The sequence below is a fragment of the Kitasatospora sp. NPDC004289 genome, assembly GCF_053602875.1.
Map to the genome: position 1 here is coordinate 1 of NZ_JBSGEL010000067.1, position 40664 is coordinate 40664.

The window sequence follows — 40664 nt, forward strand, 5'->3', positions numbered from 1 at the left end:
TTAATGGATTTCTTAGGTGTGATTTACCTATGTGGTTGTTCAACCGCTGCGGCGCAGCGGTTGAACACCCTGATCGGACCCCCTGGTTGCTGGCCTTGGCCGATCGCCCCCTGCGATACTGCGGGGTATCCATGCCGTGTCGAGTACGCCGTCCCACCTCTCGCGCGACCCGTGCTCCACGGCGGGGATCGTTCCCCGACCACGGGTCCCGCCGATTGCGGCGCCGCCCGGCGGCCGCCCGGCCGATCTTCCTGAAACGCAAACTGTTGCGCCGTGTCGTGATTCCCGCGTTCTCACCACAGGAATTCCCGGGGCGCCGACACGGCGGTGGACGCAAGGGATCCTGCGATGACCTACGGCACTCCTTTTACCGGAACTCCTTATTCGATCGTCTGCAACGGGTGCGGGATGCGCACGCAGGACGACGGGGTGATCGCCTTCTGCCCCATGTGCGGCGAGGCGTCGCTGCTGGAGACGGAGTACCAGGACGGCCCGCTAGAGGCGGCACCGGGCGCCTCCGGCCTGTTCCGCTACCGCGACTGGCTGCCGGTGCGCCAGGAGGTGCCCGGGTCGAGCGTCCCGGCCGTCTACCGATGTCGCGGCCTGGGCTCGGCCCTGGGCCTGAGCGAGCTGTGGGTCGCCTTCAGCGGCTACTGGCCAGAGCGCGGCTGCCACATGGAGTCCGGCACCTTCAAGGAGCTGGAGGCCTTCACCGTCCTCGCGCGGACCCCTGCCGATGCCGGCGTCATGGTGATCGCCTCGGCGGGCAACACCGCAGCCGCCTTCGCGGTCGGCTCCCGGGACCTGGACTTCCCCTGCGTGCTGATCGTACCCGAGCGGGCGCTGCCGGCCCTGGCCGTGCCCGGCGGCGTCGGAAAGAAGGTCCGGATCATCGGCGTCAAGGATGCGACCTACAACGACGCGATCGCCTTCAGCCGGGCCGTGACCGCCACTTCCCCGGAGTTCTTCGCCGAGGGCGGGGTTCGCAACGTCGGGCGCCGCGACGGGCTGGCCGTCGTCCTGCTCGCCGCCTTCGAGGAGATGGGCGCGCTGCCCGACTACTACGTTCAGGGGGTCGGCAGCGGGGCTGGAGCGATCGCCGTCGACCAGGCCGCCCGCCGGATCGTCGCAGCGGGCGGCAGCGGGACCACCCCGCGTCTGTTGCTCTGCCAGAACACCGAGTTCGCACCGCTGCACGCCCTCTGGCGCAGCGGCAAGTGGACCTCCGCCGACGGCGCGGGCCAGCGCGAGGCCTATGCCCCCGAACTGCTCAACGCCACACCGCCGTTCCACGTGCTCGGCGGGGTCCGGCAGATCCTGACCCACAGCTCGGGCGACGTGCTGGTCGCCGACCGTCGGGAGGCGTTGGCTGCGGCGGCACTGTTCGAGGAGACCGAGGGGATCGACATCGAGCCGGCCGCGTCGATGGCGGTGGCTTGTCTGCGGCGTGCGGTGGACGAGGGGCAGGTGCCCCGGGATGCACGGATCCTGCTCAATGTCACCGGCGGGGGCCGGCGACGGGTGCGCGCCGAGCTGGCCGCCGGAGACGTGAACGCCTGGGTGGTGGGCCGGGAGAGCGCGCCCGAGGTGATCGCCGCGGAGCTGCTGGACTCACTCGCCTGAGGCCCGCCTCGGTGGGCGAGGCGATATCGGCTCAAACCACTACCGCGCCCACTCGCGTTCTGCCTTTGCAGGTGCAGCAGTTGGCACCCTTGCCCCTATGTGGCACCACGACGGGTGCCACGCCGTTGGCGAGCCGGCATCGCTCACCATGGCCGATGAGACTCCGGCAGGGGCACCTGGGCGAGGACGTCATCACCGCCCAGGAGAAGCCTGCACCGTGCCCCTCTGCACGAAGATCCGGGCCCGTGGGCCGGTCGGCTGCCCCCATGCCCAGCCCGACGCCCGTCGCCTTCGCCAGGGACAAGGCCAGGTTGCTCAAGCCTCGGTACGCGCCCCAACCGCGCCATCTCCCGCTGCGAAGCCCGCACATGATGGGCGATCAACTCCCAAGCCCAGCGCCGTGCCTCCATCCCGCTCAACGGGCAGGTGACGACGCTTCAGCGGTGTTCAACTGCGGTGGTACCGCAGTTGAACGCGCGGGTGGGTACGGGATACGGCGCCATGATGCGCCCCGCCCCACCTCGCCACCACCCTGTGGAGGCCTCTCCTCCCTGCCCCCACACCGACCACCACCCGCAAGAGGACACGACTCCCCGGTCGATTGACAACACCCATTGGTGCAGGATCCTATTGTGCTAGTGTCCTAGATGAAGTGAGCTTTGGGTGATCGACTTCCATCTGGATTCCCGCTCCGGGGTCCCGCCGTACATGCAGTTGGTCCAACAGGTACGCCAAGCCCTGCGGCTCGGCCTACTGCGCGAGGGCGACCGCCTGCCTACGGTCAAGGACGTCGCAGCGGGCGTCGCCATCAACCCGAATACCGTGCTCAAGGCCTACCGAGAGCTCGAACACGAAGGACTGGTCTCGCCGAAGCCGGGCGTGGGAACGTTCGTCACCCGCAGCCTCAGTGACGACTCGCTCGCCGCCCACGAACCGCTGCGCCAGGAACTGCGCCAATGGCTGGCCAAGGCACGCGCCGCAAACATCGACGAAGAGAGCATCAAGGCCCTCTTCCTCACCACCTTCCTCACAGATGACGAGGAGCAATGAGCACACCAGTACTCGAAGCCGAAGGGCTGACGAAGCGCTACGGCAACCGCACCGCGCTCGGCGACTGCACGCTGAGCGTCCCCCCGGGGCACGTGGTCGGTCTGGTCGGCCCGAACGGGGCCGGCAAGTCCACGCTGCTCAACCTGGCCAGCGGGCAGCTGACTCCGACCTCGGGGACCATCCGCGTCATCGGCCAGCGGCCGGCCGCAGGACCGCAGCAGCTCGCCCAGGTCGGATTCGTCGCCCAGGACACCCCGGTCTACGCCGCGCTGTCTGTCGCCGATCACCTGCGCTTCGGCGCAAAGATGAACCCGGGTTGGGACCAGCGCGCCGCCGAGCGCCGCATCGAGCAGCTCGGACTCGACATGGGGCAGAAGGCCGGCCGACTCTCGGGCGGCCAGCGCGCCCAGCTGGCGCTGACCCTCGCCGCGGCGAAGCAGCCCGAACTGCTGCTGCTCGACGAGCCGGTCGCCGCCCTCGACCCGCTGGCCCGGCGCTCGTTCCTGCAAGGCCTCATGGAGTTCGCCGGGGAGCGTGAGGGTCGGAGCATCATCCTGTCCTCGCATGTCATCGCCGACCTGGAGCGGGTCTGTGACTACCTGATCCTGCTCTCCAAGTCCCGTGTCCAGCTGGCCGGTCCGAGCGACGACCTGATCGCCGAGCACTACCGGATCATCGGTCCTCCGCGGAACGCGTCAGCACTGCCGGGGGGCCTGGAGGTCATCCAGGAGGACCACACCGGCCGCCAGAGCACCTTCATCGTCCGCACCTCGACGCCGCTGCCCGCCGGGGACTGGCGCGCCGAGCACCTCGACCTCGAGGACCTGGTGCTGGCGTACATGGCACGCGACCCGCGGCAGCCGGGCCGGCAACGGCAGCCGGCCGCGGAAACCCACGAATCGAGCAAGGGTAAGTCCTTCGCGGACTCGCAGGACGTGGAGAGTCTCTGATGATCTGGATTACCTGGCGCCAGTTCCGTACCCAGGCGATCGTCGGCGCCGCAGCCTTCGGCGTCGGCGCGATCTACCTGCTGCTGCTCGGTCTGAGCATCCGGAGCAACTACGACAGCAGCGTGGCGGGCTGCATTGCGAACGGCTGCGCCCCCGGCATCGTCTCGGGCTTCGAGGCCCGCTACGACACCGTCATCTCCATCACGGACCTGGTCCTCATGGCGGTGCCCGGACTCCTGGGCGTCTTCTGGGGTGCGCCCCTGATCAGCTCGGAGCTGGCAGCCGGCACGCACCGGCTGGCCTGGCACCAGAGCGTGACCCGTACCCGATGGCTTGCGGTGAAGCTGCTGGTCGTCGGTCTGACCTCGGTGGCCATCACCGGGCTGCTCGGCCTGCTGCTGAGCTGGGGCGCCGGCGAGTACGACACGCTCAAGGCCGCCAAGTTCTCCACTCTGATCTTCGGCGCCCGCGGCGTAGTGCCGTTCACGTACGCAGCCTTCGCCTTCGCCCTCGGGGCCGCAGCCGGCCTGCTGCTGCGCCGCCCGGTCGCCGCCATGGCCCTGACCTTGGCTGTCTTCGCCGCCGCGCAGTTCACGGTGCCGACGCTGCTGCGGCCCAACTACCTGACGCCGCACACCGCGAACATCCGCCTGGACAAGACCACCCTGAGCCACGCCGAGGGCATCATCCTGAACGGCTCCTCCCTCACCATCGGCGGAATCACCCTTCCCGATGCCTGGGTCATCTCCACTGGCCCCGCGCTCGCTTCGACCGGGCAGCCGCCGAACGCGGACAAGCTCGCCGAGTGCACCTCCCCGGGCCAGCACGAGCAGACGGTCAGCTGCCTGGCCTCGCTGGACATGCACGTGTCCGCCACCTACCAGCCGAACACCCGGTACTGGCCCTTCCAGTTCATCGAGGCGGGGATCTACCTGGCCGCCACCGCGCTGCTCGCGTTCTTCAGCTTCTGGTGGGTCCGCCGCCGGATCGCCTGAACAGACCGAACCCCGGGTGGGCCGCCGGCACGACGCGGAGCCCACCCGGGGTTCGACCGGGATCGGTACAACGGACCAGGGGTCAGGTGTCGGACCTCAGGAAGCAGAGGCCTGCCGGTCGTCCGGCAACCCGCGTACCACCCGCTCGTCCAACTCCTGTGCGAAATCCTCCCAAGTCTCGGCGTACTGCCGGGCGAGGTCCACCACCTGGGCGCCGCAGTGCGGCGGGACCGCGGAGATCAATTCCGACCACTCCCGTGCCGCGATCGCGTTCTGCCGGAGCAGGCGCAGCAGTTGGCGCCCCTCCTCCTTGTGCCGCAGCGACGGGTCCCGCAGCAGCTTCTCAAGAACGGTGTCCGGGTTCGAATGCACCCGGTGCGCTCTTCGCTCGACTCTCGCCCGGCCCGCACACCGGGGTGTCCCACTGAGAGCATCGGAAGCACCGGGCTCCCCTTGAGCGCCGGCCACATCGGTTGCTTCGGCGGCCGGGGCAGCGACGGGTGACTCGCCTCTGGCGAGTCTGCGGCGCACGTCGCTCACCGTGGTGGGGGAGATTCCAGCTAGCCGCGCCACCTCACGCAACGACGCCAACGGACGCTCCGCGATCAACTCCGCCGCCCGCTGCCGCCCCTCTACTCCGCTCAAGGGACGAACCTTCCCGTCCCGCCCCACCCGCGCGTTCAACTGCGGCGCCGCCTCGGTTGAACGCCGCCGAAGCGTCGCCACCGTCCGTGCCCCCAGCCCTGCGGCCCGCGCAATCGCCCGGTCCGACATATACGGATGCGACGCCATGATCCGCCCCGCCGCCGCCCGCCGATCCGCATGCGACAAGGGCAGGCCGTGCAAGACATTCATCTCGACCGCACGAAGGAACGCATCCTCCGCGTTCCCGTCGAAGAACTCGACCTCGATCGACTCCCGCCCCCGCAACACCGCCGCCATCAAACGGTGCATACCATCCACAACTCGCATGGAACCGCGCTCCACCAGAATTGGTGGAAGATCCGAATCCACTTCCGCCAACCGCGCCACATGATCCGCGTCCCGACCACCCGAACGCGGAGACTCTCCAAGCGCCAACATCGCGACCGGAACCGTCACGACCTGGCGGCGACCCGAGTCGGCACTGCTGGCGGCATCCACCGGCTCAGGCACGTACTCGATCAACTGACCCACAACATTCCCCCGTACGTCCGGCAACACAGCACCTGGTCCCCTCAGGCCTCACCGCAACTCCAGCCGACCGCAACGTCGGCTTGCGACCAATCGACCGCTGGGTCCTCGCTGGTCCCCCCACCTGGGCGTGTCCCAGCGATAGCCGCGCAGAACACTCGGCTCAATCGTCACTCTCGCATCAACCTCTGTCGAGGCGTCAGATCCGGTCGGGAGAACCAGCGTTGAAAACGTGATGTCGCGGGGAGAGTACACCGACTACACCGATGTCGCCGATCATTCAGGCTCTTATGACCTGCCGTCAGGGCCTCTTCACCCAGCCGGACACGAGTCCTCCGCCCTCGCAGACCCGCCTGGCGCCGGCCTGCCGGACCCACCCATGGCGCTTGAGCAGCGCCGCAACACCCTGGACGGTGTAGCACGCGTCGAATCGCTCCTCCAGCAGCAGCCGGATCCGGTTGAGCGTCCACTCGCTGTCAGGCCAGCCGTGTGCCTCGGCCCCCCTGGCCAGTTCCAGCTCGAACTCGGTGAACAGCTCCTCCGCCAGTAGCGGCAACGAGGCCGCCCCCTTGGACGCCAACGCCCTCAGCCCGTCGCGCAGCCAGGCTTGGCGCCACCGCTGGACGGAGCGCACATGCACCCGCAGCCGCTTGGCGATGGCGGCATTGTCATCGCCCCTGACGAATGCGTCCGCGGCCAGCCTGCGGATCTCCTCGCGGAAAGCCCGACGCTCGTCGGACAGCCCGCCCCCCTGCGCATACCTCACAAATAGTGTTGTACCGCGCGCTTCGCCGTCTGTGTACTCTGCGGCGACAACGCGGGTTCAACTCCGGGCCGCCCGGCCGCGATGGGCAGTCGCTCCGGCAGCGGCCGGGCCCGGCGGTGAACGCTTGATCCGAACCCCCGCCCGGTGCCATCGTGGGCGCGGCGGAGCCGGACGGCGGCCCCGTGGGCCGGTGCTGACGGCCCGGTGTCCACCCAGGTGCTGACAGCCCGGTGTCCACCCAGGCCCGCTCCCCTCCCGGACTCTTCCCGGACAGAGTCGGGCACTCTCCGCCCGGAACGACCACCAACGAGGTTGCGCCATGCCGCTTGTGTCCACCAATGGGATCCAGCTCAACTACCAGCGCACCGGCCGCGGGGAGCCCGTACTCCTCATCATGGGAACCGGCGCCGCAGGGCGGGTCTGGACCATCCACCAGACGCCGGCGCTGAACCGGGCCGGCTACGAGACCATCGTCTTCGACAACCGTGGCATCGCCCCCTCGGACGCACCCCCCGGGCGGTATTCGCTCGCCGACATGGTCGCCGACACCAAGGGGCTGGTCGAGGCCCTCGATCTCGGTCCGTGCCGCATCGTAGGGACGTCGCTGGGCGCCGTGATCGCCCAGGAGCTCGCGATCGAGGCGCCGCACCTGGTGCGCTCGGCCGTCCTGCTCGCCACCCGAGCCCGTTCGGACGCCTTCCGCCGGGCCCAGTCGGCGGCCGAGCAAGCCATGCGGGACAGCGGTGTACGGCTACCCGCCAGGTACGAGGCCGCCCAGACCGCCCAGCAGATGCTCTCCCCCGCGACCCTGAACGACGATGTGGCCGTGGCCGGTTGGCTGGACGTGCTCGAGTTGAGCGGCGGCGAGAGCGCCGCCGCGGGCCAGGCGTGGGTCGACACTCTCAGCGACCGGCGCGAAGCGCTGGGCCGCATCGCCGCGCCTTGCCGGGTGATCGCCTTCGCCGACGACCTGATCTGTCCACCGCACCTGGTCGCCGAGGTGGCCGAGGCCATCCCGGACTGCGATCTGGTCGAGATCCCGCGCTGCGGCCACCTCGGCAACCTGGAGCGTCCGGAGCCGGTCAACACCGCGATCACCGAGTTCTTCGACAAGAACTGACGTTCCGACACCTATCTGAGGCAGGCTCATCCATGGCGATCACCGGCGACCGGGCGAAGGGCCCGGGGCGGGTCCGGCTCAACGACGACTCGATCACCCGGCAGAAGGTCAAACCAGGCACCACGCGGCGGATCCTGCCCTACATCACGCGCTACCGCTGGCCATTGACCCTGCTCCTCGTGGCCACCCTCGCCGACGCGGCCATCGCGGCCGCCAACCCGCTGATCCTCAAGATGATCATCGACGACGGCATCCTGCCAGGACACACCGCCACCGTGGTGCGGCTCTGCCTTGCCGTTGCGGCCCTGGCCTTGGTCGACGCACTGGCCGTCTACCTGCAGACCTGGTGCTCCGGACGGGTCGGCGAGGGCCTCGTATACGACCTGCGGACCACCGTCTTCGCGCACGTCCAGCGCCAACCGTTGGCGTTCTTCACCCGTGCCCAGACCGGCTCGCTGGTCAGCCGTCTCAACTCCGACGTCATCGGCGCCCGGCAAGCCGTCACCACTCTGCTCACCCAGTCGATCTCGGCCCTGCTGACCCTGGTCCTCGTGCTCGGCACGATGTTCGTCCTCTCGTGGCAGATAACCGCCGCTGCCCTGGTGATGATCGCGGTCTTCCTGCTCCCCGTGCGGCTCATCGCCCGCCGGTTGCAGCGGCTCACCCGCGAGACCATGCAACTGGACGCCGAGTTGGGCTCGATGATGAACGAACGCTTCAACGTCTCGGGCGCGATGCTCGCCAAGCTCTACGGCCGCACCCTGGAGGACTCCAGCCTCTTCGCCACCAAGGCCGGCCGGGTCCGCGACGTCACCGTCGCCGCGGTTGTCCACTCACGGCTGCTGTTCATCATCCTCGGCCTGATCACCGGATTCACCACCGCCCTGGTCTACGGCCTGGGTGGCAGCCTCACCATCGACGGCACCTTCGCGTTCGGCACCCTGATCGCCATGGTCACCCTGCTGCTGCGGCTCTACGGGCCGGTCAACCAGCTCGCCAGCATGCAGGTCACCGTGCTGACCACGCTGGTCAGCTTCGACCGCGTCTTCGAGATCCTCGACCTCGAACCACTCATCTCCGAGCGCCCCGGCGCCCGCGAGCTGCCCGCCCGTGCCACCCCGGACACCGCCGCCCCCGACATCGAGTTCGACGGGGTCCGCTTCCGCTACCCCTCTGCCGACGAGGTCTCCCTCGCCTCCCTGGAGTCCATCGGACTGCGCCGCCCCGAACGGACCAGCAACTCCTGGACCCTGCACGACCTGAGCTTCCGCGCCCCGGCTGGAAAGCTCACCGCCTTGGTCGGCCCCTCTGGCGCCGGAAAGACCACCATCACCCAGATGGTTCCCCGACTCTACGACCCCACCGAGGGTGCGGTCAGGATCGGCGGCCACGACCTCCGCGAGCTCACCCTGCAGTCCCTCGCCGACACGGTCGGCGTGGTCACCCAGGACGCCCATCTCTTCCACGACACACTGCGCGCCAACCTCGAGTACGCCCGGCCCGGAGCGAGCGAGCGGGAGCTGATCGCGGCCTGCGAGGCCGCACTGATCTGGGACACCATCAACGCCCTCCCGGACGGCCTGGACACCGTGGTCGGTGACCGCGGCTACCGGCTCTCCGGCGGCGAGAAGCAGCGGATCTCGCTGGCCCGGCTCCTGCTCAAGGCACCGCCGATCGTCGTCCTGGACGAGGCCACCGCCCACCTCGACTCCGAATCGGAGGCAGCCATCCAGCACGCGCTGCGAACCGCCTTGACCGGGCGGACCTCGCTGGTCATCGCCCACAGGCTCTCCACCATCCGCGAGGCCGACCAGATCCTGGTCGTCGAGGACGGCCGGATCCGCGAAAGCGGGACGCACGACGAACTGCTGGCCGCCGCCGGCCTCTACGCCGACCTCTACCGCACCCAGTTCGCCCCGCAGTCCCCCAAGCCCGCCGGGCCCGTCGCCGAACTCCACTGACCTGGCGCCCCGCACGACCGTGGTGGCCGCCCCGATCCCTCGGGACGGCCACCACGGTGTTCCGCTCCCAGTCCGCCCGCCTCATCCGGGGTTCCTCGGAAGCGGGTTCGTGTGGCGTGTGGGGTGGTGTCAGTGGGTGTAACGGGTTGGTCGTTCGGCATCTCCACGGGCGCGGTGATGGGTACCCTCCGGGGAACTGTGGTCCGTTGGTGGGGAGTTGCGTTCGTGGTCCGTGGTGGCAAGGACGGCAGGGGCTTTTCGGGGGCGGGCACCGGTCGGCATGCCGGCAATGGTTCGGTGGTCGCGAGCGGGCAGGGGTCGCTGGCGGTCGGCGGCGACAACTTCGGGCCGGTGTCGATCAGTACCGGCCCGGTTGTCAACGCTGCGCCGCGTGAGCCGGCTGCGTGGCCTTGCCAGGTCGGCCGGATCCCGCCCCGGGCGGGTTCGTTCCAGGACCGGGCGGAGGCGGTGCGGCTGGCCGCGGTCCTGGAGGGCGGCGGAACGGCGGTGATCGGGGGCAGCGCCGCAGCTGGCCCGGCCGGGGAGGTGCGGGTGGGCGGGGTGCTGACCGGCCTCGGCGGGGTTGGGAAGACGCAGTTGGCCGCGGACTACGCCCGCACCTCCTGGGCGGGCGGTGGGCTGGATGTGCTGGTGTGGATCACCGCCGCCAGCCGCGCCGCGGTCGCCGACGGGCTCACGCAGGCCGGCACCAAACTGCTGGGCGCCGAACCGGAAGGCGCCGCGGAGGCGTTCCTGGCGTGGCTGGAGCCCAAGGCCGAGACGCGGCCGTGCCGCTGGCTCGTCGTGTTCGACGACATCGGCGATCCGGAGGACCTGACCGGCTGGTGGCCGCCGCCGAGCCCCAACGGCCGGACCCTGGTGACCACCCGGCGCCGCGACGCCGCGCTGACCGGCGGCGGACGCCGCCTGGTGGAGGTCGGCCTGTTCACCCCGGACGAGGCCACGACCTTCCTCACAACAGCCCTCGCCGCCCGCGGCCGGCACGAACCCGACAGTGAACTGCGCGCCCTGGCCGCCGACCTCGGACACCTGCCACTCGCCCTGTCGCAGGCCGCCGCCTACCTCATCGACGCCGGCGTCACCGCCACCGCCTACCGCGCCCTTCTCGCCGACCGCACCCGCACCCTCACCGACACCGCCCCACGACCCCTGCCCGACGAACAGCCCCACACCCTCGCCGCCACCTGGACCCTGTCCATCGAACGGGCCAACACCCTGACCCCGGCTGGCCTGGCCGAACCGATGCTGCGCCTGGCCGCGTTCCTCGACCCCAACGGCATCCCCCAAGCAGCCCTGACGAGCACCCCCGCCCTCACCTACCTCGCGGCCGGCCTTGACCGCCCCGTCCCGGAGCGCCGACGCCGGTGGTGGTGGCCACGCCGACGGCCGCAGACCGTCGTCGCCAGCGTCACGCAGACCGAGGCCGTAGGCGCCCTGCGGGCGCTGCACCGGCTCGGCCTCATCACCCACGACCCCGACACCCCGCACCAGGCCGTTCGGGTCCACCAGCTCGTCCAACGCGCCGTCCGCGACACCCTCGACAACGCGCACGACCTCACCGCCCACGCCGCCGCCGACGCCCTGCTCGCCGCCTGGCCGCGCATCGAGACGGACACCGCCCTCGCCCAGGCCCTGCGGGCCAACACCAACACCCTCACCGGCCACGCACCCGACACCCTCCACCAGCCCAATGTCCATTCAGTGCTGTTCCAGGCCGGAAACAGCCTTGGCAGAAGCGGTCAAGTCACCGCCGCCCGCCACTACACACAGCACCTGGTGGAGACCACCTCCCGTCACCTGGGCCCCGACCACCCCGACACCCTCACTGCCAGGAACAACCTCGCCAGCTGGCGCGGTCATGCGGGGGATGTGACGGGCGCGCTGGCCACGTTCGAGGAGCTCCTCGCCGACCAAATGCGGGTGCTGGGCCCCGACCACCCCGACACCCTCACCACCCGGCACAACCTCGCCTACTGGCGGGGGGAGGCGGGGGATGAGGCGGGTGCTGTGGCCGCATCCGAAGAACTGCTCGCCGACCGAATGCGGGTCCTGGGCCCCGACCACCCCGACACCCTCAACACCCGGAGCGGCCTCGCGCTGCGGCGGGGACAGGTGGGCGATGCGACGGGCGCGCTGGCCACGTTCGAGGAGCTCCTCGCCGACCGAATGCGGGTGCTGGGCCCCGACCACCCCGACACCCTCAACACCCGGCACAACCTCGCCAGCTGGCGCGGTCAGGCAGGGGATGCGACGGGCGCGCTGGCTGCATACGGAGAACTGCTCGCCGACCAGGTGCGGGCGCTGGGTCCCGACCACCCCGACATCCTCACCGCCCGGAACAACCTCGCCTACTGGCGGGGTGTGGCGGGGGATGTAGCGGGTGCAGTGGCCGGGCTTGAAGGGGTGCTCGCCGACCAGGTGCGGGTGCTGGGCCCCGACCACCCCGACATCCTCACTACCCGGAACAACCTCGCCAACTGGCGGGCTGAGGCGGGGGATGTGGCGGGCGCGGTGGCCGCGTACGAGGGAGTGTTGGCCGACCGGGTTCGGGTGCTGGGCCCCGACCACCCCCACACCCTCACCACCCGGAACAACCTCGCCAACTGGCGGGCTGAGGCGGGGGATGTGGCGGGCGCGGTGGCCGCCAACGAGGGGCTGTTGGCCGACCGGGTGCGGGTGCTCGGCCCCGACCACCCCGACACCCTCAACACCCGGCACAACCTCGCCAGCTGGCGCGGTCAGGCGGGGGATGTGGCGGGCGCGGTGGCCGCGTACGAGGGACTGTTGGCCGACCGGGTGCGGGTGCTGGGCCCCGACCACCCCGACACGCTCGTGTCCAAGGGCAACCTCGCCCACTGGCGCGGTCAGGCGGGGGATGTGGAGGGGGCGGTGGCCGCAGTCGAGGGACTGCTCGCCGACCAGGTGCGAGTCCTGGGCCCCGACCACCCCAACACTCTTGCTACTCGGAACGGTCTCGCCCGGTTGCGGGGGGAGGCGGCAGATGTGGAGGGGGCGGTGGCCGCCTATGAGGAGGTGCTGGCCGACTGCCTGCGGGTCCTGGGCCCCGATCACCCCGACACCCTCAACACCCAGAACAACCTCGCCCACTGGCGCGGGAAGTCGGGGGATGTGGTGGGCGCGCTGGCCGCATCGGAGGAGCTTCTCACCAACTATGTGCGGGTGCTGGGCACCGAGCACCCCGCCACCTTCACCGCCAGGAACAACGTTGCCAGCTGGCGGGCGGTAGCAGGGGATGTGAAGGGTGCGGTGGCCGCGCTCGAGGGGCTGTTGGCCGACCAGGTACGGGTGCTGGGCGCCGACCATCCCGACACGCTCACCACTCAGCGCAACCTCGCCTACCTTCATGGCCAGGCTCGGGAGAGAGCCGACGGATAGTCGCACAGGGCGAAGGCGGGACAGCCCAGCGGAGACATGACCGCCGTAGATCATGTGCCTGAACGTCCAACGCCAGCTCTGGCCCCGGACTGTACACCTCTAACCCACATAACTTCGGCGCGCAGCGGAACGGCAGAGATCCGCGGCGCCGCTCCCATCGAGCGACGCCGCGGACCCGTACCTGTCGCGGGGTGCTGCCTCAGGCTCCCTGCCAGCGCGGCTCCCGCCGCTCAGCGAAGGCCCGCGGGCCCTCGATCGCGTCCTCGCTGAAGCGACGCCGCTGCTCCCACCCGAACTCTGTGGTGAACGCCTCCTCCAGGGGCATGTCCACCGACCGCATGACGGCCTCCTTGATGGCCCGCACCGCCAGCGGAGCACTGCGCAGCAGGTCGGCCGTCCATCCGGCGACGCAGTCGTCCAGCTGCTCAGCCGGCACCACCTCGTTGACCAGACCGAACCGCAGCGCGTCGGCCGCCGTCATCCGCCGGCCAGTGAGCAGGTAGCCCATCGCAGCCTTGAGCGGGGCCTGCCGGGCGAGCCGGAACGCCCCGCCCGCGCCGGGCACCAGACCGAGTCTGGCCTCCGGCAGGGCGAAGACCGCCTGGTCGGAGGCGACAATCAGGTCGCACGCGAGCGCGAGTTCGAAGCCCCCGCCGAGCGCGAAGCCGTTGACCCGGGCGATCACCGGCTTGGAGAGCGTGAACCGCTCGGTCAGCCGCGGCCAGCCGGGCTGCCCCCGGCTGCCGAAAGTCGACCGCGGAACCCCCTGGTCGTCTAGGCGGGCCCGCTCGCGCAGGTCCTGCCCGACTGTGAACGAGCGGTCGCCGGCACCGGTCAGCACCGCGACCCGCACCTCGTCGTCGGCCTCGACGTCGTCCCAGATCACGGCCAGCTCCTCGTGCATCCGCAGATCCATCGCGTTCAGCACGGCGGGCCGGTCGAGCGTGATCCGCGCGACATGGTCCTTCTTCTCGTACCGGACCCGCGGCCGATCCTCCTCGCCGCTCATGCCGCGCCGTCCTCCTTCGCGGTGGAGAACCGTCCGACTTTGTCGATCACGTCGGAGCTGTACAGGCGCAGAGCCTGCTGGAGGGCGAACTCAGCCATGTACCAGCGGAATTCGTCGACCGGCTCTTCGGCGAGGTTGAGCATCCGCCGGTTGGCGACCACTGCGGGCCCGCGCAGGCGCTCGACGCTGCGCTCGACAGCCGCGTCCAGCTCCTCGTTCTCGTGCACCTCGTCGACCAGCAGTGCGGCCGCCGGCTCGCGGGCCCAGATCCGCCGCCCGTCCAGGATCACCTGGCGGGCCACTCGACTGCCAGCCGCCCGGGCGAGCCGCAGGTTCGACGCCCCGGGGATGATCCCCTCCTTGGCGGCGGGCAGACTGAGGAAGGCGTCGGAGCCGGCGAGCACCCGGTCGAAGACCAGCAGCAGCTGGGCGCCGCCGCCGATGGCGAACGTGTCCACTGCGGCGACCCACGGCTTCTCGACCGTACGGGACCACCAGGCGGCGCCGTCCTCGACCACCACCCCGCGCCAGATCTTGTGGATGTAGCCGAGTTCGCGCCGCAACAGGAAGTCGACCAGCGAGATCCCGCCGCGGTGCAGGGACTTGAGATTGATGCCGGCGCTGAACACGCGTCGGCCCCGGTAGCGCGGGTGAGTCATCTCGCCGCCACGCAGCAGGGCGACCTCCACCTCGGGGTCGAGCAGCGCGAGGTCGACGGCGGTTTCCATGTCGTCGATCTGCCGGTTGTCCTCGGCGTTGAGGCAGTCGTCGCGGCACATCGTCAGACGGGCCACGCCGTCGGTGCGCTCGATGCGCACCGAGCCCAGGTCAGCCGTGCCGCTCGCGCGGAACTCCGGTAGCAGGCCGAGGGCGCGGGGCGTCGGGCGCAGCATCGCGTCGATCAGGTGCGGTCCGGCCTGCGGCGAGCGAAGGATCCGGCTGAAGAAGAGGCCCTGGTCGATCTCATGACCCTCCTTGCCCGCCTGCGGTCTGGACCGCTCGCTCTCCAACTGGCCGTCGGTGGGCACCAGTCCGGGAAAGGCCTCGGCGGCGGCCCAGACCAGCTCGTCCACCCGTAGGTGGCGGCGGCGGTCCTCGGTGAGCTCGTCGTAGACGGCGTCGGCGTGCACGTCGAGGAAGGCGGCGCGCAGGCTCCGGGTGGCGTCGATCGCCGCCGCAGCGGCAACGCGCTGCTCTGTGGAGCGCTGCTCGGGCAAGGGCAGGATCGCCAACAGGTCCTCGGTGTGCTCAGCGGCCTCGGTGAGCACGACCCGGGCCTGCGCCAGCTCGGCAGGCACGGCCTGCACGTCGGCGCGCGGCCCGGACACCCGGGCGGCGGCAGTGACGCCCACCCCCTCAATACCGGTCACCTCGGCGCCAGCCGTCTCGGTGACCGTCACGAGGCAGCCCCCACGACGGCCCGCCGAAGCGCGCGGTCGCAGGCCGCCAGGTGGACGCCGAGCGCCTCCTCGAAGGTGGTGGTGGTCGCGTCGTGCATCAGCTGCCGCCGGATGGCCAGCTCGGTGCCCGGGACGGCCCCGGCTCGCTCGTCGGCCAGTGCGAGGGCAGCCGCCGGATCGGCCGCGACCTCGTCGACCAAGTGCAGGGCAAGCGCGTCGGCCACCTCGACCGGAGTACCGAAGAGCACCGCGCGCCGGATCGCGGCCGCGCTCGCGCGGTGCTGGGCGAGCCGGTAGATGGCCATACCCGGCCAGGTGACGCCCTCGCCGACCGGCACCACCAGGCGCACCGATCCGGTCGCGATGCGGTAGTCGGTGGCGAGCAGCGCGTCGAGCGCCAGCCCGCCGCAGTCGCCGTCGGCGATCGCGATGGTGGTGGCAGGCAGCCGCTCCAGGCGGCGCAGCGCCCGCTCCCACTTGCTGACCAGCGACACCGTCAGGTCGTCTGCCCACCGCCCGTCAGGAGCGCCGGACACCTGCACGATCACCTTGCTCCGCCCGCCGCGGTCCTCGGCGGCGTCGCAGACCGTGTTCACCGCGGCGACGGACTCGGCCGACATGACCTGGCGCCCGTCGACCCGCAGCACCAGGTCGTCGGAGCGGGCATCGCCGGGCATCGTCTTCTTGTTGGTCATCTGACGTCTCCTCACCACTGCACCAGTGCGGTCTCGATGGTCGATCCGGGCCCCATGGTCATCAGCACGCCGTAGTCGCCGGCCCGGGTGACCCCCTCCTCGAGCAGCCGCTCGTAGGAGAAGAGGAAGGAACCGCTCGACAGGTTGCCGTAGTCGCGCAGCACGCCGGTGGTGTGCCGCACCTCGTGTCGGGTGAGGCCGAGGTTGACCCGCACCGCGTCGATGACCTTCTTGCCGCCCGAGTGCACCAGCCACTGGCTGATGTCGCTGCGGCGCAGCCCGGCCTTGGCCAGCAGGCGGTCAACCACCTGGTCGGCGTTGGCACCGACCACGTACGGGACGTGCGGGTCGAGGTAGAAGCTGAACTTCCCCTGCTCGTCGTCCCAGTCGTAGCGCATGGCGTCAATCGCCTCGGTGATCAGGTGGCTGGCGAAGCCCAGGATGCGCGGGCTGCCGACGCCCGCCGGCACGTCGGCCGGCGCGTACGCGGCGTCCTGGGCGTCGGCGACCAGCGCGACCGCCGCCGCGCCGTCGCCGAACAGGCTGTTCACGACGGCGGTTCGCATCGTGCCGTCAATCACGTAGGCGGCGGAGCAGGCTTCCACGCAGAGTTGGACGGCGACCTTTCCGGGATTGGCCACGGCCCAGGCGGCGGTCGCGTTGAGGGCGTTCAGGCCGGCGTTGCAACCCATGCCGACGATGTCGATGCGGCTGGTGCTGGGGAGGATCCCCATCTCACGGATCATGTGGGCACTCAGGCCCGGGCTGAGGAAGCCGGTGGTCGTCGTGCAGCAGAGGTAGTCGATGTCGGACAGCTCCAGCCCGGAACTCTCCAGGCAGGCGCGCACCGCGCGGGTGCCCATCTCCAGGGCGAGCCGCTTGTGCTTGGCGAGCAGTTCGCCCTGAGCCTCCACCAGGACGGTGCCGTCCTCGGCCCTGGGCGGGACCGTGAGGTAGCGCCGCTCGATCGCGCTGTTGAGGAAGACGGAACGGACCTTGGGGTCCGTGATGTTGAAGATGTCGAGCAGTTCTCGCTGCGAGTAGGAGTGCCCGCTGTTGGCCGTGCCGACGCCCACGATCCGTGCGGCGGCGGCGTTCTTCCCCTCGGGCGCCGGAAGTTCCAGGAGACCGGTGCTGCTCCGAAGGCTCGTGCTGTCTGTCATCGGAATGTCCACCCCCACATTCGGGTCTTGCTTCGGATTCGGCGCACTGCTGCCAACACGTACGGGAACCTCTCCGTGAGTCGGGTACGCCCGCACCGGATCGGCACGGGCATTGGTGACGAGGACTCAGATCGCTTCCTTCGTCTGGGCCCTGATGAAGTCGGCCAGCCGGCCGACCCCGTCCGCGATCTCCGCCTTGGTCAGATAGCTGACGGACAGCCGCAGCGCGTGCTCGCCGCCGCCGTCCGGGTAGAAGTAGGACATCGGGGTCCAGATGACCCCGAATTCCTCGGCCGAGCGCGCCAGCGCGGCATTGTCCGCGCGGAACGGCACGGTGAACGACAGGAAGAATCCCCCGCTCGGCTCGTTCCAGCGGACGCCGAGCCCCTGCCTCTCCTCGGCCGGGAAGCAGTCCGCGAGCTGGTCCAACATGGCCCGCATGTTGTCGCCGTAGTAATGGGCCGTCTCGGCGTTGAGCTCTGCGGCCCGGCCGTCCGCAGTGAGCAGCATGCCCGCGACGACGGCCTGGCTCACCGAGGAGGTATTGACCGTCACCATGCTCTTGATCTTGGTGAGTTGGTCGGCCAACAGACCGGTGTGGCCGTCCGGGCCGATGACCGGCTGATCAGCGACGGCGAAGCCCACCCGGGCACCGGGGAAGAGGGTCTTGGAGAGAGAGCCCAGGTGAACCACCCGGCGCCGGGTGTCCAGCGCCTTGAGGGTCGGCAACTGCTGTCCCGGGCTGACCAGCCGGTACGGGCTGTCCTCCAGAATCAGGATGTCGAGCCGCTCCGCGAGGTCGAGCAACTCATGCCGCGTCTGCAACGGGATCGTGGTGCCGGACGGGTTCGAGTGGTCCGGGATCACGTAGAAGGCCTTCGGCCGACGCCCCAGCGCCCGCTCGGCGAGGATCGCCGCCTCCAAGTCCGCACAGTGGAAGCCCTGCTCGCCCTCCTCGACTGCGGTGAGCCGTACGTCGAGCAGGCTGGCCACCCCGGTGATGCCGACGTAGCAGGGGCTGGAGACCAGCAGGACGTCCTCGGGCCGGGAGATCAGTGCCCGAACCGCGAGGAACATCGCCTCCTGGCAGCCCACGGTGACCACCACGGACTCCGGCGGGACGCTGATGCCCTCGTCCTTGCGCAGCGAGTCGGCGATCAGCTCGCGGATCTGTCCGCTCGTCGGCCCGTACTGGAAGAGGGCAGAACGGATCTGACCGGGCGAGGCCCCACCCGCCTCGAGGTGGTCGAGGTAGCGGCGCAGGTAGGTGAAGATGTGCTCGGTCTCGAAGAACCCGTCGTACGGGCGGCCCGGGCCGAACGAGATGGCCTCCGGGTAGCGGAACGTGACCTCGTTGAGGAAGTTCATGGTGTCCAGGACGGGGTCGCTGACACTGGCGTGCAGGTCCGCCACCCGCAGGCCGGTCCCGAGCGGCTCGGCTGCGCTCATCGGGCGGCCAGCCGGGCGAGCACGGACTGGCGCGAGCCCGGTTCCCCTTGCCCGGCCTGCCGTTCCCCGGGCGGGCGGCCGACCCGCTCCGTCGGCGTGGCGCGCGCCAGCAGGGTGAGGGCGACGCGCCCGGACTCGCTGCGCACGACCACGGACTCCCTCGGCTCCCCCGCTACGACCACCTGGCTGGACGGCTCGCAGGAGAACCCGAAGGCGTCCCGGTAGAACCAGGCGCGCTCAAGCAGGCCGCTACCCTCCACGTCGATCTCGATGTGGTCCAGAGCCCAGCGGACCGGTGCGGCACCGTCCCGCGACGGCCGCGACGTGCGTGGCCGAGGCACCTCGGCCGCCGCCGACGTCCAGCGACGCCCAATGGGTAGCCTGGTCCCGCGGTACGCCTCGGGGCCCGTCGCTCTCGGCAGAAGGCTGTGGGAAACCGGCCCGAGCCCGGACACCACCGCGTTGTCCTGCGCCGACAGGATCAGCCGTGCGCCGGCCGCCACCGCCGACTCACGGGTTCGTGCCACGTCGTCACAGGTCAGTGCGATGTCTGCGACCCCGTCCCCGTGCTCATCGAGGAACTTCCAGATTCCCCGGCCCGAGGTGACGACCAAGTGCACCTCACCCTGGCGGAGCAGAATGGAACTCCGGTCGGCGGCCACCGAATCCGCGATCCGCATGAATCCCATGGCCGAGACGAGGTAATCGACGGCGGTCACTTTGTCCCGCGTGTACAACTCGACATACGCAATGTCGTGCACAGCCATGAGGCGGCTCCCCGAGAAAACATTGGCCAATAAACGGTCGGCGCGGGCCGACAAGACCGGTCGGGCCGGGGTATCGACACCGCCGAGAAGCGCCGCCCCGATACCCCGACCCGACTCGCGCCCGCACTACTGGGGCGTCAGCGGTGAACCGCTGTCACCAGCGCCATTCCTGCTGCTTGAAGAGGTGACCGGCCTTGATGTTGCGGTCCTTGCACCAGGTCATGAATTCTTCGATCTGCTTGATCTGGTACGTGTCCTCGGTGTACGTGGTGGCCATGACGTGGCCGAGCCAGTCCTCCTCGCCCATGGCGTACACGTACGCCTCCTGGGCCCCCAGCTCGGTCATGATCGCCGCAGCCTGCTCGGCGTTGGAACCCGAGAGCTTGCGCGAGTTGCTCATCTTCTTGGTGATCGGGATGGTGAGCAGCGCCTGGTAGAGCCAGGTCAGCGGCGCACCGTCGCACTCCATGCCGAGGAAAGCGATGTCGGCGGTGCCCAGGTGGCCCCGGATGTAGCGGTAAAGCATCGGGTCGATGCCCGAGGAGTCCGCGCCGACGAAGACCTTCTTGCCGGCCAGCTCGACCCAGTAGGTCGACTTGGCGCGGATGTCGAGGTCGCAGTGCTCGCCGAGGAACGGGGTGGCGACCACCTTGCCGCCCGGGAACGGGATCTCGTCGAAGTCGTCCACCTCGATCACCGGGAAGCCCTGGTTCCGGAGCATCAGCGCCATCGACGGGTCCACGAGGTTGCCGCGCGAGGACCGCGGCACGACGATCGCCCCGACTCGGCCACGCAACTGGAGCAGCGTCTCCAGCACGATGTGGTCCTGGTGCCCGTGGGTGATCACGACCAGGTCGATGTAGTCCGGCAGGTCGTCCAGGCTGTACCGATCGCCCGCCGTGCTGTCCGCGCTGATGAACGGGTCGGTGACGATCGCGGCCTCGGGCGTCTGCAGCACCAGACAGGCGTGACCGAAGTACCGGATCCGGCCGCCGCTGTCGATGTGCCGGTCCTCGGCCAGGCTGGGCCGGCCGCTCAGCATGCCGGACAGCTGCACCGCCTGCGCGTCGTTCAGCTCCAGCGCCTCGCGCAGGTGGGACAGCGTGGTCGGCGCCACGCGGGCCTTGAAGAGCTCCTCCAGGCCGGCGTGCCGGAACGGGATGTCCAGCTCCAGGACGTCCGGCGAGGGCAGCCGCGGCGTGCTCAGGACAAACGGGCGCTCGATCCCGGTCTCGAACGAGAGCTGCACCGACTGGCGTGACTCCTGGTAGTAGCCGCTCTTGTAGACCACCGGCTCCATGAAGCGCAGCTGCGCCTGGTTGTCGGCGTCGTAGGCCAGCTCGACCAGGCCGCCCAGCTCCGGCGGCAGCTTCGGGTACAGCGGCGTCAGGTCGAAGCCGGTCGCATTCGCCCGCAGCAGCTCCTGCCCTGCGGCAATTGCCTCGGCGAACTTCAGGATCTCCGCCCGGTCCCGCTTGATGGAGGCCAGCAGGTCGCGCACCTCGTCGGCACGCTCCTCGGCGATGTTGATGAAGTAGCCACCACGCAGCTCAGGGTTGTTGCTCGCCGCGACGTGCACCTGCGGCGACTGCAGGTACGACTCCAGCAGCGGCACCTGAAGGAACGCCAGATTCATCGCCGACTGCACCGGCGCCATCGTGTAGGGCCAGGCAAAGAACCTGTCAATCAGCGGCTCGATAATGACCTTCGACCGCAGAAATACCTGCTCGTCAGCCATCTGCGCCCCTCCGTCCGGAAGTAATCGACAAAAGTGGACCGACCCGGGGCACACGCACAGCAATAACGCATTACACCGGATCACGGAGAGTCGAAAATCCGATGCACAAAGCCGGAGGAAGTCCCACCCGCCTCGCCGTACACAGGCCGCTCTCCACTGAAGGATGACCCGGAAGGACACTTTTGATCAATACTCGGCACCCGATGCCCTCCTGTTCAACTGCACACCGCCCGCACTTGAACAGCGCTGCCCGTGCACCCGTTGACATCGGAACCCCGTCTCGCGGAAAATCCGCCTGGAGCTATCAGCGCAATGCCGCTCGACCCACCAATTACTTCCCATGGGCCGTAAGAGGATCTTGTACTTGTGAGCTGGTGACCTGTTCGTGCTGTTCACCGGCACCTCGTGGCCGCGACTGCCACCGGAACTGGGCTCCGGTTCAGGGCAGGCGTGTCGGCCCCGGCTATGCCGGCGGGCGGAGGCCGGGGCATACAGCGAGCCGGGGCAGGGCGTCGGCGACCTTGGCCCGCCCGGTGCCGAGCGCGGCAGCGACCACGCTCCGCACCAGTGCGGCGAAGGACGACAAGACGTGGTGTCCAGGAAAAGGACCCGCTGTGGACGGGAGGGGCAGACTCACGCGGCCCAGCCGAAGTCGTTCAGCAGCTCGGTCAGCGCGCGCCGATCGAAGCCCATGGCCAGCAGGGAGTGGTCGGAGAGGTCCAGGTCAGCGTGGACCTCGAAGCTCACCAGCCCCGAGGCGAGTTCGGCATTCACGTAGGCGCGAGCGCCTCCGGCTGGCCGAGGTGCTCGGCCGCGTGGTGCCCCAGGTACACCAGTCTGGCCCGGGGCCCTTGCCGGAGTAGGGGTACATGTCGCCGGTGGCCGGCACAGCCCGCCGCCCTCCAACCGGCCGGAGATCGTGTCCGCCTCGACCGCCCCGACACGGGGCGACCGCGACGACACGTGGACCGCCCCCGGGAGGACGCAGTGTGCTCCGCGGTCTGATGCGCCCACGCCACACACCGGCTGGACACACAGGCGCCCTCGGAAGCGCCTGAACCACGGAGGTGCTCCGGCGCCCTTTATGGCGAGGCTGCGCTGCCGGCGGTGGTGGTAGGCGGCAGTCTCTGCATGCGTGGAACCGATGCCCCTTCGTCAGACCGTTCTGTTTGACGACGCCTGAGGCGTTCGCCGAACAGTTCCCACACCGAAGAAAACTGCCAAGGTGGGGGCCAAGTACGCAGCCCAGACGGCGACCTGAAGCACCGTCGGGTCGGGCTGGAAGTTGAACACACCCTTGAGCAGGGTGCCGTACCAGCTGTCCTTGGGGATGACCGAGGAGACATCGAAGGCGAGAGCGTGCAGACCGGGCAGCCAGCCGGCCTCCTGGAGGTCGTGCACGCCGTAGGCGAGCACGCCGGCCGCGACAACCACCAGCATGGCACCGGTCCAGGTGAAGAACTTGGCCAGGTTGATCTTCAGGGCGCCCCGGTAGAACAGCCAGCCGAGCAGGATGGCAGTGAGCAAGCCGAGTGCAGCACCGATGATCGGGTTGTAGCCGTCGTTGGTGGCCTTGACCGCAGACCAAATGAAGAGTGCGGTCTCCAGTCCTTCCCGGCCGACCGCGAAGAACGATGTGGTGACGAGGGCCACCGTTCCCATCGCGAGGGCTGCGTCCAGCCTGCCGTGCAGCTCCGTCTTGAGGTGACGGGCCGTCCGGCGCATCCAGAACACCATCCAGGTGACCAGCCCGACGGAAAGTATCGACAGTGAGCCGCCGAGCGCCTCCTGCGCCTCGAAGGTCAGCTGCGATGAACCGAACTGCAGGAGGGCACCGAAGGCCATACTGAGCACGACCGCGGCAGCCACCCCGGTCCAGACCGGTGGCAGCTTGTCCTGCCGGCCGGTCTTGACCAGGTAGGCGATGAGGATGCAGACGACGAGGCTGGCTTCCAGACCCTCGCGCAGGCCGATCAGGTAGTTGCCGAACACGGCGGTCTCTCCAGGTCTCAGGGGTTGGGAGGCGGGTAGCGTGGCTGCCCAAGCTCAGCCGAGGAGCGGCTTGCCCCACCACACGCCGGGCTTTCGGACGCCGGGCGGGTAGGCGGGTTGCGCCGAGCCGACGTGCCGGATGCACTCGTTGAGCGCGTCACTGGCAGCCAGCCACCGCTGGACGGTGACGAAGCCCTTGCAGATGCCGCGCGGGTAGGCGAAGAACGGCCCCATTCGCTTCGGCATGGCCGAGAGGTCGGGCGCGTCCGGTTGCGCCTGTCACCGCTCCCCGCACCGACTGCGCTCGCGTCCTGCTTCGGCTCGGCCTCTCCGCCGACTCCCCCGCCGGCTTACTTGGCGACGGTGGCGGCGGCGAGCTTGGAGAGCGGCTCGGCCAGGGCGTTGACGGCGTCCGAGAAGGCCTTGCGCTCGCTCTCGCCGACCTTGTCGTAGGAGGTGTAGGTGCCGTCGGCCTGGCGGTACTTGGCAAGGAGTGCCTGAATCGACTCGAACTCGGCGTCGAGGGTCCTGGCGAGGGTCGCGTCGTTCTCGGAGGCGACGGGCTTCAGCAGTTCGTACGCCTGGCGGGCACCCTCGACGTTGGCGGCGAAGTCCACCAGGTCGGTGTGGCTGTAGCGGTCCTCCTCGCCCGTGACCTTGTTCTTGGCGACCTCGTCCAGCAGCTCCTTGGCACCGTTGGCCATCGAGGTCGCGGTGATCTCGGCGGTGCCGACCACCTTCTGCCACCCCGTCAGATCCGCCACCAGCTGCTCGGCCAGCTTCTTGTCCTCGTCGGTGATCTTCCCGTCCGCCCAGAGCGACTTCTCCAGCCTGTGCCAGCCCGTCCACTCCTGGCCCGGCTCCAGACCGTCCTCACGCACGTCCGTCTTCGGGTCGATGTCACCGAAGCTCTCCGCCACCGGCTCCGTACGTTCCCAGCCCGTCCGAGAAGGGGCGAACAGCGCCTTCGCCTTCTCCAGCTGGCCGGAGTTCACCGCGTCCGCGAACTGCCGCACCACCGGGATGGTGGCGTCGGCCTGCTCCTGGACGTACTTCCGGTAGTCGGCGACCGCCTGCTCCAGGCGCGCGTCCGCCTTGGCCGGTGTGCTGCCCGCCGCAGTCGAGACGGTGATCCGCTGGCGGATTCCGCTGCCGACCATGCCCGGCTTGCAGGCCACCTCGTAGGTCCCGGCGTTGATCTCCGCGTTGATGGTCGCCTTGGTGCCCGGGCCGATGTTCTCCCGCTCCGTGACAATCCGGTCGCCCTCGGCGTAGACGTACACCTCAGTGATCTTGGATCCCTTGTTGTGCACGGCTATCTCCACGTGCCCCGCCGGGAAGGTGGTCCGCGAGACCTCGCAGCTGCTGTCGCCTGCGGTGATCTGGACCGGTCCGGACCCGTCACCGGAGGGGGCGGCCTGGTCGGCCTTCTTGGAGCAGCCGACCAGTGCCGCGCCGCTCAGGGTGAGGAGCAGGATGACAGCGGCGGACCGGTGAGGTGCGGGCATGGCAGAACTCCGGAGTGGACGGGCGATCAGGGAGTGGGCGCATCGCGGGAATCACAAGGCCGCGCACACTTTAACTAAGGCAAACCTATGTTGTCTACATTGCTGTAGACGTAAGCCTCGTTCCGCGCGTCTGCCCTGACGGGCCGGCCGCTCGCTATGAGCTCTGCCGTACCGTGGCCCGCCGACGGGAGCGCAGCAGTTCCAGCGCGAGCGACAGGAGCGACGATCGCGGCGACCCGCGGCAGCAGGTACCGTCCGGGATCGACGAGCCGAGGGCGTAGCCGCCGAGCACCAGCCCGAACGTCCAGAAGAGTCCGCCGACCACCTGACACAGAGTGAGTGAAGGTGCGGATGTTGACGCCGAGGGCACCAGCCAGCGGATTGAGGACGGTCCGCACGACCGACACGAAGCGAGCGAGGACGACGGCCCTGCCGTGTCCGTAACGAGCAAGCAGCTGTTCGGCGCGCGGCGCCCGCGTGCAGGTGCTTGTTCCGGGGCCGGCCGAGGAGGGACGGCCTCCGGCGCCCGAGCAGCGGCCGCCAGAACCTGCTGCACCGACTACGTGAGGCCCACTGGACGGACATGCGTCCGGCTAGCCTCGCCGCCCCGCTGTGACCCGGTGGGTTGGTGGCCCACTACGGGGCCACCAATCCACCCCGCCAACAAGCCAACACCCCACCGCGAGTGGCCAAGACGGAACTGGTAGCCCCGCTGGTCCACTCTCACGCGTGCGGGGCACCGAACAGAGACAAGCCGTCCTCGTCGTGGAAGAACTCCGCGACGGCCTCCCGGATGCTCGAGTTCACGCGACCCGCCAGTGCCCGCCCGCCCCTCGCTGTACCGGGCCGCAACACCACCGGCGCCGATCCCGCCTTCCATCTCGCCAACCGAATCAGATGCGACAAGCCCTGCTCACCCGCTTCCGACCTCCTTCGACTACTGCCCGACCGCACCACCGGCTAACTTCGATCTTGACCGACAACGGCGCAACGGCACTGGCCTCCCGTTCGCCTTCAGGTGCGGCGCGCGAAGCACGCTCTCCCGGCTGCCATTCCCCTTTGACGAGACAGCCGGGTGGCGCGTGTCAGGTAGTGGCCGGGACGACCGGGTTCGCGGTGACGTTCTCACGGGCTGTAAGGGCTTGGCCGTACCGGTGCAGGAGGAGGATCGCGGTGGTGGCGAGTCCGATGAGGAGGCCGATCCAGAGGCCGCGGGTCTGGCCGTCGAGGGGGTAGGCGAGGAGCCAGGAGGCGGGAAGGCCGACGGCCCAGTAGCCGATGAGGGTGAGGCGGAAGCCGCTCTTGGTGTCGTCGAGTCCGCGTAGGAGGCCGACGCCGATGTTCTGGGCGCAGTCGAAGAACTGGAGGAGGGCGACGACGCCGAGCAGGCCGGTGGCGATGGCCAGACCCTGCTGGTCGGTGACGGAGTCGGGGTCGAAGTAGGGGCGCAGGACGAGGTCGGGGAAGGTGAGGTAGAGGGCGCCGACCAAGGCCATGACGGCGGCGCCGCAGGCGAGAGCGGTGTTGCGGATGCGGCGGGCGGCGGCGTACTCGCCGAGGGCGATCTCGCGGCTGACGTTGATGGAGGCGGCGTGGGAGAGGCCGACGGCGACCTGGAAGACGATGTAGATGAGCTGGTTGACGGCGGTGTGCGCGGCGAGGGCGGCTGGGCCGAAGGTTCCGGCGAGCAGGGCGGTGACGAAGAAGAACCCGGCTTCGGAGCCGTAGGTGGCGGCGATCGGGGTGCCGAGGCCGAGCAGCTTGCGCACGGTGGCCGGGTCGGCCTTCCAGAAGGCGAGGCTGAGCAGCGGGGCGAGCTGGGGGTCGCGGCGGGCGGCGGCGAGCAGGGCGAGCAGCGAGAGGAGGTAGACGCTGCTGGTGGCGACGCCGATCCCGGTGAGGCCGAGGGCGGGGAGGCCGAAAGTGCCGTGAATGAACGCCCAGTTGAGGGCAGCGTTGACGGCGACCGAGGCGATGGTGATCTGGAGGAGGGCCTGGGGGCGGCGCATGCCGACGGTGAACTGGCGGATCGCCTGGAACCACAGGCAAGGGACCAGGCCAGGGGCGAGGGCGTAGAGCATCTGCTGGGCGCGGTCGGCGACGGCGGCGTCCTGGCCGAGCCAGGTCGCCGCCTGGCCTATGAGGATCATCAGGACGGCTCCGGCGAGGCCGGCGATGGTGGCGACCGCGAGGGCGGCGCGCACCAGGCCGCGGACCTCCTCGTCCCCCGCAGCGTCGGAACCTGCCTCAGTGGCGGTTCCTGACGAGGTGTCGGCCCGCTCCGCGCGGGCGGCGGCTGCGGCGATCTGGTTGCCGACGGAGGTGGTCAGCCCCACGCCCATGGTCCGCAGCTGGTTGAAGATCACCAGTGCGAGGCCGCCGGCGGCCAGGGCCTCGGTGCCGAGGACGCCCATCATGATGGTGTCGGTGGTGGTGAGGGCGACCTGGGCGAGCTGGGTGAGGGCGAGCGGGACTGCGAGCACGGCGAGCGCGCGGCTGTCCCGGATCAGGGTGTGGAGCTGCGTCATGACCGTCTTTCAGTTCCGGCGGAGCTTGGCGAGGGTTTCGTCGACCTCGGCCTCGACGGCCTCGTCGATGAGCTGGCGGGCGTTCATCCACTCGTCGTTGAAGACGGTGTCCATGTACTTCTCGCCGCCGTCGTTGATGAAGGCGACCATAACGGCGTCCGGCGGCAGGGTCTGCAGGCGGGTCAGGGCGTCGTGGACGACGCCGCCGGCGGAGCCGCCGATGAGCAGGCCGGTGCGGCGGGCGACGACACGGGCGGTGGCAAACGCCTCGATGTCGCCGACCTTGACGCCTTCGTCGATGAGGTCGTAGTCGACCAGCAGACCGATGGTGGCGCCCTCGGGGGTGCCGGTGCCGGACTGGTAGTAGTCGTGGGCGGGCGGGCCGAAGGCGATGGAGCCCTTGGGCTCGACCCCGACCACGGTGACACCGGGCACGTACTTCTTGAGCTCCAGCGCGGTGCCGCACAGGCCGCCGCCGGTGCCGACAGCGCCGACCAGCACGTCCACCCGATTGTCGAGGGCCTGGGCGATCTCGCGGCCCACCGCGTAGTAGCCGACGGCGTTGCTGGGGTTGTTGTGCTGCTCGGTGAAGAAGGTGTTGTCCTTGCCCTTGGCCATCTCCTCGGCGAGTTCCTCGCGGGCTGCGGTGTGCAGCTCCTCGCCGTCGGTGCCCTCGTCGACGAACACCAGCTCGGTGCCCATGGCCTTCATGCCGCGCAGCTTGTCGGCGGCGGCGTGGTTGTCGACGACCGCGGTGAAGCGGTAGCCGCGCTCGGCGGCGACAACAGCAAGTCCCAGGCCGGTGTTGCCGGAGGTGGACTCGATGATGTGGCCGCCGGTGCACAGCTCGCCGCGGTCCTCGGCGTCGCGGACCATCTGGCGGGCCATGCGGATCTTGGCGCTGCCGGTGGGGTTGAACATCTCCAGCTTGAGGAGCAGGCGGGCGCCGTTGTCGGCCCGGGCGAGCTCGAACAGCGGGGTGTAGCCGATGAGGTCGGAGATGCGGGTGACCACCGGGGGGCGGTGCAGGGCGTCGGTCATGGCGGCGGGGGCTCCCTCGGAAGCGGGTGGTGGCAGGGTCAGCAGGCGGGGCGGTGGTCGAGGTGCCAGCGCAGGCGCCCGCCCTCGCGGTGGATGACGACCTTCGCCGGCAGCGGCAGGTCGTGGAAGGGGGACTCGTTGGAGTCCATCTGGTAGCCGGCGGTGTTGGGGTAGATGAGCAGATCGCCGGCGCGGGGGCGGCGGGGAAAGGCGATCTTGCGCCAGGTGAGCAGGTCGGAGTCCAGGCAGCTGGCCCCGCCGACGCAGGCCCGGTACTCCCCCGTGACCGGCTCCGCTACCGCGCCAACGAGGGTGGGGTCGGGGAGGTATTCGCTGTTGAACCACTGCTCGGACAGGCTGAGGCTGGTGCCGTCGACGGTGACGATGCCGTACCCGGTGCGGTCCTTGACGCCCTGGACGGTGAAGACGGACGATCCGGCTCCGGCCAGCAGGGCGCGGCCGGGCTCCAGCAGCAGCATCACCCCGGCCTCGCGCAGGCGCTGCGCGAGCGGGTCACCGGCGCCACCGGGTTGGGCGGTGAGGATGGCGCGCAGGGCGTCGGCTCCGGCGACGGGCGAGTGGTAGGGGTAGAAGTCGCCTTCGCTGAAAGACTTCTGGGCGTGGTAGTCGTCGGGGCCCTGGGCGGCGAGGAAGCCCTGCCAGTGCTCGGCCGAGGTGTAGTCGACGGCGAAGCCGCCGCCGATGCTGATCCTGTCGGCCTGAAGTCCGAGGACGCGGGCCTTGAGGCAGAGTTCGACGAGGTCGCCCGCGAGGTCGGCGCGGGGCTGCACGGCGTAGCCGGACAGGTGGAAGCTGAAGCCCTCCATTCGCACCCGCTCCCCCACTGCCGCGCACCGGGCCATCGCTTCGGCCAGTTGGTCGTCGTCCATCCCGAAGCGGCTCTTGGGCTGGGCGGGCGGGAAGCGGCGCAGCAGGACACGGACCGGGCGGGGGACGTCGAGGGCGAGGACGCGGTCGAGTTCGTCGAGTGCGTCGACGGCGATCAGCGCGCCTTGGAGGGCGGCGACGCGCAGGAGTTGGCCGCTCTTGGCGGGGCCGGTGACGACAAGGTCTTCGCCGCGTACTCCGTGGCCGAGGGCCTCGCGCAGTTCGCCGTGGCTGGCGACGTCGACGCCGGCACCGAGCTGGGCGGCGCGTTCGGTGAAGGCGGCGGCCTTGTTGGCCTTCTTCGCGAAGTACACCCTCCCCTCCACGCCCGCCTCGTCCAGGGCGGAGCGGAAGGCCGCGAGGTTGGCGTCGAAGCGGTCGGGCAGCACGTAGTGGAACGGGCCGCCGAAGGCGTGGGCGAGGTCGTGCAGGAGCCCGGAGGCGGCGAGTTCGTCCTCGATCGGGTCCGGGTGGGCCGGGAGGGTCAGCGCCACAGCGTGACCTCGGTGCCCAGGTCCTGCTCGGCGGCGAGCTGGGCGAAGCGGTGGCCGAGCGCGATGTCGGTGACGACCAGTCCGCTGTTGTAGGCGAAGATCCGCTGCCCCGGGTTGGTGCGGGCCTTGGAGACGCCGGCGAGGATGACGGGCAGTTCGAGGTCGACGGCGGGGAGCTTGCCCTCGTCGTCGGCCATGTCGGTGCCGGTGACCTGCATCTGGGCCTCGCTGGTGGCGATCACCCGGTCGGCGCGGTGCAGGGTCGAGGGGGCCAGGCCGTGGCCGACCAGGATCGCGACGGCGCCCTGCTTGAGCCAGCCGGCCTCCACCGCGGCGGGGGTGTGGCCGCCGGCGGTGGCGACGATGACGTCCGCCTCGCTCGAGGCGCGCTTGAGGTCGGTGACCAACTCCAGCTCGCGGCCCGGGAAGTGGCGCTCCAGTTCGGCGCGGACAGCGGCGATGCCCTCGGGGTGGGTGCCCGACAGCAGCAGGCGCTCCAGCTTCGGGAGGGTGGTGAGCAGAAACGGCAGGGCGAGGCGGCCCTGGGTGCCGGTGCCGATCACCAGCGCGGTGCGGGCGTCGGGGGTGGCGCACTCGCGGGCCAGCAGCGCGGACACGGCCGGGGTGCGCAGGGAGCCGATCCGGGAGCAGTCCATCATCGCGACCGGCAGGCCGGTGACGTCGTCGTAGATGCTCAGCGTCGTGTAGTAGTGCTGCTCTTCGCGGCCCTTGTCGAGGCCGTGCTTGTAGGAGGTCTTGACGGCGACGACGTTGCGCACGCCGTCGCGCCCCAGCATGGCGTAGGAGACCGAGTGGCCGTCAGCGGGCTTGACGGTGAGCTTGCGCGGGTTGTCGGACTGCCCGGCGGCCAGCGTGCGGTAGGCCTGTTCGACGGTGTCGACGACGTCGGCGAGGGTGATGTCAATGCCGGCGAGGTCGCTGGTGCTCAGGACGCGAAGGGTGCCGTCGTGGGGCGTCACGGTGTCCTGGGTGCTCATCTGGGGTTTCCCTTCTGGGGGTTGGGCGCGGCAGGGGTGGTGCCGGGGTGCGGGTCAGGCGGCCCAGGCTTCGAGGGCGGCCTGGCCGTAGCCGTGCTCGTGGCGCTCGGCGTCGGGGCGGGTGGTGCGGCCGGGGACGCGGACGGAGGCGCGCTTGAGCCAGCGGTCGGTGCCGTCGTAGCGGGCGGTGAAGGGCACCCGGCCGTGGACGACCATGTCGTTGTCGACGACCAGCACGTCGCCGGGCTCAAGGCTCACCGCGACCGAGACGCGGGCGAGCTCGTCCTCCAAGCGCCCGTAGGCGGCGCGCCACTGCTCGTCCGCCTCGTCCAGCGGGGTGTAGGCGGGGTCGTAACGCAGCGTCAGGCCGCCGTCGGCGGCGGCGAACAGGGTAGGGACCGGGTCGGGCTTGCCGCCGAACTGCTGGGCGTCCTCGTAGGCGTCGTCGGGGAGGATCGGGGCGACCGGGCGGGTGAGCTGGGCGAGGTCCTCGTCGGCGAGCTGCGCGAGGCGGATGCTGGCGGCGGTGGTGGCGATGGCGTCGTGGTTGCGCATGCAGCACAGCAGCAGCAGGTGGGCGCGGCCGGGGTGGAAGGCGTCCTCGGTGTGCGGGGTGAGCAGCACGCTGCTGGAGGCCCCGGTCTGGACGGTCTCGTGGCCCGGGGAGGGGACGATGTTGTGGACGAAGCGCCCGTCCTGCTGGCCGTCCCAGGCGATCGGGGTGCCCATCAGGGTGGAGACCAGGAGCAGGACGACATCCCACAGTGCGCCGGCGTCGCCGACGGTGGACCAGTGGCCGGGGGTGGCGCCGAGGGTGGCGTCGTCAACTCGCAGGCCGCGGACCACGAACAGGCCGTCCGCGGTGTCGACGGGGCGCAGTACGTGGTGCAGGCCTGCGCTGAGGCGGGTGCGTGCGTGGGGAAGGTCGGCGAGCAGTGCGGGGCTGGTGGCCAGGCCGTGGATGTCCAGGAGTTCGGCCGCGATGGCGGTGAGCTCGGCGACGTGGTCGGCTTCGAGCTGGCGAACCGGGGCAGGGGCAGCGGCGGTGGGCACGGTGGCACCTTCCAGGGCGGTGGCAGGACGGAGTCCGGGCGCGGCGGCAGGGGCGGCCCGGTGAAGAAGAGGTGGGGAGCGCGAGGGCTTCGGGTCCGGCACGACTCGGCGGCTGGACAGCCAGGAACGTAACAACCCGGTCTGGGTAAGGCAAGCCTTACCCCCGAGTTTGACTACATTTGTGTCGTCAGTCACAGTGTCGACGTCAGGCTGGCAACGCTCGGACCTCAACGCTCGCTCTGACCAGGGAATTTGACGCCCCATTGGGGCAAGTCGCCCGTCGGCCAACTTGATGCACCGGGGTTGCTGACGCCCCAAAACTTAGGATAGGTAAACCTAAGCAAATTCTGCTCGACCTGAAACGAGGAACGACCGTGGGCGTCACCAGACGACAGCTGCTGTGGGCCGGTGCCGGGATCGGGGCGGCCGGTGCGCTCGCCGCCTGCAGCAGCACCGCCACCGGCTCCAAGGACTCCGCCCCGTCCGCGTCCGCGTCCGAACAGCCGCGCAGCGGCGGGACGTTGAAGGTCGGCGCGCTCGGCAAGGCGGGCTCGGTCACCCGCGACCCTCACGGCTCCCAGGCCAACGAGAGCGACTACCTGATCCTCAGCCTGATCTACGACACCCTCGCGGTGCCGGGCGAGAAGACCAACACCGCCCCGCGCCTGGCCGCGAGCTGGACCCCGTCGGCGGACCTGAAGACCTGGCGCTTCACCATCGCCGAGGGCGCCAAGTTCCACGACGGCACCCCCGTCACCTCCGACGACGTCGTCTTCTCTCTCAAGCGCCTGCGCGCCACCCCGGCCGGCAAGAGCCGCCTGCCCGGCATCCAGCCCGAGGGCATCAGCGCCGACGGCCCCAAGACCGTGGTCCTGGTCTCCGACTACGCCAACGCCGACCTGCCGCTGCTCACCCGCCTGACCACCTTCGTCGTCAAGAAGGACACCAAGGACGACACCATCGCGAGCGCGCCCGGCACCGGCCCGTTCAAGCTGGACTGGTTCCGCGACGGCAACGCCCGCCTGGTGCGCAACGACGACTGGTACGGCGGCAAGGTGGCGCTGGACGCGATCGAGGTGCGGATCTTCGAGAGCCCGCAGGCGATGGCCAACGCCCTGCTCGCCGGGCAGATCGACCTCGCCTCCAACGTCGGTGCCGTCGCCGCCCGAACTGCCGAGGCCCGCAAGGACGTCCAGATCCTGCGCCGCCCCAACGACATGGCGATGCCGATCGTGATGCGCACCGCCGACGGCCCCTTCGCCGACCCCAAGGTCCGCGAGGCGCTGCGCCTGGCGGTGGACCGCGAGGCGATGGTCAAGCAGGTCCTGTCCGGCTACGGCAGCGTCGGCAACGACATCCTCGGCACCGGCGACCCCGCCTTCGCCAAGGACATCCCGCAGCGGGGGCGCGACCTCGCCAAGGCCAAGCAGCTCCTGGCCGAGGCCGGGTTCGACACCGCCAAGACCTACGACCTGCTCACCACCGAGGACATCCCGGGCCTCGCCGAGTCGGCGACCCTGTTTGCCACCCAGGCCCGCGAGGCCGGCGTGAAGATCAACGTCGTCAAGCAGGACTCGAAGATCTTCTGGGACGAGAGCTGGCTCAAGGCCCCGCTCTACACCACCTATTGGGGCACCAACGACTCGGTGGTGTTCTTCGCCTCCAAGACGATGCTCTCCGACGCCGGCCAGAACGAGGCCGCCTTCAAGGACCCCGCCTTCGACGAGGCCTACCGCAAGGCGATGGGCACCGCCGACGCCGCCGAGCGCGCCAAGGTCCTGCACCAGCTCCAGGAGATCGAGTTCGCCAGGTCCGGCTACCTGCTGTGGGGCATGGCCGACGGCATCGACCTCGCGGGTGCGGCCGTGCGCGGCCTGCCCAAGCTCCCCGGCTACGGCCGCGTCCAGCTCGAGAAGACCTGGCTGGCCCGTTGATCCAGCCAGCTGACGCCGACGGCACCACCGTGCCCAAGGCAGTGTCCGGCCCGGCCCGCATCCTCCCCGGTGCGGGCCGGGCCGCCGCCCTCGCCGCCCGGCGCCTGCTGATGCTGGTACTGCTGCTCGCCGCGGTGTTCGCCGCGATCGAGGTTCTGCCCGGTGACGCCGCCAAGTCCGTCTCCGAGCGCGGCGAGAGCGCCGTCGACGTCGCCGCCCGCCGAGCCGCCCTTGGCCTCGACCGGCCCTTGCCCGTCCGCTTCTGGGAGTGGATGACCGGCCTGCCCACCGGCGACCTGGGCACCACCGCCCGGGGCCAGAAGGTCACCGACGTCCTCGCCGGACCCTTTCCCAACACCCTGCTGCTCGGCGTCCTCGCCCTGCTCCTGAGCGTCACCGGCGCGCTCGCGCTCGGCAGTTGGGCCGCCCTGTGCCCCGGCGGGCGCATCGACCGCGCCATCGCGGTTGCCGCGACCGCCGCGTTCGCCCTGCCCGAGTTCGTCGTCTCCGTCGCCCTGCTGCTCCTGCTCTCCCAGTGGACCGGCTGGCTGCCCGCCGTCACCCTCACCGGCCCCGACGGGGCCCCCGCCTCCTGGGACATGCTCATCCTGCCGCTGCTCGCGCTCGCGATCCCCCAGATCGGCTGGAACACCCGCATCGTGCGCGGCGCCCTCGCCGACCAAGCCTCCCTCCCCCACGTGCAGGCCGCGATCCTCGACGGCCTGCCCCGCCGCCGCGTCCTGACCCACCACATGCTGCCCGGCGCGCTGCCCGCCGTAGCCGTCTCCATCGCCACCTCCGCCGGGATGCTGCTCGGCGGAGCCGTCGTGGTGGAGACCCTCTTCAACTACCCCGGCATCGGCGCCGTCCTGGCCAGCGCCATCACTGACCGCGACACCCCGCTGGTCGCCGGAGTCGTCGCCGCCGCCGGGGCCGCCATCAGCGTCCTTCTGCTCCTCGCCGACCTGATCCGCGACCGCGTCCTGGGAGCACGCCCATGACCCCCACCGCCGCCGTTCGCCAACGCCCCTCCCGCGTACGGGTGCTGACCCGGGTTGTACCCGCACTGCTGCTCGTCGCGCTCGCCGTCACAGGACCGCTGCTCGCGCCCGAGGCGATCGACAGGCCGGTCACCATGCCCTACGGCACCCCCGACGCCTCAGCCGCGCTCGGCGGCGACCTGCTGGGCCGCGACGTGACCAGCCGACTGCTGGCCGGTGGTGCTCCGCTGATCGCCACCGCCCTGGCCATCGCCGTCCTGGTCACCTCCGCCGCCACCGTGCTGGGCATCCTCGCGGCCCTGCGCCCGCGCCTGGGCCGGTGGTTGGAGCGCGCCGCCGACCTCGCGATCCTACTGCCCGCCGTCCTCGGCATCATGCTCATCGCCCTCGCCTGGCCCGGCGGCGGACGCCTCGCCGTCGGCGCCGCCGCCACGGTGCTCGGCATCCCCTACGCCGTGCGGGTCGTCGCCGCGGCTGCCTCCCCCGTCGCCGCCACCGGCTACGTCGAGACCGCGGCCGCCGGCGGCGAGCGCTTGTGGTACCTGATGGCCCGCGAGGTGCTGCCCAACCTGCGCGCCACGCTGCTGGCGCTGCTCGGCCTGCGGTTCGTCGAAGGCGTCTACGTCGTCTCCATCGCCGCGTTCCTCCAGCTCGGTCCCCAACCTCCCGAAGCGGACTGGGCGTTGATGATCCGCGAGAACGCCCCCGGCATCATGCTCAACCCCTGGGCGGTGGCCGCCCCGTGCCTGGCCATCGGCCTGCTCGCAGTCAGCGTCAACCTCGCCGCCGACGCACTCGCACCCGCCCGTCCCACCCCGGAGACCGCCCTGTGAACACCACCGCCACGGTCACCGGCTTCACCGTCGCGCTCCCCGACGCCACCGTGCTGCTCGGCGACACCACCCTGGCCCTGGAGCCCGGCCGCGTCCACGCGATCACCGGCCCGTCCGGCTGCGGCAAGACCACCCTGCTGCGCGCCCTCGCCGGAGCCCTGCCCCCCTGCGCGGTGACGACCGGTCAGGTCACCGTCCTCGGCGAGGACGTCCTCGCCCTCGCACCTGAGCCGCTGCGGCGCCTGCGCCGACACCGCCTCGCCTACCTCGGCCAGGACCCCGGCTCCGGCCTCAACCCCCGTATGCGCGCCGGCCGCCTCATCACCGAGACCGCCGCCGACAAGTCCTCCGCGGCCCTCCTCCAACTCCTCGCGCAGGTGCGGCTGCCTGCCGACCAGGGCATTGAACGGCGCCGCCCCGCCGCCCTCTCCGGTGGCCAGCAGCGCCGCGTGGCCCTCGCCCGCGCGCTCGCCCGCCGCCCCGAACTGCTCCTCCTCGACGAGCCGACCGCCGGACTCGACGGCGCCCTGCGCGACGAGATCGCCGACCTGCTCCGCGACCTCGCCCACCACGACGGCATCACCATCGCCCTCACCAGCCACGACCCCGCCTTCGTCGCCCGCTGCGCCGACACCGTCCACACCTTGCACGCCCCCGTCGCGCCGACACCGGACACGGTCCCCGCCCAGCACAGCACCACAACCGCGGTAGCCGAAGCCTCGCTCCGTGAGGTGGTCCTGACGGCCCGGTCCCTCACCGCGCACGTCGGCGCCCGACGCGAGCGCCGCCAGATCCTCACCGGCGTCGACCTCGACGTGCGCCCCGGCGCCCTGACCGCCGTCGTCGGCCCCTCCGGCTGCGGCAAGACCACCCTGCTGCGCACCCTCGCCGGCCTGCACCCCGCCACCACCGGCACGCTCGCCCTCGACGGCGCCCCGCTCCGCGGCACCCACCGCACCCGCACCCGCGAGCAGCTGCGCCGGATCCAGCTCGTACCGCAGAACCCGCTCGGCGCCCTCAACCCCGCCCGCACCGTCGGCGCCACCCTCACCCGCCCGCTCGCCCTCCACCGCACCGCGCCCTCCGAGCAGCAACCGGCCCGAGTCGCCGAACTCCTCACCGCCGTCGGCCTTCCCGCCGACTTCGCCGCCCGCCACCCCCACGAGCTGTCCGGCGGGCAGCGCCAACGCGTCTCCATCGCCCGCGCCTTGGCCGCCGACCCCGCCGTCCTGCTGTGCGACGAGGTCACCTCCGCCCTAGACGCCGCCACCGCCGGCGGCATCATGGCGCTGCTCGCCGACCTGCGCACCGCTCACGGTCTCGCGGTCGTCCTGGTCACCCACGACCTCGACCTCGTCGACGCCCATGCCGACTACACCCTGCGCCTCGACGACACAGCCGCCTTCCCCGCGCCGGCCGGGCAGCCCGCGAGGGCCTGACCGGCCGCCGGACGCCGCCCCGCCGAAACCCCGGCGGGTGAATCGCGTACGCCGTCGACACCGGGGCATAGCGTGGTGCCATGACGCGTGTGGAGTGGACCCGCATGTCGGGCGAAGAGGTCGAAGAGGTCGTCGCGATCCTCATGTGCAGGGAGCACCCGGACTGCATGCGCGTGCGCCCGTCGGTGGGAGACGGCGGGATCGACCTGCTGCTGCCCCTTGCCGATGGCACCTACCACGTCTTCCAGGTCAAGAAGTTCACCGAGACCCTGAGCGCGAAGCAGAGGGGCCAGGTCAGCAAGTCGCTCGCGCGGCTTGTGGCCTACGCGAAGCGCCGCAAACTGCGGGTCTCCGCCTGGACGCTGGTGATGCCGCTGGACCCGACCAAGGAGAACTTCTTCGACTGGCTCCAGGGCCAGCCCGCCCCGCCCGGTGTCAGACCCACCTGGCGAGGGCTGAACTACGTCGACGGTCTGGCCGCCGAATTTCCGGCGGTCATCGACTACTACCTGAGCGGCGGCCGGGACCGGGTGGATGTCGCCGCTGCCGAGTTCATGAAACTTCTGCGCCTCTACACCCCCTCCGGTGCCGGCAGCCGCCCCTTGGACGCCTCCGACGCCGCGGACACCCTCAGAGCCCTGGCCAACCGCATCAACGAGCAGGACCCGCACTACCGGTACGACCTGATGATCACTCATGAAGAGGTCACAGTTGCCAGCGTCAACCCGCACCTCATGGTCGTCTTCTTGCAGGAGCAGTTCCCGGACTCCTGGGTCACGATCGTGGTCCGGGCCCGCTTCGAGGACGCGCCCGCCGTCCGCCCGGTGCCGCTGTCGGTCACGATCAACGTCGAGCCCGGCGGCGAACTCGAACGCCAGATCAGGGAGTTCCACGACTACGGCGGCGAACTGGTCCTGCCCGGCGCGAACGCCGACATCACGATGGATCTCCCCGGCGGCCTGACGCCCGAGGGCGGCACGACAGATGCCATCCGCATCAGCAGCACACACACGCCCGCGCCGTTCCCGGCCGAGATCGAGATCGTAGTTCTCTCCCCCGACGGCACCGAACTGGGCTCGACCGTCGCCGAGGTGACCAGCTCCACCACCGGCATGTCAGGGCGCGGCGGCCGGTACTACGGCCAGGAGGCCAACGGGCTGTTCGACATCACCCTGCAGATCAACCGGGAGACCTCGGGCTTCCGGTTCGCACTCAAGTCGCGCGACCTGGACGGCCTCCAGCCCCAGAAGCTCAGGGCCGGCGCCGAGATGCTCGGCCACCTCGGCGCGCCGAACACCCTGCTGCTGCGCAATCCGCACGGCGGGCAGGTCGTCGCCCAGACCCCGATCACCGAGCCGCTGCCGGACAACCCGGGCCTGCTCCTGGACGTCATCGAGGCGCTGCTGGTCATCCAGCGGGCTGCCGCTCGGCCGATCCGCATGCCCGCGCTGGACCACTTCCACACTGTCAAGCCGTGGCTGGATGCCGCCCACCTGTTGCGAGGCGGGGAACTGACAGTGCGATGGGACCATGTGAGGTGCGCGCCGGACGATTGGCTCGGCCGGGCCATCGCCGAGACCGAGGGGGACGAGGTCGGCCCTGTCGCCTTCCTCCTGCCGCTGCAGGTGGAGATCGGCGGCCTCTCGGTCGCCCTGGGGAACATGCACTACGCCGTTCCGTCGGCACGCGTGGCCAAACGGCCGGACGAGGACGGCCAGTACTACGTCGTGGTTCCAACCGACGACCCGGTGGCCACCGTCACCCTCCACACACCCGCACCGTCCCCGGAACAGCCGTAGCGGCAAGCCTCGCGCACACCTGCTACGAGGCTCTGGACTGGCGGTGCGCCTGAGCGGTGGTGCACACCCGGCGCAGCAGGTAGGCCAGTTGGCCGCGTTCGCCCCGGGTGAGGGAGGACAGCAGCGCGTCCTCGGTTCGGGCGGGGGCGGTCTCCAGGCGGTCGAGCGCCGCGCGTCCGGGCGGTGCGAGCAGCACGAGTTCCTGGGGTCCGCCAACATGAACGGTCATCAAGGTGACCAGGTTCTTCTTCAGCAGGTCGGCCACCGCGTCGGCGGCTTCCTCGGGGGCGGCGCCGGTCTGCGTGGCGAGGTCCGGGCGGGCGTGGGGCCCGTGTTCTGCCAAGACTTGGAGGATCTGCCGGTGGAGGGGGGTGGTCAGGCCCCGGTCGCCGAGCAGGTCGGTGAAGAGGTCGTCGGCGGCCTGCGCGGCGGCGGCCAGCAGGTCGACGACCTGCTCCGAGGTCTGCGAGCTCTTGCCCCTCTCGTACACACCGCTTCCCATCCGGCGAGCGCGATGCCCTCTCCGGCCGGGCCCGCCGCGCCGTGCACCGGCGGCACGGCGGTGTGCTCCGGGGTCGGCCCGTGGGGCCGTGCGCTTGCGGTTTTCCCGGCGGCGGGTGCGCGAAGTAAACCTAGGCTCACCGTACCCGGGCCTCGCCCCTTTGGTCTACATCGATGTCGTCAGTCGCGGGGTGGTCAGCGCGCCCGGATCACCTCGGCGGCCAGTTCGACGTACTCGTGCAGTACGTAGGCGATGGCGACCGCAGCGACCGCGCAGGTGAGCACCCACAGGACGAGGCCGACGGCGGAGGCGCGGGCCGAGGCGGCCTTCGGCAGGACGGGCACCGGGCCGAGGAGAGCTTCGACCCGCTGCGGAACGGGGCCGGTGTTCACCGCGAGCAGCGGGCCGCCCCGGGACTTGGCGGCGCTTCCGGCCAGGGCGGCGCGGGCGATCGCGGCGGCGGCCAGGCGGCGGTCGCCGACCTCGCGGGCCGCGGACTCGTCCGCCCACCGCTCCAGGTGGAAGTCGAGGGCCGGGCGCAGGGAGCGCAGGGCGGGGTGGACGGCGGCGGCCAGGTAGACGGTGACGGAGAGCAGGTGGTGGCGGCCGGCGAGGTGGGCTCGCTCGTGGGCGACGAGGACCTCGCGCTCCTGCTCGCCGAGGGCCTGGAGCATGGCGCGGGTGACGACGATCGCCCCGGGGCGGCGGCGCCGGCTGGGCAGGGCGAAGGCGTCGGGGCCCTCCCCCGGCACCACGAGCAGCTCGCCGTCCGCTTCGGCGTCCGCGGTTTCGGCCCAGGCGCGGGCCAGCAGGGAGCGGTGCTCGGACCAGCGGCGGACGACCAGGACGAGCTGGGTGGCCATGACGGCCGCGGCGAGTGCGGCGACGGGCAGGGCGGCGGGCCACTCGGTGGTGACCTGGGCGAGGGTGAGCTGTTCCAGGTTGGCGAGGAAGGGGACGTGGGCGAGGCCGAACAGGGCCGCGCCGGTGCCGCCGGCGGCCAGCACGGCCGCCGAGACGATGGCCGCGCACGCCTGCTTCGGGGGTAGGGCGGCGGCGAGGCGGCGCGCCGCGGCCGTGACCGCCCAGGGTAACGCCAGCGCGGCGGTGACCAGGAGCATGACCAGGGTCACGAGCCCGCCTCCTCGGAGCTGTCGGCCTGCTGGAGAAGGCGGCGCAGCACGTCCTCGTCGCCTTCGGAGAGGGAGGAGACGAACCGCTGGAGGACGAGGTCGCGGGCGGGTCCGGTGTCGAGTTCGCGGCGCATCCGCCCGGCGGCCAGCCCGGCGGCGTCATCGGCCGCCGCGTAGGCGTAGCCGCGGCCGGAGCGCACCCGGGTCAGGGTGCCCTTCTCGTGGAGGCGGATGAGGATGGTGCC

Annotated in this window: 34 protein-coding genes and 1 pseudogene; 12 read left to right on the plus strand and 23 right to left on the minus strand. The window is 70.7% G+C overall.

What is annotated here, in order from left to right; all coding sequences use genetic code 11:
• Positions 1 to 348 precede the first annotated feature (348 nt).
• From ACWEPF_RS31905 to ACWEPF_RS31920, 4 genes are all read left to right on the plus strand, one after another.
• On the plus strand, positions 349 to 1623 hold the full coding sequence (locus tag ACWEPF_RS31905) for a cysteate synthase (protein WP_452175282.1): 1275 nt from the start codon (positions 349 to 351) through the stop codon (positions 1621 to 1623).
• A gap of 663 nt (positions 1624 to 2286) precedes the next feature.
• Positions 2287 to 2673, plus strand: a complete 387-nt coding sequence (locus ACWEPF_RS31910; protein WP_452175283.1) for a GntR family transcriptional regulator — start codon at positions 2287 to 2289, stop codon at positions 2671 to 2673.
• Positions 2670 to 3623, plus strand: a complete 954-nt coding sequence (locus ACWEPF_RS31915) for an ABC transporter ATP-binding protein (RefSeq protein WP_452175284.1) — start codon at positions 2670 to 2672, stop codon at positions 3621 to 3623. Before ACWEPF_RS31910 ends, ACWEPF_RS31915 begins: the two co-directional genes overlap by 4 nt.
• Positions 3623 to 4618 carry an ABC transporter permease subunit gene (locus tag ACWEPF_RS31920; protein ID WP_452175285.1) on the plus strand — a complete coding sequence of 332 codons (996 nt, stop codon included), beginning with the start codon at positions 3623 to 3625 and terminating at the stop codon, positions 4616 to 4618. Before ACWEPF_RS31915 ends, ACWEPF_RS31920 begins: the two co-directional genes overlap by 1 nt.
• A gap of 96 nt (positions 4619 to 4714) precedes the next feature.
• Here the strand turns inward: ACWEPF_RS31920 and ACWEPF_RS31925 are convergent, their stop codons facing one another.
• Both ACWEPF_RS31925 and ACWEPF_RS31930 read right to left on the minus strand, forming a co-directional pair.
• Positions 4715 to 5785, minus strand: coding sequence for a transcriptional regulator (locus ACWEPF_RS31925; protein ID WP_452175286.1), 1071 nt, complete (start codon positions 5783 to 5785; stop codon positions 4715 to 4717).
• Positions 5786 to 6092: 307 nt separating this feature from the next.
• A complete protein-coding gene (locus tag ACWEPF_RS31930) occupies positions 6093 to 6557 on the minus strand; it encodes a winged helix-turn-helix domain-containing protein (RefSeq protein WP_452175287.1) in 465 nt (154 codons plus the stop codon).
• Positions 6558 to 6876: 319 nt separating this feature from the next.
• Here ACWEPF_RS31930 and ACWEPF_RS31935 point away from each other — a divergent pair, with 319 nt between their 5' ends.
• From ACWEPF_RS31935 to ACWEPF_RS31945, 3 genes are all read left to right on the plus strand, one after another.
• The gene (locus tag ACWEPF_RS31935) at positions 6877 to 7677 is read left to right on the plus strand and encodes an alpha/beta fold hydrolase (protein WP_452175288.1); all 801 of its coding nucleotides are present in this window, start codon (positions 6877 to 6879) and stop codon (positions 7675 to 7677) included.
• A 32-nt stretch (positions 7678 to 7709) separates the two neighbouring features.
• Positions 7710 to 9638: an ABC transporter ATP-binding protein gene (locus ACWEPF_RS31940; RefSeq protein WP_452175289.1), complete on the plus strand. Its 1929-nt coding sequence runs from the start codon at positions 7710 to 7712 to the stop codon at positions 9636 to 9638.
• 351 nt (positions 9639 to 9989) lie between these two features.
• On the plus strand, positions 9990 to 13055 hold the full coding sequence (locus ACWEPF_RS31945; RefSeq protein WP_452175290.1) for a tetratricopeptide repeat protein: 3066 nt from the start codon (positions 9990 to 9992) through the stop codon (positions 13053 to 13055).
• Positions 13056 to 13254: 199 nt separating this feature from the next.
• On the opposite strand, the gene dpgD is transcribed toward ACWEPF_RS31945, so the two are convergent.
• The 18 genes and pseudogenes from dpgD to ACWEPF_RS32035 form a co-directional block, all read right to left on the minus strand.
• Complete coding sequence (gene dpgD / locus ACWEPF_RS31950) at positions 13255 to 14064, minus strand: enoyl-CoA-hydratase DpgD (RefSeq protein ID WP_452175291.1); 810 nt, start codon at positions 14062 to 14064, stop codon at positions 13255 to 13257.
• A complete protein-coding gene (gene dpgC / locus ACWEPF_RS31955; RefSeq protein ID WP_452175314.1) occupies positions 14061 to 15332 on the minus strand; it encodes a (3,5-dihydroxyphenyl)acetyl-CoA 1,2-dioxygenase DpgC in 1272 nt (423 codons plus the stop codon). Before dpgC ends, dpgD begins: the two co-directional genes overlap by 4 nt.
• 128 nt (positions 15333 to 15460) lie before the next feature.
• Positions 15461 to 16159, minus strand: coding sequence for an enoyl-CoA-hydratase DpgB (dpgB, locus tag ACWEPF_RS31960; protein WP_452175292.1), 699 nt, complete (start codon positions 16157 to 16159; stop codon positions 15461 to 15463).
• Positions 16160 to 16170: 11 nt separating this feature from the next.
• Positions 16171 to 17322 (minus strand): 3,5-dihydroxyphenylacetyl-CoA synthase DpgA, encoded by a 1152-nt coding sequence (dpgA, locus tag ACWEPF_RS31965; RefSeq protein ID WP_452175293.1) that lies wholly within the window; start codon positions 17320 to 17322, stop codon positions 16171 to 16173.
• A gap of 126 nt (positions 17323 to 17448) precedes the next feature.
• The gene (locus ACWEPF_RS31970) at positions 17449 to 18771 is read right to left on the minus strand and encodes an aminotransferase-like domain-containing protein (protein WP_452175294.1); all 1323 of its coding nucleotides are present in this window, start codon (positions 18769 to 18771) and stop codon (positions 17449 to 17451) included.
• The gene (locus ACWEPF_RS31975) at positions 18768 to 19538 is read right to left on the minus strand and encodes a hypothetical protein (protein ID WP_452175295.1); all 771 of its coding nucleotides are present in this window, start codon (positions 19536 to 19538) and stop codon (positions 18768 to 18770) included. The genes ACWEPF_RS31970 and ACWEPF_RS31975 overlap by 4 nt, the downstream gene beginning before the upstream one ends.
• Before the next feature lie 154 nt (positions 19539 to 19692).
• The gene (locus ACWEPF_RS31980; protein WP_452175296.1) at positions 19693 to 21276 is read right to left on the minus strand and encodes an MBL fold metallo-hydrolase; all 1584 of its coding nucleotides are present in this window, start codon (positions 21274 to 21276) and stop codon (positions 19693 to 19695) included.
• A gap of 463 nt (positions 21277 to 21739) precedes the next feature.
• Complete coding sequence (locus ACWEPF_RS31985; protein WP_452175297.1) at positions 21740 to 21862, minus strand: hypothetical protein; 123 nt, start codon at positions 21860 to 21862, stop codon at positions 21740 to 21742.
• A 47-nt stretch (positions 21863 to 21909) separates the two neighbouring features.
• The gene (locus ACWEPF_RS31990; protein ID WP_452175298.1) at positions 21910 to 22050 is read right to left on the minus strand and encodes a hypothetical protein; all 141 of its coding nucleotides are present in this window, start codon (positions 22048 to 22050) and stop codon (positions 21910 to 21912) included.
• A 381-nt stretch (positions 22051 to 22431) separates the two neighbouring features.
• The gene (gene efeU / locus ACWEPF_RS31995) at positions 22432 to 23268 is read right to left on the minus strand and encodes an iron uptake transporter permease EfeU (protein WP_452175299.1); all 837 of its coding nucleotides are present in this window, start codon (positions 23266 to 23268) and stop codon (positions 22432 to 22434) included.
• A 54-nt stretch (positions 23269 to 23322) separates the two neighbouring features.
• Complete coding sequence (locus ACWEPF_RS32000; protein ID WP_452175300.1) at positions 23323 to 23514, minus strand: hypothetical protein; 192 nt, start codon at positions 23512 to 23514, stop codon at positions 23323 to 23325.
• 104 nt (positions 23515 to 23618) lie between these two features.
• Positions 23619 to 24776 carry an iron uptake system protein EfeO gene (gene efeO, locus ACWEPF_RS32005; RefSeq protein WP_452175301.1) on the minus strand — a complete coding sequence of 386 codons (1158 nt, stop codon included), beginning with the start codon at positions 24774 to 24776 and terminating at the stop codon, positions 23619 to 23621.
• A 154-nt stretch (positions 24777 to 24930) separates the two neighbouring features.
• Positions 24931 to 25310 (minus strand): annotated as a pseudogene (locus ACWEPF_RS32010) (DedA family protein); the annotation flags it as partial.
• A 551-nt stretch (positions 25311 to 25861) separates the two neighbouring features.
• On the minus strand, positions 25862 to 27304 hold the full coding sequence (locus ACWEPF_RS32015; RefSeq protein ID WP_452175302.1) for an MATE family efflux transporter: 1443 nt from the start codon (positions 27302 to 27304) through the stop codon (positions 25862 to 25864).
• Between the two features lie 9 nt (positions 27305 to 27313).
• Positions 27314 to 28345: a cysteine synthase family protein gene (locus tag ACWEPF_RS32020; RefSeq protein ID WP_452175303.1), complete on the minus strand. Its 1032-nt coding sequence runs from the start codon at positions 28343 to 28345 to the stop codon at positions 27314 to 27316.
• 38 nt (positions 28346 to 28383) lie between these two features.
• Complete coding sequence (locus tag ACWEPF_RS32025; protein ID WP_452175304.1) at positions 28384 to 29727, minus strand: Y4yA family PLP-dependent enzyme; 1344 nt, start codon at positions 29725 to 29727, stop codon at positions 28384 to 28386.
• On the minus strand, positions 29718 to 30725 hold the full coding sequence (locus ACWEPF_RS32030) for an ornithine cyclodeaminase family protein (RefSeq protein WP_452175305.1): 1008 nt from the start codon (positions 30723 to 30725) through the stop codon (positions 29718 to 29720). The genes ACWEPF_RS32025 and ACWEPF_RS32030 overlap by 10 nt, the downstream gene beginning before the upstream one ends.
• Before the next feature lie 54 nt (positions 30726 to 30779).
• A complete protein-coding gene (locus ACWEPF_RS32035) occupies positions 30780 to 31778 on the minus strand; it encodes a TauD/TfdA family dioxygenase (protein ID WP_452175306.1) in 999 nt (332 codons plus the stop codon).
• 374 nt (positions 31779 to 32152) lie between these two features.
• Between ACWEPF_RS32035 and ACWEPF_RS32040 the strand changes: the two genes are divergently transcribed.
• From ACWEPF_RS32040 to ACWEPF_RS32060, 5 genes are all read left to right on the plus strand, one after another.
• Positions 32153 to 33712, plus strand: a complete 1560-nt coding sequence (locus tag ACWEPF_RS32040; RefSeq protein ID WP_452175307.1) for an ABC transporter substrate-binding protein — start codon at positions 32153 to 32155, stop codon at positions 33710 to 33712.
• Entirely contained in the window at positions 33697 to 34713 is a 1017-nt protein-coding gene (locus ACWEPF_RS32045) for an ABC transporter permease (protein ID WP_452175315.1), read from the plus strand. Before ACWEPF_RS32040 ends, ACWEPF_RS32045 begins: the two co-directional genes overlap by 16 nt.
• Positions 34710 to 35546: an ABC transporter permease gene (locus ACWEPF_RS32050; RefSeq protein WP_452175308.1), complete on the plus strand. Its 837-nt coding sequence runs from the start codon at positions 34710 to 34712 to the stop codon at positions 35544 to 35546. Before ACWEPF_RS32045 ends, ACWEPF_RS32050 begins: the two co-directional genes overlap by 4 nt.
• A complete protein-coding gene (locus ACWEPF_RS32055; RefSeq protein WP_452175309.1) occupies positions 35543 to 36985 on the plus strand; it encodes an ABC transporter ATP-binding protein in 1443 nt (480 codons plus the stop codon). The genes ACWEPF_RS32050 and ACWEPF_RS32055 overlap by 4 nt, the downstream gene beginning before the upstream one ends.
• A gap of 80 nt (positions 36986 to 37065) precedes the next feature.
• Positions 37066 to 38784: a hypothetical protein gene (locus ACWEPF_RS32060; RefSeq protein ID WP_452175310.1), complete on the plus strand. Its 1719-nt coding sequence runs from the start codon at positions 37066 to 37068 to the stop codon at positions 38782 to 38784.
• A gap of 22 nt (positions 38785 to 38806) precedes the next feature.
• Here ACWEPF_RS32060 and ACWEPF_RS32065 read toward each other — a convergent pair whose 3' ends face one another.
• The 3 genes from ACWEPF_RS32065 to ACWEPF_RS32075 form a co-directional block, all read right to left on the minus strand.
• Positions 38807 to 39274 carry a hypothetical protein gene (locus ACWEPF_RS32065; RefSeq protein WP_452175311.1) on the minus strand — a complete coding sequence of 156 codons (468 nt, stop codon included), beginning with the start codon at positions 39272 to 39274 and terminating at the stop codon, positions 38807 to 38809.
• A 206-nt stretch (positions 39275 to 39480) separates the two neighbouring features.
• Positions 39481 to 40419, minus strand: a complete 939-nt coding sequence (locus ACWEPF_RS32070) for a M56 family metallopeptidase (RefSeq protein ID WP_452175312.1) — start codon at positions 40417 to 40419, stop codon at positions 39481 to 39483.
• On the minus strand, positions 40416 to 40664 hold a 249-nt coding region (locus ACWEPF_RS32075; RefSeq protein ID WP_452175313.1), incomplete at its 5' end, for a BlaI/MecI/CopY family transcriptional regulator. The genes ACWEPF_RS32075 and ACWEPF_RS32070, both read right to left, overlap by 4 nt.

Bases quoted from the DNA above. Each gene is read 5' to 3' on its own strand.
- ACWEPF_RS32020 (WP_452175303.1), bottom strand. From the start codon at position 28,345: ATGACCGACGCCCTGCACCGCCCCCCGGTGGTCACCCGCATCTCCGAC.
- ACWEPF_RS31970 (WP_452175294.1), bottom strand. From the start codon at position 18,771: ATGAGCGCAGCCGAGCCGCTCGGGACCGGCCTGCGGGTGGCGGACCTG.
- dpgD (WP_452175291.1), bottom strand. From the start codon at position 14,064: ATGAGCGGCGAGGAGGATCGGCCGCGGGTCCGGTACGAGAAGAAGGAC.
- ACWEPF_RS32060 (WP_452175310.1), top strand. From the start codon at position 37,066: ATGACGCGTGTGGAGTGGACCCGCATGTCGGGCGAAGAGGTCGAAGAG.
- ACWEPF_RS32050 (WP_452175308.1), top strand. From the start codon at position 34,710: ATGACCCCCACCGCCGCCGTTCGCCAACGCCCCTCCCGCGTACGGGTG.
- ACWEPF_RS31975 (WP_452175295.1), bottom strand. From the start codon at position 19,538: ATGGCTGTGCACGACATTGCGTATGTCGAGTTGTACACGCGGGACAAA.
- ACWEPF_RS32015 (WP_452175302.1), bottom strand. From the start codon at position 27,304: ATGACGCAGCTCCACACCCTGATCCGGGACAGCCGCGCGCTCGCCGTG.
- ACWEPF_RS31980 (WP_452175296.1), bottom strand. From the start codon at position 21,276: ATGGCTGACGAGCAGGTATTTCTGCGGTCGAAGGTCATTATCGAGCCG.
- ACWEPF_RS32030 (WP_452175305.1), bottom strand. From the start codon at position 30,725: ATGAGCACCCAGGACACCGTGACGCCCCACGACGGCACCCTTCGCGTC.
- ACWEPF_RS31920 (WP_452175285.1), top strand. From the start codon at position 3,623: ATGATCTGGATTACCTGGCGCCAGTTCCGTACCCAGGCGATCGTCGGC.
- ACWEPF_RS31915 (WP_452175284.1), top strand. From the start codon at position 2,670: ATGAGCACACCAGTACTCGAAGCCGAAGGGCTGACGAAGCGCTACGGC.
- ACWEPF_RS32000 (WP_452175300.1), bottom strand. From the start codon at position 23,514: ATGCCGAAGCGAATGGGGCCGTTCTTCGCCTACCCGCGCGGCATCTGC.
- ACWEPF_RS31935 (WP_452175288.1), top strand. From the start codon at position 6,877: ATGCCGCTTGTGTCCACCAATGGGATCCAGCTCAACTACCAGCGCACC.
- efeO (WP_452175301.1), bottom strand. From the start codon at position 24,776: ATGCCCGCACCTCACCGGTCCGCCGCTGTCATCCTGCTCCTCACCCTG.
- dpgB (WP_452175292.1), bottom strand. From the start codon at position 16,159: ATGACCAACAAGAAGACGATGCCCGGCGATGCCCGCTCCGACGACCTG.
- dpgA (WP_452175293.1), bottom strand. From the start codon at position 17,322: ATGACAGACAGCACGAGCCTTCGGAGCAGCACCGGTCTCCTGGAACTT.
- ACWEPF_RS31905 (WP_452175282.1), top strand. From the start codon at position 349: ATGACCTACGGCACTCCTTTTACCGGAACTCCTTATTCGATCGTCTGC.
- ACWEPF_RS31940 (WP_452175289.1), top strand. From the start codon at position 7,710: ATGGCGATCACCGGCGACCGGGCGAAGGGCCCGGGGCGGGTCCGGCTC.